The organism is Embleya sp. NPDC008237 (assembly GCF_042956465.1).
GTDB lineage: Bacteria > Actinomycetota > Actinomycetes > Streptomycetales > Streptomycetaceae > Embleya.
The window spans coordinates 762,081-819,751 of record NZ_JBIBGL010000001.1 but is presented as its reverse complement, the minus strand read 5'-3'; the positions used below and the strand labels follow the sequence as shown (position 1 = coordinate 819,751).

The window sequence follows — 57,671 nt, the reverse complement described above, 5'->3', positions numbered from 1 at the left end:
GTCCGGCCCCGTCACCGATCCAGACCGCGTCCTCGTACTCCAGGGGTTCGCCTTCGTACCGGTGCAGCGCCAGGACCGTGACGTTCGCGCGCACCGTGCCGTCTCCTCTGTGGTGGTACGAGAACCGCTCAGCCGCGCACGTCCGCAATCGGGTTGGGGATGTCGACGTAGACGGACTGGGTCTCCAACGGGACTTCGAGTTCGTCGAGACCCGCGACGCGGGTGAGCAGATTGGCCTTGCACCGCAGTGTGGCACCGTCGAGGAGGCGGTCCATGAGCGGGCGCCCGGCGGGGTGGTCCGCGCGCGTGCGGACGAGCCGGTCGCGGAAGATCGCAATCAACGCCTTCTCGTCGGCCAGCCCTTGCGCGCCCATCGCTCCGACAAGGCCCAAGACGTTGTTGATCGCGAGGTAGTAGCCGAGCCGTTCGTCGATCACGTGGTCCGGGCACCACGTGCCCAGGTCCCGACCCGCGCCGGGGAGCCAACGGGCAAGCCGCGCACCGCGTTCGGCCGAGAAGTAGTAGCCCTGATTGCCGCGGTAGCGCCCGCCGATCGGACGGCCGTCCGTGTCCAGCACGACCAGGGTGTTCTGTTGATGCGCCTCGAGCCCCAGGCCATATTCGCCGTGCAGCCACAGAATCGGTGCGACCAGCACGTCGAGGTAGCGACGGAACCACGATTCGGCGGTCTCCCGCAGCGGCGTCGCGGTGCGCGCGGCGAGCGTGTACAACACCTCGGCGAGCATCGACCTCCCCCGCGGCAGGTCCGGGCGCGGCGCGGCCAGCCCGGCGATGCAGTGCACGCGGTCTCGCGGGCCGAACGGGTTGTCCCGCACGACGAGTTCGAGCCCCGATTCGCCACGACCACCGGGGATGTCGACGGCGATCCAACCGAGATCGCGCAGCACGTCGAAGCCGGGGTGGGCGGAGTGCATGACGCGTTTGAGGCCGGCGTCGAGCATGCGGTGCACGGCCAGACCCCGGCGCAGTTCGCTGCGGTGGTTCTCCCGACGGGAGTTGGTGATCTCCACGCCGAGCGAGGTCTTGAGCATGACGGGTGCCCCGGTGCGGTACACGGTGCGCAGCGAGGAGGTCGCTGACCACGCGGGCCCACCCGGGCCGAGGTCGCGAAGCAGACCCCGCTCCAGGAGGGCGGCGACACCCGGCCTGCCCAACACGTCGCGGGCCTGCCACGGGTGCGCCGGTAGCGCGACCATGCCCGGTGGCAGGCTCACGTCACCTTCGGCAAGCCCGGCGAGCACGACCGGTACGGGACGACCCAGGTCGCCGTCGTGAACCGCGACGGAGGGGTCGACGGCGAACCAGTGCAGTGGGAACGAACCGCGCAGTTCCGGCGAGTAGCGCGGCGACGAGGGTCCGTACATGCCTTGGCGGGACGCCGGCGAGGGGTGCATCGGGTGGCCGAGCACGATCGACTGTTCGGTGCACAGGAACGGCGTCGTTTCAGGAGTGTCCTCGGGCGATTTGCGGCGCTCGGCGACATGGTGTGCGATCCGCCGGGTCGAGTCGATCACCCGGTCGGTCATGTCGGCGATCGCGGTGATCGAGCCGACCCGCCCGTGCGCCGCCTCGATCGCAAGCAGCACGGCCAGCGTGGTTGCGTCGAGTGCGACGCCGCTGCTCAGTCGGACCGGCCCGAAGCGGTGCATGCCCGTCTCCGAGCGGTACAGGATCGGCGCGACGACGGTGCTGGCGGTCGCCGGCAGCGGAAGCCGTAAAGGACCGCCCGCCGGTACCGTTGTGCCGCTTTCGCGGATGCGGCAACGCAGCAGATTCTCGATGGCCGCGTGGTCGGCGGCACGGGCGGGCACGGGGTCGAGCAATGGATCGCTCGGTGCCGGCTCGCCGGGGCCGATGTGTCGCGCGGCGCCGAGTACCGCGCCGTGGCGCGGGTGTTCGGGTTCGAGATGGGTCGGATGGGCTCGCGGGGGCGAGGGTTCGTCCCCGGCCGGGCCCGGAGTGGGCTTTCGAGGGCTGCCCGGTCGCGCCGGCTCCGGAAGCGCCTCCGCGGATGTCGACATGTGCGGTACGTACCTCCCCTGGTCTGCACGGCCGTGGGTCGGGCTACGGTTCGAATCGTGGACGCGGCCCATTCACCGCCGCTCCGAGGGACGTTCACCGTACGGCAATCCGCCGGTTATCAGAATCATGTCCCGCATCGGGCTCCCGTGTGCGGGCTTTGCGTGATGGCAACCCCTTCTCATGATCCGAGATGGTGGCGGCCACCAACGTGTCTGCAAAATCGCCCCGTTGCCGCGATGTCGCTGCCGAGCCGCCGCGGGCGCCCGTCACCACGGTACGAACGCCTCCATAAGAGCGATGTCAGGAACCGGACACGGCGGTTCCGGTGTGGTTTCGCGTTCCCCGGATGAGGACGCGCGGTCGTGACGAGCAGACCGTGACGGGTCCGTCGGCCGGCGGTGATCGTCGATGCGGCGATCGAGATTGGGCAGGGTGTACATCCCGCGCCCACAAGGAGTTTGCGCCATTTTTGATGGATCGGGGTACTGGTGCCGAATATGGGCGCAGCAATCCCCCCGTTCCGCTGATCGTCGGCACGGTCCGTCCGGCTGCGGTTACGATACGGACGCCCTGAGGTCGTAGGTATCGAGGGTTGAACCGTGCGAGGTCTCGCCTCCGGTGACGCGCTCGACCACGGGTTGTTCGGCCGGCGAAGCGAGGTTCTTGCGCTGCCTGAACGTCGATCCACAGGATCCCTCGCACGTGCGTTCCACTCTCGTACGGGCCGCGGTTGTCGATGCCGCACGCGGGCGTGCGCGACGGCGTACCCCGGGCTCTCGGAACGTGCCAGGGCGGCTCATCGGTGAACCGAGGTCGATGACGAACCGACAGCGCGCCCCGAGATTCGCCAGGGCTTCAATCGAGAAGGCGACGGAGCGCGAAGCGGGTATATATCGGGAAGCCGTGAGCGGGGCGGAGTTCAGGCGACGGGCCACGGCAGGATCACCCACAGGGTCTTGCCGTCGGGGTGCGCCTCGATGTGGATCTGGCCGCCGAGTTCGGTGACGACGTTGCGCACGATCAGCAGGCCTCGGCCGGAGGTGTCGTCGACCGTTTCCAACAGGGCGACCGGACGGTAGGGGTGGCGGTCGCGCACTCCCAACCACAGCCAGCCGTCGTGCACCGTACAGGTCACCGAGACCTCCGGCGAGAGTACGGCCGCGTGTTCGACGGAGTTGGTGATCAATTCGGAGGCGACCAACTTGAGGGCGTAGCCCAGGTCGTGCCCGTAGGGCAGTCCCCAGTAGGTCAGATGGTCCGCGAGAGCCCGTCGGGCCTGGGCGACCGAGGCCGGTTGGGCGGGCAGGGTGAACCAGCAGGATCGCTCGTATCCCGTTCCCATGTCACCCCTTTCGGCACCGCGCCTCAGCGTACTGACCGGCGCGCTTGCGGGCGCACGGTTGACGATTCGTCATATCGCTACGATTCGATGATCGGTCGCGTGTGTGAGCGAAGGTCGACATGGGCAAGACCATCGCAGTCCACGTCCCTCCCGGCGTGTGATTGTGAGCGCCGAACAGCGGCATTCCTCTGTGAATGACCGGATTGTGCACGGTGCGGATTCCAGAAGGGTGACTACCTGTGGTGGAAGATCTCGATGCCGTCGAACAGGCCATGTTGGCCAACCTTCTCGACGGTCGGCGGCCTCGTCGGCGCAGCTCGGAGACGCCGTCCCGGTCCAATCGACAACACCAGCCCCCGCAGCAGCAGCGCCGTCAGGCGCAGTCGGTGCCGCGTGCGGTCATCCCGGCGCCGGCCCCCACGGCGGCACCCAATCGAGACGCTACGCGCGTTCTCGACATCGGTCGGGTAATCAAGCAGATCGACCCCCGGACCACGCCCGAGCAGCGGCACGCGATGGCGACGAGTTGGACCCAGTTGGACATGACGGCAGCGCAGGTGTTGGCCTGGCTGACCGCCGGGATCCTGCCCACCGAGTACAAGCTGGCGGCCATGTGCCTGGAGAGGGGGCTGACCCCGCAGGACATGAAGACCCGCCTCGATGGCGTACGGGTGGTCGAGCGGCTGCGCAGCGAGGGCGTGGACGGCGTGGTGGCGCAGCTGCGCAGCGGTGCCGCGTAGGCGGGCCGCGCCGAGGAGCAGCATCGCAGGCCCGGCCGGTTGATGATCATTGACATGATTCATTACCAAGCCTAGCTTTTAGCGATGTGAAGGATTCGGGGGCGGGTTCCGCCGCCCCACACACTCTGACGCACCGCCAGATCTTGCTGGTCTTCTGCGGGTTGATGCTCGGCGTCATGCTGGCGTCGCTCGACGCGACCATCGTCTCGACGGCGATGCCGACGATCGTTGCCGACCTCGGCGGGCTCGAACACCTGGCGTGGGTAACCACCGCGTACACCCTCGCCACGGCCGTCTCGATCCCGCTGTACGGAAAGCTCGGCGACGTGCACGGCCGCAAGCGGCTGTTCCAGTTCGCCATCGTGGTGTTCCTCGCAGGCTCGATGTTGTGCGGCACCGCGCAGTCGATGGGCGCGCTGATTGCCTTCCGGGCGGTCCAAGGGCTCGGCGCGGGCGGGCTCATGAGCAACGCGCAGGCGATTATCGGCGACCTGGTGCCGCCCGCCGAGCGTGGCCGCTACCAGGGCTTCATCGCGTCCACGGTCGCGTTCTCGACCGTGTGCGGGCCGCTGATCGGCGGCTTCTTCACGGAGGCGCTGTCGTGGCGATGGGTGTTCTACGTGAACATCCCCCTGGGCGCGGTGGCGCTGATGGTCACGTCCGTGGTGCTCAGACTGCCGCGCAAGGCCTACGTCAAGCGTCCGTTCGACGGCTCCGGTCTCGCCCTGCTCACCTGCGGGACCAGTGCCCTGATCCTGTTCACGAGTTGGGGCGGGACGCAGTTCGCCTGGATCTCCGCACCGAGCCTGGTGCTGGCGGTGACGGCGGTCGGCATGCTCGCCGGTTTCGTATGGGTCGAACGGCGTGCAGCCGACCCGTTGATTCCCTTGCGGCTGCTCTCGCGCAACACGATCGTGCGGGTGGCGTGTCCGCTGACGATGGTCACCGGCTGTCTGACTCTCGGGATGAGCACGTTCCTGCCGATCTACCAACAGATCGTGCGCGGTCACGGTCCGACCGAATCGGGGTTGCTGCTTGCGCCGATGATGCTCTCGATGATGGTGTGCTCGACGTTGTCGGGTCGGTTGATCTCGCGGATCGGCAAGTACAAGCGCTTTCCCGTGATCGGCACGCTGCTCGCCGCGGCCGGGCTCGTGGTGTTGTCCCTGCTGGGCACGGACAGCCCGTACTGGCATCTGCTGATCGGGCTGATGGTGCTGGGCTTCGGGCTCGGCACGATCGGACCGGTGACCACACTCGCGGTGCAGAATTCGGTCGAGCAGTCGGACATCGGCGTGGCCACCGGCCTGAATTCGTTCGCCCGCTCGATCGGTTCGGCCCTGGGCGCGGCCGTGCTCGGTGCGGTGTTCGCACACGGGCTGGCCGATGGGGTCGGGAGCGACGATGCCGGCGAGACCGGCATGGGGGTCACCCGGAAGGCGATCGACGCATTGCCGCCGGCGCAACGGGAGGCCACGTTGGTCGGATTCGCCGACGCGCTCGACGCGGTGTTCCTGGCGGCCGTCCCGATCGCGATTCTCGGCTTCGCGCTCGCGTTGATGTTGCGGGAGATCCCGTTGCGTCGGGGGCCGAAGCACCTCACGGCCGGATCAGCGGGCACCGAACGCAAGCTGTCCGAGGCCGGCTGACAGGTCGCGCAGGTCTTCCGCCGCATCCCAGGCCCAGTGGTTGGGGTTGCCGGCGAGCCCTTCGTCGGTTTCCAGTCGGCGCAACGCGAGCCCTGCCAGGTCGAGGACCAGGTCGTGCTCGCCCTGGCCGTTGAGTCGGTTCAGGACGACCACGACGTCGCAAACGCGCCGGGTGAGGCTGCGTTCGGGAATGCCTTCGATCAACCGGGCGAGGCCGTAGCCGGCCATCAGGCCCAGGATCATGCCGCGTATGGCCGACAGATCGCGCCGTTCCCTGGCCGGTTCGAAGCGGCGCCACCAGCGCACCCACGCCTCGGGCTCGGTGGTCGCGCGAGCCTCGATCGCGGTCCGGCGCGGCGGCGCGAACGCCGACCGCACGGATCCGGCGAGCATCAGCCGTTCCAGGGCCGCGTCCACCGCGACCTCCAACTCGGGGCGCGCCGTCGATCGCGCGGAGATTCGGGTTTGCTCGGCGGCGGTCGATGTCATCGTCGTCATGCGATGTATTGGAGCGGAGTGTTACGTTGCCCCGCCCGGCGATCACTCGAACGAGGGACACTGACTCGCATGAACGAGTGGGAACTGTGGCGCCAGGACGACAACGGCGCTCGTTTCCGGATCCGAGGCTATGCCGATCGTATGGCTGCGATCGCCGGCTGCTTGGTGGTCGAGGCCGGAATGCCGCACAAGCAGCTGTACTGGGTGGCGGGGCCGCCTACCCCGACCTGTCCGACACCGGGCGTCGCGGCAGAACGGATCCAGGCCCTGTCGGCGGACCGCGAGCCGACGGCCGCCGCGTTCCTCGCGGCCTTCCGATACATGGGGGCATCGCTGCGCGACGACCGCCGCCTCGAACCCGACACGGTCGCGGCTTTGTTCCAGGTCGCGTGGGAGCACGGCGAGACCGGACCGGCGCGCGGAAGCGAATCCGATCCCGCGTGCGCACCCGAGGGCGAAGGCGAGCCGGTGCAGGCACCGGCGCTCGACCGCGCACGGGACCATCTCGTCCACGCGGCAGCGTTTTTGCGGGCTTGGGGCCCGAACGCCGATCTGCGCCGGCAGGATCTGCTCGACCTCGTGACGCGCGTACCGCACTGACGGCGGTCCGGCGCCCGGGGGCGTGGGCACTCATCGACTCAGGGGGAATCGATGCGCGAGCTTCAGTCAGGGGACCCGACTCGAATCGGGCCGTACTCGATCCATGGTCGGCTCGGCGCCGGCGGCATGGGGCGCGTCTATCTCGGCCGTTCGCCCGGCGGGCGACCGGTCGCGGTCAAGGTCATTCATGCCGAACTGGCCCAGGACCCCGACTTCCGGGCCAGGTTCCGGCGCGAGATCGACGTCGCCAGGCGGGTGCAGGGCTTCTTCACCGCGCCGGTCCTGGACGCCGATGCGGACGCGGACGAGCCGTGGCTGTCCACCGCCTACATACCCGGGCCGTCGCTGCACGCCGCGGTCGCCGAGCAGGGTCCGCTGCCCGCCGAGGCCGTGCGCGTGCTGGCCGGGGGCCTTGCCGAGGCTCTGGCCGCGCTCCACACCGCCGGGGTCGTGCACCGCGATCTGAAGCCCTCCAACGTGCTGCTGGCCCAGGACGGTCCGCGCGTGATCGACTTCGGCATCTCGCGGATGGGTGAGCAAACCGCGCTGACCCGCACCGGCAGCACCATCGGCTCTCCCGGCTACCTCGCCCCCGAGCAGGCCCTCGACGGGGAAGTGGGACCGGCCGGCGACGTGTTCGCGCTCGGCGGCGTGCTGGTCCACGCGTCGACGGGTCGCCCACCGTTCGGCGGCGGCCGGGTGGAGGCGGTCGTATATCGCGTGGTCCACGGCGAGCCGGATCTGGAGGGCGTCCCGCGCGAGTTGCGCGGTCTGATCCAGTCCTGTCTGGCCAAGGATCCTGCGGACCGCCCGCCCGCCGCGCAGGTGTTGACCTACCTCCAGGAACTCGGCGTCGACGCGCACGCGGCCCCGAATGCCTGGCTCCCGGAAGCCGTCACCACGATGCTCCCGGCGCATCAGGCCCCCATCGATGGCGCAACCGAGGGGACGCCCGCGTCGGCCCGCCCGCCCGCCTCGCCATCGTCGCCGGGGCCGCTCGCCGATCCCCCGCCGCTGTCGTCCACGCGTCCGCAATCCGTGCACACGTTCCACGCGACGCCTTCGCCGTCGTTACCACCCCCGGCCCATCCTTCGGCGCACCACCTCCCTCCCGCCCTACCGCCCCCGTCCGAGCCCCGCAGTCGCGGTCGTGCCGGGCCGATCGCCGCGGCAGTGGCGGCCTGCCTGCTGGCCGTCGGTACTGCGGTGGCGGTGCCGAATCTGGTCCACGATGACGCACCGGCCACTGCCCGCAGGACGGATGTGCCGACCGCCAAGACCGCCGAGGGCGGCACCACCGTCTCGAATGCCGCCTCACCCGCAGGCGCCGCACCTCCTGCCTCGGCCTCGCCCACGACCCCCGGGGCGCGCCCTCCGGCGGTGCCTCCGAGTGCGGCCGGTGAGACCCGGCGCAGCCTCCAGGGCATCACGTTCGTCGTGCCCGCGGGCTGGACGGTCGAGCAGGGCGCGGATGGCCCCCACGTGATGTGTGTGCTGCCGCCCGCCACGCTCCTGGGCCGCGCCGGCGACGGCTGCGCGGTGGACGGCGTGGAGATCCGCCTGCCCGATCCGCCCGGTGACGAGTGGGGACGGGCGCTGGATCTCGAATCCGGATCCGGCTGGGTCTGGCAGGGCGACGCCTGGTGCCGCGGGGCAATACCCCGCGGCACCGCGATGACCACGTCCTCGACGATCGTCGAGCGCGGGTTCCGCCCGGTCGGGCCCAAGACCGCCGACTACCGGCGCTGGTCGGCCGGTTGCGACAACGGCTCGACGTACCACCCTCGGGTGTGGTGGCTGCCGGTCACGAAGGTCTCCATCGAGACCTTCGCGATGCCGCCGAGTCTGGACGCGACGGTCGACCGGATCGTCGCCTCCTTCGATTTCTCGGGCTACTCGGGAGCCCAGAGATGACGATCGTCTGCCCTCACCACCGTCACGGCTTCTCCCAGATCTGGAAGGCCCGCACCGTGAAGGGGACGTCGGGCACGAAAACTCCCTCGCCCGGATAGGTGCTGAAGTCCCCTTCCGTGGCGCACTCCCTGCTCTGATACATCGTCACGTAGCGATCCATGCGGTTCGCGAAGGACAGCGCGTCGACCCCGTTGGGCAGTGACACGCACTGCTCGACGTTGGCGCCGCTCAGTTCGAAGGTCGCCGCCGGCGCACCCGCAAAGCCCGGCTCGGTCCAGAAGCACACCTGCCCGGGGGCGCACGAGGCTGCCACAGCCGATCCGGCGGAGGCGCTCGGTGCCCCCACGGCAGTCAACAGGCTCGTGGTCAGGGCCAGCGCGCAGACAAGGCGACGTCGCATGCGATTCATGAGAACTTCCCCGTTCGTCGAATCCATGCCCCGGTTCCGACGTGTGTCCAGGGTTGCTCACGAAGGGGCGAAGTGCGGGCGAACGGGCGTGGATTTACCTCGAAAGAGTGCATTGAAGATCGACATGGCCCATCTCGGAACCAGAGTGCGAAACGTTTCGTCGCTGTATATATCGGCTCATTCGGAGGCTGTCATGGCTGTTGTATCCGTCCCCCGTCGCCATCTCGTCCGCTCCGCGCTCGGCGTCGCCGCCGTCGTCGGCATCGCCGCCACCACCGTGTTGTCGGGCACCGCCCAGGCCGCCGGCACCACGTACCTGACCAACATCCGCACCGGGCAACACGCGACTTTCGACCGTGTGGTCCTCGACTTCTCCGCCGGCGTGCCCGCCTACGGCGTCACCGGCACCAGTAGCCTGGAACAGTGCGCCAGCGGGAAGCCGGTCAGCTTCCCGAACAGCGCCGAGTACGTCGAGTTGGACATCGCGAGCGCGGCTCACGACGACAACGGCAACGCGACCTACACCGGCCCGCGCACCGTGGTGACCAACATGCCCTCGCTCACCGGGTACGCGGTCACGTGCGACTTCGAAGGCAAGCTCAAGGTCGGCATCGGCTACAAGAGCAACGTCCAGCAGGTGGTCACGTCGGTTCTGACCAACCCGAGCCGGATCGTGATCGACGTCAAGCGCTGACCGACGGCCGGGCCGGGGTACGCCGCGGCCCGGCCCGTACCGGATCGTCGGTCTACGCCATCCGTTGTTCGACCGCCGCCAGTTCGGCGGCGGTCAGCACGTTCGGCGTACCCACGGCGAGTGAGCGCACGTAGACCTCGCACAGCCATTCCAGGATCCTGGTGCGGTCGTACGCCTCGATCAGGTCCCGCCCCAGGGTCACGCTCCCGTGGTTGGCCAGCAGCGCCCCGCTTCGCCCACCCGCGAGCGCCGCTCGCACCGAGTCCGCCAGCTCTGGGGTGCCATAGGTCGCGTACGGGGCGACCCGCACATCGTGGCCGCCGAGCAGCAGCACGTTGTAGTGGATCGCCGGCAACACCGGCAGGGTCGTCGCCACCACCGCGCCGAACACCGCGTGCGTGTGCACTACGGCCCCGGCGTGCGGGTCGCTCTCGTACAGCGCCAGGTGCATCGGCGTCTCGGAGGACGGCGCCCGCGTGCCCTCCACCACCGTCCCCGACAGGTCCACGACCGCGCACTCCACCGGCGTGATGCGCTCCAGCGGGGCGCCGGAGGGGGTGATCGCGATCAGCCGGCCGCGGCGCACGCTCAGGTTGCCCGAGGCACCGACCACCAGGCCGGACTCGACGATCCGGCGTCCGAACTCGCACAGTTCGCGACGCTCGTCCTCCAACAGCACCGAGGCCTCCCGACCGGGATGCGCCCGGATTCGCCGACACCAGCACGACCGATCGGGCCGACATCGCCCGAACGGATCCAATCAGATCGGCGCGCTCAGATCCCACCGTGGTGTCGGTGGAAGGCCTCCGTCTCGACTTCCTCGCCCTCGTCCCCCACCGCCGTACGCACCGCCTCCGACAATCCGCGCGCCCGCATGCGCCTCGGTCCCGCCGCGACCATCGGGTCGCTGTTCAGGTCCTTCAGCAGGGCCACGCACAGTGCGAGCATCACCAGCACGAACGGCAACGCCACCAGGATGGTCGCCTGTTGCAGCGATTCGAGGCCACCGGCGACCAGGAGTACCGCCGCGACCGCGCCGATCAGAGCGCCCCACCCGACCACCAGCCAACGCGCCGGCTTGAGTGATCCCCGACTGGTCAGCGAACCGAGCACGAGCGAGGCGGAGTCGGCTCCGGTGACGAAGTACAGCGCGACCAGCACCATCGCCACCGTCGCGGTAACGGCGTACAGGGGCAGCGCGTCGAGCATCGCGAACAGGCCGGACTCCGGTCCCTCGGCGACCTTGGCGACCAGGTCGGCCGCGCCGGTCTGTTGCAGGCGCAGCGCGGTTCCGCCCATCACCGCGAACCAGACCGTGCTCGCCGCGCTCGGCACGAGCAGTACGCCGATCACGAATTGACGAACCGTGCGCCCCCGCGAGATGCGTGCGATGAACGTGCCCACGAACGGGGCCCAGGACAGCCACCAGGCCCAGTAGAAGATCGTCCACGTGCCCATCCACGCGTCGCCGCCGAAGGTGCCGGTACGAGTCGCGAGGGTCAGCAGGTCGTTGAGGTAGCTGCCGACCGATGCGGGCAGCACACCGAGCACGTACACCGTCGGCCCGACCACGAACACGAACAGCATGAGCACCAGCGCGAGCAGCACGTTCGCGGTACTGAGCCACTTGACGCCGCGATGGATCCCGCTGAAGGCGGACACCACGAAGGCGGCCGTGAGCGCGATGATGATCACCACGTGCAGCGTCGAGGTGTCCTTGACGTCGGTGGTCAGGTCCAGGCCCTTGCCAACCTGGAGAGCGCCGAGCCCCAGGCTCGTGGCCGAGCCGAACACGGTCGCGAAGATGGCGAGCAGGTCGATCGCCCGCCCGGGCGCGCCGTCCGCGTGCCGGCCCAGAAGCGGTACGAACGCGGCGCTGACCCGGTTTCCGCGACCGCGCCGAAACGTCGCGTAGGCGAGGGCGAGGCCGGCGATCGCGTAGATCGCCCACGGGTGCAGCGTCCAGTGGAACAGTGTCCATTCGAGCGCGGCGCCGGCCGCACGCGGGGTCTGTGGGACGGCGCCCGAGGCCGGCGGCGGAGTGGCGAAGTGCTGGATGGGTTCGGCGACCGCGTAGAACATCAAGCCGATGCCCATGCCGGCGCTGAACATCATCGCGACCCAGGCGCCGGTGCCGAACTCCGGTTCGTCGTCGTCCTTGCCCAACCTGATCCGGCCGTACTTCGACGCGGCGATGAACACTGCGAGCACGACGAAGGCGTCGGCGGCGACGACGAACAGCCAGCCGAAGTTGCGGATGGTCCAGTCGAGTCCGGTCGACGCCGCGGTCTCGAGCGAATCCTTGGCGAAGACGCCCCACAGGACGACGGCGAGTACGGCGGCGAAGCCGATGCCGGCGACGACCGGGTCCACCCGAGGCGCGGCAGCGGCGTCCCGGCTCGATCCGCTCACTGAATCGTCCTTTTCGTCCGGTCACATGCCACACGACATGGTGCGGCCTCGCGGATCGGGAAGTGCGGGGCGCGCCGGGCTGCGCCCCCGCATCACTCCTTTGTCGCAGCCACCCCGGTGGCGCGTGCCGCAGACCGGTACAGCGCCACGATCTGCCGGATCTGCCGGTCGGGGTCCCGGATCCAGTCCCCACTCCACAGGCGGTACACGACCCACCCCCGCTCCTCCAGACGGGCCGGCCGCAACCATTCGCGTTCGCGCACCGACGGCTCCGCACGGTAGGCCGCGCTGCGATCGGTCTCGATCGCAACCACCATCCGCCTCGGCGGACCCGCACCTGCGGGTGCGTTTGCGGGCGCGTCTGCGCCGTCGCCGTGGCAGGCGCCTGCGCCTGCGTGCGTACCCGGGTGGCCCGCGATCGCGACCGCGGTCTCGTCCGAATCCGCGCCTGCGGCGTCGGCCGGGTATCGGCATGCGGTGGCTCGGGCCCGCAAGCCGTCGACGGTGCGTGCGCCTGCGCGTTCGCCCGCACCCGCGGCCGTACCAGGATCCGCCGGAAGCCCCGGCAGCGCGATCACCACGCCCGCCCGCCCCCCGAACTCATGGATCGGTTCGAGACCGGCCGCCCGCAAGCGATCGAGCACATCGGCGTGGAACGCGTCCGGGGCTCCGGTCGCTCCCGCGCCCGCACCGACCCTGCTGCCGCGCGCGCCTGCGCCCGCAGCCGCGATCTCACCCACCACCGCTCCGCGCCCGCCGGTTGCCGCGTGTCGCAGCACCGTTCGCAACAGCCGAGCCCCCGGCGCCCGCAGCCGTGCCGAATCGAGTTCGGCCTCCTCGAACGTGGTCATCACGACCAGTCGCCGGCGTGCCCGTGAGACCGCCGAGGCCACGAGTGCGTCCCCGCCGGGCATGGTGGCCGCACCGAATCGATGGATCAGGCGTCCTTCGGCATCCCGTTTCGCCCCGACGCTGAGGAGCACGGTGTCCCATTCGCCCCCGTGCAGGACCGCCGCCCGCTCCACCGCGAACTCCTCGTCGGCGCGCCCCGTCGACAGTGCGGACCGAATGCGTCGCGCCTGCGACCCACCCAGGGTGACGATCGCAAGGGTTTCCTCGGGATACCGCGCCCGGTACGACCGGGCCGTGGCAACCACTCCCGCCAGGTCGTGGGCGCCGGTCACGATGTGCCGTACCGCCGCCTCCTCGCCCCGCACGCCCGGAAGCCGTGCCGCCGGCAGCACGCCCGGTATTGCAAGGCGTTCATCGAGAGGGCGGTGTATGTATGCGATCCGCACCGGCTCGACGAACCGGCTCACCGACGCGAGTGCAGAGCGCAGGTCGCCTTCGGAGCCGGCATCACCGGGCTCGCCCGGCCCGTCGGGATCACCGAGTCCCGGCCCCGTCGGGTCCCCGAACAACACGACGCGCCCCGCCCGCAACAAAGCCGGGATCACGTCGCGTTCGCTCACGAGCCCGGCATCGTCGATCACCACCAGGTCGAAGTACGCCGTGTCCGGCAATCGCCGAACATCGCGAGGCGACATCACCCTCACGTTTGCGTCCGCCGACACATCCGACGGGCGCCGCCGCGTCCCCGCACCCGGGCCCGGCCCGGCGGCAGCGGCCGCAGTCGCAGCCGCCCGCGTCCGATACCGATGCGCGTGCGCCTGCAGGCCCACCACTGCGCCGGGCTCGCCGCCGGTGCAGGCGTGGGCCAGCGACGTGTACAGGAATCGCTCGTACTCGTCCGCGACCCGCCCCGGCGACACGCCGCGCGCCGTCAGATCCGCCACCAGGGGCCCGAGGCCGGCGGTCGCGAGATCGCGGTACGACCGACAGCGATCCGCGAGGCGCTCCCAGGACGCTCCGTCCGCCGAGATTGATTCGGCCAGCCGATCGAGGCGCGCGCCGATCTCGGGCAGCGAGGTGTCCACCGGCAGGTTCAGGATCGGGAACAACGATGTGGCGTAGCCCGCCAGTGCCTGCCGTTCGCGTTCCGAATCGGCCCACGCCAGGACCATCCCCCGCAGGGACGCCGCTTCCGGCACCCCTCCGGACTGCGCTCGGAAGAGCCCGTGCAGGGTCCGCGCCTCGACCAGGGTGAGCCGCATGGCGGCCCGGTCGGCCGGGAAACGGGTGCGGTCGCGCAGATAGCGGCGCGCCGCGGGTCGGCCGTACCAGCGGGTGGCCGCGAGCAGTTGTCGCATCGAGTACGGCCCCGCGAGGATTTCCGGGTCGACGGCGATCGAGAACTGGCGCAGCCGCTTGACGAGCACCAGGCACGCGGTCCACTCGGCGAGGTCGCGCGGTTCGGGCCGATCGGCGTGCAGCCGCGCCCCGGCCGCGCCGGCTCGGATCTCCCGAAAGCGGGAGCGCAGTTCGGCGATCTCGCCGACGGTGGTCCGGGCCTGCTCGGGTGTGTCGATCCGAACACCGTGCCAGGCCGCATCGCGCAGCCCACCCGCGTGTGCGAACCGTTCGAGTTCGCGACCGAGCCGACCGGCCTCGTCCGGGTCGAGCACGGACGCAGCCTGCCGATCGAGCACCGGCCCGGTCCAGGGCGGCCGTCCGATGAGGTGATCCTGAATCCCGCCCAGGGTCGATCCCCAGGCCCCATACGGCTCGACCATCGAACGCAGATGCCGGTCCAACAACGGCCCGTCCGCATCACCATCCGACCCGGCGCCGAGCCCGTCCCCCGCCCCCACACCCGCACGGGTCGCATCGTCACCGCCCGCACCCGCACCCATACCTGCAAGGCCACTCGTCACCCCGGACCGCGCGAGTTCCGCCCACAACCGCCGCGCCCCGTACCGCTGCCGTGTCACGACCAACACGCGCCCGCCTGCGTCCTGCTCGCGCCGGATCACCATCGCGGCGGTCCTGGTCTTGCCGGTGCCGGCCGCCCCCACCACGACCAGGGCGGGAGGACGGGCAGACGCAGCGGCGAGTACCCGTATCTGGTCCGGGTCGGCGTCGCCCACCCACCCGGCCACCGCCGCATCGGGTTCCGCCGCCCGCAGCGTCGTCGCGGCCCCGGCCAAGGCCGCGACGGCGCCCTCGCGAGCGAGGTACCAGCGATGTCCCGGATCGGCCGGCAATGGAAAACGTCCGGCCGCCCACCGCGACAACGCGGCACCGACGACCTCATCCCGACTGCGCGTCATGTCCCGTCCCCCTCGGGAAGACTCTCTCCCGAGACGCCGCCCTCCCGCAGGGGGCAATCCCTCAAACCGGGTGCCCACCGCGACGCCGGACGCGCGGGTCGTCCACGGCTCGGCGCGGGAGCCCGATCGGATCACGACCGAAGCCCGCAATCCACAACCCGCCGACTACGACCGGCCACCGGCCAACCACCAACGGCTCGATCCCCGGGCCGCCGGCCGGCCCGGGCCACGGCGGCATCAACGATGCCGTCCCCTCATCCCCGGTACAGCCGCGCGACCACCTCCTCGATCGTGGGCTCCCGCACGGACACGTCCCGCAGTCCCCCATCGCGCGCGATCCTGGCGATCAGTTCCCCCGCCGGCACGCCGTCCAAGGCGAAGGTGATCCGTCTGCCGTCCGCCTCGGTCGCCTCGATCGTGATCCCGGGCGTGTGCACGTCCAGCGCACGCGCCTCGTCCAGGTCGACGACCACTCGCCGGCGCGAGCCGTAGCGTGCGTGCAGGGCCTCCAGCGTCCCGTCGTGCACGACCTGCCCGCGGTCGATCACGATCAGCCGCCGGCACAGGTGCTCGATGTCGGCGAGGTCGTGTGTCGTCAGCACGGTCGTCACGTCCCCGCGCGTGCCGATCTCGGCCAGGAAGGCGCGCAGCGACTGCTTGCTCACCACGTCGAGTCCGATCGTCGGCTCGTCCAGGAACAACACGTCCGGGCCGTGCAGGAGCGCGGCCGTGATCTCGCCGCGCATGCGCTGCCCGAGCGAGAGTTGGCGCACGGGCGTGTCCATGAACTCGTCCAGTTCGAGCATCGCCCGACACCGCCGGAGCCGGGCCTGATGCTCGGCGCGCGGCACGGCATAGACGAATCCCAGCAACCGGAACGACTCCCGCAGGGGCAGATCCCACCACAGCTGCGAGCGCTGGCCGAAGACCACCCCGATCCGACGGGCCAGCCGGCGTCGACAGGGCACCGGTTCCAGGCCGCAGACCCGCACGTGTCCGGAGGTAGGCGTCAGGATGCCGGTCATCATTTTGAGCGTGGTCGATTTGCCTGCCCCGTTGGGTCCGATGTAGCCGACCGTCTCGCCTCGCGCGATGCTCAACGCGACGCCGTCCACAGCGGCCACCGTGCGGGATTCCCGGCGGATTCGGCCGACCTTGCGCCGGACGGTGAACTCCTTGCGCAGGTCGCGCACTTCGATCATCGTCTCGGTCTCGGTGCCGATCGTGGTCATGGTCTCGGTCGCGGTCACGATCCCGTACTCCTGTAGTGCCGAATCCCCGTCCGCCATATCAGCAGCGCGATCAGCCACGCGCATGCCGCGACGGCCGGGGAAAGCCAGGCGAGCCAGTCCGGCCCGCCGAGTGGATCCGCGTGCCCCGTCAGGAACAGCGCGGGGTGATATCCGACCAGCGCGAGGCCGACCCCGTAGCCGAACACCCGGCGCAGCAGCCCCGGGTAGATCGTCGCCGGGTAGCGGGCGAACTCCCTGCCGCCGTACGTGAACGCGTTGGCGATCTCGCCGGATTCGACGAACCAGAACGCGACGCAGGCGCCCAATACGAACACCGCGGCGAACAGCGCACAGCCCGCGACCGGGGTCAGTACGAGCATCAGGACGCGGGCCGGCGTCCAATGCAGATCGGCGTACACGAGGACGACCACGAGCAGCACCCACGACTGCGCGACCCGGCCGATTCGGCGCAACGCGAAGTCGGTGGAGAGCAGTTGCGGCAGCACGCGCAAGGGGCGGACCAGGACCGCGTCGAGCATGCCCTTGCGCACGTACAGCGACAGTCGTTCGACGTTGCCGACGATCAGGTCCGCGAGGTCGAAGGCGAACACCGCGAGCGCGGACATCACGAGCACCTCGCGCAGTCCGAACCCGCCCACCGTCGGCGAGACCCGGAACACCACCAGGACCACCGCGGCCTCGACGAGTGTGCTCAGCGCGGAGGACGCGACGTCGACGCAGAATGATGTGCGGTACTGGGTCTGGCTGCGGATCTGGGCCTGCACCAGGCGCACGTACGCCTGGAGCACACTCGGCTCAGCCACCCTGGATCACCAGCTTGTCGGTCGCGGCTCGCTGCACGCGCAGGACGAGGGGCACCAGGATCGCGACCCAGACCAGTTGCAGTACGACACTGCCGATCTGCTGGGCGGGTCCCGGGCGTTCGACCACGACGTCGAGCGGGATCTGGAACAGGCCGGGGAAGGGTGTGCCGAACCACAGCACTGCCTGGGCCCAGTCGGGCAGGAAGCGCAGCGGAAAGAAGGATCCGGCCAGCACGCCGGAGGCCAGCATCCACATGGCGCCCAGGCCGCGATCGTCGAGGAGCCAGAACGCGCCGAGGTTGACGAGATAGCGCAGGGCGAAGCTGAGAATCGTGCCCAGGATCAGCGAGAGCACGAACAGCGGCATCGTGTAGGGGCGTTGTGGGATGTACATGGTGAACATCAGCGCGCCGACGAGCACGGGTACCAGCATTCGGGCGAGCACCGCGTAGGCGGCCCGGCCCAGGTCGGCGGCCAGAAATGCCTCGAACGGGTCGATCGGGCGCAGCAGGTCGCAGGTCACATCACCGCTGCGCACGCGGTCGGCGAGTTCGTTCCAGGACCAGGCGTGTACGACGCTGAGAATGCCCTGCCCGACCCAGACGTAGGTGGCGAGTTGGGCGGCGTCGTAGCCGCCGGGCCGGCGTCCGTCCTCGGCGAGGGCGCGCATCAGGGAGTAGATCATCACACCGAAGACGGTGTTGGTGAACAGGCCGGCGAGGGCGGCCTGCCGGTAGGTGGACCAGCGGCGGAAACCCGCGCCGAAGAGCGCGCCGAAGCGGTACAGCCGGGCTCGCCGGTCCGGCGGGTGGTCGACCCGCGGGGGGCGCGCGAAAGCGAACGTCATGGTGAAATCCCTTTCCCCGGGCAGCGTGCGGCGTCGGCGAGGCCGACGGGACACGCGACTCCGGGCATACCGAAGTGACCTCGGTCGGAGGTGTGGGGATGCTCACTCTTGGTTTCGTTGCGCCGAGCCTGATGCGTGTCGAACGCCGGCCCCGGCCCGCAACACCCCGGGCAAGGCGAGCAAGAGTAGCGGACGAGCGGGTACGTTTCACCCCGGTTTTACTGACCCGTACGAGTGGGCACCTGATTTTTTCGCCGCAAAGGATGAACCGATCAGCCCACTCGTGTGACGATCGTGCGCATGGTGCAGCAGTTGGGCAAGGGACAGAACACGCCGGTGGCCGCAGCGAAGGTGCGCGCGGTCTTCGTCTGGCGACCGGGGCCGAGTACGCCCGGCCTGGACGCGTCGGCGCTGTTGTTGGGTGCGTCGGGTCGCGTCTCGGGCGACGCGGACTTCGTGTTCTACAACCAGCCGACCCATCCCTCCGGCGCGGTTCGCCACGTCGGCAAGGACGAGGGGACGTGGTCGCGGGACGCGCTGGAGATCGATCTGGGGTCGATTCCGGCAAGCGTGGATCGGGTGGTGCTCGCGGCCTCGGCGCACAGCGGCACCTTCGCGGGTATCCGTGACCTGCACCTGTTGGTGAGCGATCCCGGGGCCGAGGTGGACCTGGTCCGGTTCGACATCGCGGATGCGACGGTGGAGACCGCGATGCTCGCGGGCGAGTTGTATCGCCGTGGTGGGGCCTGGAAGTTCCGAGCCATCGGGCAGGGCTACTCGACCGGGCTGGAGGGGCTCGCCACCGACTTCGGCATCTCGGTGACGGCCCCGCCCCCGCCGCCCGCGCCTCCTCGGGTGCAGGCGCCCGCGCCGCCCCCGCCTCCGGCGTCGACCCCACCGCCGGCGCCTCGGCTGAATGTCCGCAAGCCCGAGCCGGCGCGTCCGCCGGCCACCCCGCCGCCGGCGAGCGCACCGGGCAGGCCGCCCGTGCGGTTGAGCAAGGTGACGCTGACCAAGGCCTCACCGATGGTGTCGCTCAGCAAGGAGGGCATCACCGGCAGCCGCATGCGGGTGAACCTGAACTGGGTTCAGGCCGCTCCCGGGCGCGGCATGCTCAAGCGGTTGATGGGGCCGACCGACCTCGACCTGTGCTGCCTGTGGGAGCTGAACGACGGAACCAAGGGCATCGTGCAGGCGCTCGGCAACATGTTCGGTTCGCCGGACAAGCCGCCGTACGTGTTCCTGGACGGCGACGACCGCACCGGCGCGAACACCGCCGGGGAGAACCTGTTCATCAACCTCGACCACAAGAGCAGCTTCAAGCGCCTGCTGATCTTCGCGTTCATCTACAAGGGTGTGACGTTCGACGACGCGCAGGCGGTGGTGACGCTGACCCCGGCGACCGGCCCCGAATTGGAGATCCGGCTCGACGAGACCGGCGGCGCGGCTCGCTCGTGCGCGATCGCGCTCGTCCAGAACCAGGGCGGGGATCTGACCATCCAGCGCGAGGTGCGCTACATCAAGGGGAACCAGCAGAAGGTCGACCAGGCGTACGGCTGGGGCCTGCAGTGGCGAGCGGGCACCAAGGACTGACGAACGCGCCCTGCGCAGGGCCATGACGGGGGTACGAGTGCGGTCGCAGGCGCGGTCGCGCTCGCGACCGCGAACGTGCGCCGGAGGTGGTCGCGGGCGCGTGCCCGGCCGCGGTCGCAAGCGCAGGCGCAGCACGGTTGCGGGCGCATGCGCATGCGCCGACGGTCGCCGGCGCGGGCATGGGCGTCCGCCCCGCGGGCCGCGCGTCGCGCGTCGTCGTCACGCGTCGTCCGGGTGTGTCCCCTCGGGGCGTACTCCGATGCCGGGCAGGTCGACGTAGCCGCCGGACGTCCATGCTCGGGTGCGCAGCCGGCGTACGCCGTCGATGCCCCAGAACGCGAACGCCTCCAGGATCGACTCGGCCGCCGCGACGGCGTGTTCGGCGCCGGGGCGCAGCCACACCTGGCGCCCGTTGCCGGGCACGTTGCCCAGTTCGAGGCGGTCCTGCCCGACGCGGATCTCGGCCGTGTGCGCGGGTTCGGCGACGTCGCCCAGCACCAGCAGGACCGGTTCCACCCAGCCGACCAGCGGCATGTCCACCACCAGCGAGGACAGTACGCGCGGCAGCGCATCGCGGAAGTCCGCCCAGTCGCGTGGGTCCGGCCCGAACGGCAGGAACAGTTCGGTCAGGCTCATGTCGGGGCGGCTGACACACCAGATGTAGGGCAGTTCGGCCAGTGAACCGGCCCGTTCGAAGCCGCGCCGTTCGAACGCCTCGCCGGCGCGCGTGGGGAACAACTCCATGACGAGCGCCTCGTTCGCGTCGTCCCGGGAGAGCCGCAGGGTGGTTCGGCGCGATCGCCAGCGCAGCCACGCGGCGGGCCCGCCCCGCCAGGGCGCCGGGCCCAGGGTCGCGGTCAGTGCCGCGCCGAGCCTGGTGTGCGCGGCGTCCAACTCCCGCCCGCGGTCGCGGACGTAGGGCACGGTGCCCCAGGCGCCGCCGCCGTAGGGGTATTGGCCGGGCACGGACGGGCCCTGGAACCCGGGCATCGGCGGCGGCGGGTCCGCCCGGACCGGCAACGGAGCGGTGAAGCGTATGCACGGGGCGCCGTCGGTGCGCTCGCCGGAATCCCCCCGGCACAGCAGTCCGGGTATGCCGGTCTCGATGGCCACATACCCGTCCTCGTCCCGGCGAGTCTCCCAGCCGAGCCGCCCGGCGCTCTCCTGCAGGGCTTCGACGGACCAGTCCCCCCACTCGGCGCCGCGGGCGGCGAGCAGCGTTCGGGCGAGTGTGTCGGCGGCAGGCATCACGGAGACGGCCATGCTCGACATGGTCACAGGACACGGGCCGATCGGACCAGACCCTTTGCCGATCCGCGCTCGAAAAGATCGTCGACGAATGTGCGCCCGCAGGTGCGTCCGCCACGATCCGCATCGCCCCCACACCGGTCGACCGGCGCCCGCGACCGAGGACCGCACCCGAGGACCCGCATCCGCAGACCGCACTCGCGGCCCCGTGTGTCGCCCGGTCGTCCCCTACAACAGGCTGGTCTCCGGATACTTGCCGCTCGGCGTGACGATCGTGCCGGCGTTGCCCCGCAGGATCTCGGCGGCCTGGTCGAGCGCGCCGATCGCGGCCATGTCGCCGGTCATCTCGACGAATCGGCAGATCGCGTCGACCTTGGGGCCCATCGAACCGGCCGGGAAGTCACCGGCGCGCAGTTGCATGGGGGTGGCGTTGGTGATCTCCTGCGCGTCGGGTTGTCCGAATCCGCGCACCACGCGGGGGACGTCCGTGAGCAGCATCAACACGTCCGCGTCCAGGGCCTCGGCCAGCAGCGCCGCGGTCAGGTCCTTGTCCACCACGGCCTCGACGCCGGTGAGTTGGCCGAGTTCGTTGCGGACCACCGGTACACCTCCGCCGCCCGCGCACACCGCGACGGCCCCGGAGGCGAGCAGTTGCCGAATCAGACGGGTCTCCACCACGCGGGCGGGTTTGGGCGAGGGCACCACCCGGCGCCACCACTTGCCGTCCGGCTTGACGATCCAACCGCGCTCCTCGGCCAGCCGCTTGGCCTCGTCCTCCTCGTAGACCGGCCCGACGAACTTGGTCGGGTTCTGGAATGCGGGGTCGGCGGTGGAGACCAGGGTCTGGTTGATCAGTGAGCACACCTGCCGGCCCGGCAGCGCGTTTTGCAGCGACTGGAGCAGCCAGTAGCCGATCATGCCCTGCGTCATCGCGCCCAACACGTCGAACGGGTAGGGCTGGCTGAGCGACTGGTCGGCGGCGGACTGGAGGGCGAGCACGCCGACCTGGGGGCCGTTGCCGTGGGTGACCACGAGTTCGTGTTCGCGGGCCAGCGGGGCCAACGATTTGACCGCTTTTTGGATGTTGTGCAGTTGGATGTCGGCGTCGGGCTTGTCCCCGCGCTGAAGCATCGCATTTCCGCCGAGGGCGACGACGACGCGCATGGTGGATCCCTTCGGTCCGGGCGGCGATCCGAACGACCGGCGGCCGATCACAACGTCGCGGCAGATCAGGATGAATGGGGTGTTCCGTAACCACGAGCGGCCCGGGTACCGGTGGTCCGGTGCCCGGGCCGCGCCGGTCCTCGTACCGTGCTCTAGTCGCCGAGCGTGGCGACCATGACCGCCTTGATCGTGTGCAGGCGGTTCTCGGCCTCGTCGAAGACGATCGAGAAGTGCGATTCGAAGACCTCGTCGGTGACTTCGAGCGCCTCCATGCCGGTCTTCTCGAAGATGTCCTGCCCCACCTTGGTGTTGCGGTCGTGGAAGGCCGGGAGACAGTGCATGAACTTGACCTTGGGGTTGCCGGTCGCCTTCACCACGTCCATGTTGACCTGGTACGCCTTGAGTTGCGCGATCCGGGTGTCCCAGACCTCCTTGGGCTCGCCCATGGACACCCACACGTCGGTGTAGAGGAAGTCCACGCCCTTGACGCCCTGTGCGACATCGACGGTGTGGGTGATCCGGGCGCCGGTCGCGACCGCGATCTCCTTGGCCTTGTCGACGATCTCCGGGTCGTTCCACAGCTCCTCGGGCGCGACCATGCGCACGTCCATGCCCAGCATCGCAGCGGTGATCAGCAGCGAGTTGCCCATGTTGTTGCGGGCGTCGCCCAGGTAGGCGAACGAGACCTGGTGCAGCGGCTTGTCGGAGTGTTCACGCATGGTGAGCATGTCCGCGAGCATCTGGGTGGGGTGCCACTCGTCGGTCAGCCCGTTCCACACCGGCACACCCGCGTACTTGCCGAGTTCCTCGACGTACTCCTGCTTGCTGCCGCGGTACTCGATGCCGTCGTACATCCGTCCGAGCACGCGCGCGGTGTCCTTCATCGACTCCTTGTGCCCGATCTGCGAGCCGCCCGGGTCGAGGTAGGTCACGCCCGCGCCCTGGTCGTACGCGGCGACCTCGAACGCGCACCGGGTGCGGGTGGAGGTCTTTTCGAAGATCAGCGCGATGTTCTTGCCGACGAGGCGCTTTTGCTCGATGCCCGCGTACTTGGCGGCCTTCAGATCCGCGGCGAGGTCGAGCAGGTGATTGAACTCCTTGGGGGTGAAGTCCAATTCCTTGAGGAAGTTGCGGTGACGCAGATTGAAGGCCATGGCTCCAGGCTTCTCTTCGGACGGGATCGAAAAGTCGACGAAACAATCGGGTGAGACGTCGCACGACGAATCACACAACGCATCGGTCGCAGACTCGGACGAGGGGTCACCCGAATCGGCAAACCGCCAGGTTAGACGGCCTCGCGCTCCACCGGACAGCTCATGCAGCGCGGTCCGCCACGGCCCCGGCCGAGTTCGCTGCCGCGGATGGTGACCACCTCGATGCCGTTCTTGCGCAGGTAGGTGTTCGTGGTCACGTTGCGCTCGTAGGCGAACACCACGCCGGGCTCCACCGCCAGCACGTTGCAGCCGTCGTCCCACTGCTCGCGTTCGGCCGAGCGCACGTCCTGGGTCGCGGTCAGGACGCGGATGTCGGACAGATCCAGCGCGCCCGCGATCGCCTTGTGCATGTCGTGGGCCGGGTGGTCGGTGACCTTGAGCTCCTTCTCGTGCTCTCCCGGCTCGATCGTGTACGAGGGCAGCATGCCCATGCCCGCGTACTTGGTGAACGTCTCGCCGTCGAGCATCGTCATCACCGTGTCGAGGTGCATGAAGGCGCGCTTCTTCGGCATGTTCAGCGCGACAACCTTCGTCGCGGAACCGTGCTTGAACAGCGCGCGGGCCAGCGCCTCGACACCCTGCGGGGTGGTCCGCTCGCTCATCCCGACCAGGACGGCGCCGTTGCCGATGACCAGGACGTCGCCCCCCTCCATCGTCGCCGGGAAGCTGCTCTGGCCCGGGTTCCATACGTTGAAGTCGCCCTTGGCGAAGTTCGGGTGGTAGTTGTAGATCGCCTCGAAGTGCACGGTCTCGCGCCGGCGGGCGGGCATCATCATCGCGTTCACCGCGACGCCGTCGTAGACCCAGCACGAGGTGTCCCGGGTGAAGATGTGGTTGGGCAGCGGCTTGAGCACGAAGTCGTCCACGTCCATGGTGTGGAACGCGACGCTGTGCGGCTCCTGCATGTATTCGAGCACTTCGCGCTTGGTGATGCCGCCGACCAGGTAGCGGACCAGCTCATTGGCGTCGAAGCCCTCGAACAGGCCGCGCAGTTCGTCCACCGCCAGCAGGCCGAACTCGCGCTCGTCGAAGACCCGGTCCAGGACCATCTTCTTGGCGGCCGGCTCGCCGGCGAGCGTCTCGCGCAGCAGATCGGTGAACAGGTGCACGCGAATGCCGCGATCACGCAGCGCGTCCGCGAAGCCGTCGTGCTCCTCGCGGGCCCGCTTGACCCACAACACGTCGTCGAACAGGAGCTCGTCCTTGTTCGTCGGGGTCAGCCGCTTCATCTCCAGATCCGGGCGGTGCAGGATCACCTGCTTGAGGCGACCGGTCTCCGACTCGACGTGGAACCCCATGGAATGGTCCTCCTGACCGTTGCGAACTGCGATGTGCTTTTCCGGCCATCGGGACCGGGTCTGGTTTCGGTGGTGGCATTGTCGAATCCGTAGCGGTGGTGCTTCTCGGCTCCCGCCCGGTTCCGCTGCCGCTGCCGTTTCCGTTCTTCTGCTTCCGTCTGCGGATGGTGTTTCCGGTGCCGCGGGGTACGAGGCGCGCCGCGAGCGCACGCCGGGCTACTCACGCGTGTCCACGGCGATGTCCTCCTCGGCCGCGACGTGGCCGGCCTCCTTCCCGCCGGGGCCGTATTCGCCGCGCGAGGCCTTGACCCAGATGTAGACCGGGATGCCGAGCAGCAGCATGATCAGGCTCTTGAGCACCGCGTCCGAGCCCGCGCCGTAGACCATCCACAGGGTGAACAGGAAGCCCACGCCGGCGATGGTGAGGTCCTTGCCGAGTGCCGCGCGGCTGACCGGGCGCTCGCGGGTGACCAGCCAGAACAACTGCGCCGACGCGGAGAACAGGTAGGGGATCACGGTGGTGACGGTGGCCAACAGCAGGATCGTCTCGAAGGCGTCCTCGGAGAACAGGTAGTTCACCGCGACCACGACCGAGGTCAAGGCCGTGGCGACCAGAATGCCGAAGGCGGGCACGCCCGCCCGATTGACCGAGGCGAACGGTCGCGGGAACATGCCGTCCTTGGCCGCCGCGTAGGGCATCTCCGCGCACAACATGGTCCAGCCGTTGAGCGCGCCGATGCCCGAGACGATTGCCATCGCGGCCATGATGCCGCCCCAGAGGCCGCCGCCGAACATGTTGTTCAGCGCGTCGGAGAACGGGGCGGAGGAGTCGACGAGTTCGGCGTGCGGGACATTGCCCATCACCGCGATCGTGCTGAGCATGTACACCGCGGCGCAGGCGAGCGTGCCGTAGATCGAGGCCCTGCCGATGTTGCGTTCGGGGTCCTTGACCTTCTCGGCGGCCACCGATGCGGCCTCGATACCCGAGTAGGCGAACACCACCAGTGCCGCGGACACCTGTAGGGCGCCGAGGAAGCTCTTGCCGCTCGCGTTGAACTCGCCGAAGTTGCCGCTCTTGACGAAGAACAGGCCGACGATGGCCACGAACATCAGCGGAACGAACTTGAGCACGGTGGTCACGACCTGGAACAGGCCCATGTTCTTGACCCCGGACAGGTTGATCAGGGCCGGGATCCACAGGCCGACCAGGGCGATCGCGATCTTCCCCGGCTCGGAGTCCCAGTGCAGGAAGTAGTTCACGTAGCCGACCCAGGCCACCGCGATGCCGGCGTTGCCGGCCCAGGCGGTGATCCAGAACGACCACGCGTTCAGGAAGCCGGGGAATTCGCCGAAGGCCTGGCGGGCGTAGGCGTAGGGGCCACCGGCTGCCGGGATGCGTGCGCCCAACCTGCCGAAGATCGCCGCGATCGCCAGGGCGCCGACGGTGACCAGGCCGAAGGCGAGGATGCTGATCGTGCCGTACTTGGCGAGGGTGGCCGGCAAGAGGAAGATCCCGGTGCCCACGACGCCGCCGACCACGAGCGCGGTCGCCTGCGGGAGGCCGAGGGTGCCTCGCGAGACGTCGCCCGTCGCGGGTTCCGCCGCGAGCGACGCCGCCGGCGGGGCCTGGGGATCCACCGCGTGGCTCATCGCTGCTCCTCCGTGTGTCGAGGGGGCCCGGCACCGCGGATCGGCTCCGTTTTCCACCACATGGGGATCCTGCACCCGGGACCGGGCGCGAACCTCCGACACAGGTCACGACCTGCGACGACGCTCGGACCGATCGGCGCAGGACCTTCGACCCGCTTCGATCGGCACACGGCACTGAAACGACATACCCGAAAGTTTCCGGCAATCACCCGCGCAAGGGCGGTATCCGCGCCGGCACGGATACCGCCCTTGCTGCGAACAGGTGACGCGGTCTCAGAGCCTGGGGTCCACCGGCTCCGATTCCAGTGCCAGGACGGCGAAAACCGCCTCGTGCACGCGCCACAGCGCCTCGCCGGCCGCCAACCTGTCCAGCGCCTCGGCGCCCAGCGCATGCTCACGCAGCGCCATCGAGCGCTTGTGGCCCAGACCACGATTGCGCAACCGCTCCAGGTTCACCGGTTCGGTGTAGTCGGCGCCGTAGATGATCCGCAGGTATTCCGGGCCCCGGCACTTGACCCCCGGTTGCACCCGACGGTTCGTCGCCCGTGCGGCTTCGCCCGCGAGCGGCTTGACCACCATGCCCTCGCCGCCGGCGGCGGTCAGCTCGGTCCACCACTCGACGCCGGCCGTGACCTGCTCGTCGTCGGTGACGTCCACGATCAGCCGGCCGGTCGGCGCGAGCAGCCCCGACGGGTCGGCCGCCACCAGTCGGTCGGCGAGCGCGAGATGCCATGCGTGGTCCCGGCCCAGGTAGGACCCGCCGCGCCCGGCGAGCACCTGGAACGGTGCGAAGCGCAGTCCCTCCAGGCCGTCCGTCTCCCAGCAGTACCGGCCGTACGCGTCGACGAAGGCGTGTGCGTTGACCTCGCGGCCCCTGATCCGGTCGGCCAACTCGCCGACGTCGATCCCGCGTTCGAGTGCACGCGCCAGCGCGGCGCCGGCGACCGGCAGCGCGGAGGTCGCAGCCGCACCCACCGAGGCGTACTGCTGCCGCAGCAGCTCCTGCGCCTTGGCCGACCACGGCATCAACTCGGCGTCGAACAGCAACCAGTCGGTGTCCAGCTCCGCCCACAGTCCCGCGGCCTCGATCGCTCCGCGCAGCCGGTCCAGGAAGCCGTCGGTGGTGGCCCGATCGGGGAAGAAGCCGCGCCCGGTGCGCGTCCACACCGCGCCTGCGCCCATCCCCTCGTCCACCCCGAACGCCTCGCGCGCGGCGGCCTCGTCCCGGCACACCAGGGCGACCGCCCGCGAGCCCATGTGCTTCTCCTCGCAGATCACCTTGGCGACCCCGTCCGCCCGGAACTGCGCAAACGCCTGCGCCGGATGTTCGAGCAGCCCCGGCAGCGTGCTGGTCGCGCACGGCGCCATCGTCGGCGGCAGGTAGACCAGCCAGCGCGGGTCGATGGCGAACCGGCTCATCACCTCCAGCGCTGCCGCCGCGTTCTCCTGGCGTACCGTCACCATGCCCGCGCCGGCCGTCTCGACATGCCGGCGACCGACCCCGCCGGGGCTCAGGTCGAGCACGTCGCCCAGGTCGAGGGTGCGCCCGTCGCGACCACCCGGGGCCTGCGAGGCCATCGGTCGCATCGGCTCGTACCAGACCTGTTCGGCCCGCACCGCGACCAGTTCGCGCTCGGGCCAGCGCAGCGCCGTCAGGTCGCCGCCGAACACCGCGCCGGTGTCCAGGCAGATCGTGTTGTTCACCCACACGGCGCGCGGCGTGGGCGTGTGGCCGTAGACCACGGTCGCCTTGCCCCGGTACTCGTCGGCCCACGGGTAGCGCACCGGCAGGCCGTACTCGTCGGTCTCGCCGGTGGTGTCGCCGTACAGCGCAAAACTGCGCACTCGCCCGGACATCCGACCGTGGTACTTCTCCGGCAGCCCCGCGTGGCACACCACGAGCCTGCCCTCGTCGAGCAGGTAGTGGCTGACCAGGGACTCGCAGAAGTCGACCACCTCCCTGCGGAACTCCTCGCTTTCCGCCGCCAGTTGTTCGAGCGACTCGGCGAGTCCGTGGGTGGCCTTGACCTGTCGGCCCTTGAGCGCGCGCACCAGCTTGTTCTCGTGGTTGCCCGGTACGCACAGCGCGTGCCCCGCGCCGACCATGCCCATCACCAGGCGCAGCACGCCCGGGGTGTCCGGTCCGCGGTCGACCAGGTCGCCGACGAACACGGCGGTCCGGCCCTCGGGGTGTGCGGCGTCGACCGGCCGCCCCGCCTCGTCGCGGGTGATTCCGTAGCCGAGTTCGACCAGCAGTGATTCCAACTCGGCGCGGCAGCCGTGGATGTCGCCGATCACGTCGAACGGGCCGGTCAGGTGCCGCAGGTCGTTGTATCGGCGCTCGTGCACGATCTCGGCGCGTGCCACCTCGTCCACGCCGGAGAGTACGTGCACCTTGCGAAAGCCCTCGCGTTGCAGACCGCGCAACGATCGGCGCAGATCCCGGTGCTGACGCTGGATCACGTGCGGGGGCAGGTGCATCCGGTCCGGGCGTGCGGAGTTGCGCGCCTGGCACTCGGCCTCGGGGATGTCCAGCACGATCGCGACCGGAAACACGTCGTGGTCGCGGGCGACCTTGACCAGTTGCGCGCGGGCCTCGCGCTGCACGTTGGTCGCGTCCACCACGGTCAGCCGGCCGGATGCCAGGCGCATCCGGGCGACATGGTGGAGCAGTTCGAACGCGTCGCCGGAGGCGGACTGGTCATTCTCGTCGTCGGCGACCAGTCCGCGGAAGTAGTCGGAGGACAGCACCTGGGTGGGCTTGAAGTGGGTTTGGGCGAAGGTCGACTTGCCCGCCCCGGTGGTACCGATCAGGACCACCAGGCACAGGTCGGGCATGGTCAATGCACGGCGGGTGCTCGCGTCGTGGGTCATGCCGTTGCTCCGGTGCCTTCGTCGTCGGCGGTGGGGATGGTTGCGGAAGCGAATGTGTCGCGGGCGGGCGGGATGCCGGCGTCGTGGGTCTCGGTACGGGTGAACACGACCATCTGGGTCGAGGGGCCGACCTCGGGGTCGACCTCGCCGACCGGTTCGAATCGGGTCGCGTAGCCGTACTTGGCCGCCGCCTGTTCGGCCCACGCGCGGAACGTGGCGCGGTCCCACTCGAAGCGGTGGTCACCGTGCCGCATGGCGCCGGCCGCGAGGCCTTCGCCGCCCACTTCCTCGGAGGCGTAGCGGACGTTGTACTCGACGTTGGGTGTGGTGACCACGACGGTCGCCGGTCGGGCCGAGCCGAGGACGGCGTATTCGAGGGCGGGCAGGCGTGGTTCGTCCAGGTGCTCGATCACTTCGCACAGCACGGCCGCGTCGTAGCCGACGAGCCGCTGGTCGGTGTAGGTCAGTGCCCCCTGGATCAGCCGCACCCGATCGCGCTGCCGCTCCGACATCCGCGCGAGCTTGAGCTTGCGCTCGGCGATGGTGAGCGCGCGGGTGGACACGTCGACGCCGACGATCTCGCGAAAACGCGGCTCCCGAAGCAGCGCCCCGATCAACTTGCCGTCGCCACAGCCCAGGTCGAGCACGCGCTCGGCCCCGGCCGCCCGCAGGGCCGCCAGGATCGCGTCCCGCCGCTGCCTGGCGAGGGTCGGCGGCCGCTCGTCCGCACCCGCACCCGCACCCGCGATCGCCCCGTCGCCGGTCGCCGGCGCGGTCGCAAGGACCGCGGTCACAGGCACAGCGCCGTCGACCGCGCTCGCAGCCGCAGGCGCGGGCGCAGGTCCCCCAGTCGCCGGCGCACCCGCAGTCCCGCCGGTCGCAGGCGCAGGCGCGGACGACAGACCTTCGGTCGCCACCGCTCCCACCGCATGCGTCGGCGCCACACCCGCAGGCGCAGCCGCACGCGCAGGCGCGCCCGCAGCCGCAGGCGTCACATCCGCACCTGCGTCCGCACCCACCGGCGTCACGCCTGCGCCTGCGCCCGCACGTGCGCCCGCGACCGCACTCGCGTCTTCGTCCGTCTCCGCGTCCTCGCCGCCGTCGTCCGGTATCGCGTTGTCGAGGTGCTCCGGGGCGGTCTCGTCGATCTCGGCGAGGCGCTCCATCGCGCTGCGGGTGAGGGTGGGGCGACGCGAGAGGTAGCGGCTCGCGATCAGGTCGCGATCCGGGTGCGCGGACAGCCAGCCCTCGCCGGCGCGGAGCAGCTTGTCCACCTCGTCGGGCGCGACCCAGTAGTGCTTCGCGTTGTCCAGGACCGGGAGCAGCACGTACAGCTGCCGCAGCGCGTCCGCGAGCGGCATCGTGCCGGTCAACGCGAGCCGTACGTAGCGCGATTCACCCCACGCCGGGAAGCGCGGGTCCAGCGGAATCGGCTCGATCGTCACCTGCCATCCCAGCGGCTCGAACAGCCGCCGGACCATCTCCTCGCCACCGCGCGCGGGCAGCGCGGGCACCTCGATCTCCAACGGCATCGGCAGCGCGGGAAGTTCGGGGCGCGCATCGCAGCGGCCCTGCATCGCAGTGCGAAAGACCGTGCCGAGCGCGACCGCGAGCAGCGACGACGCGGCGTAGGGCCGGTCGTTGACGTACTGCGCGAGCGCCAGGTCGGGCGAGCCCTTGGCACCCTTGCCCCGCTTGACCCCGCGCGTGAGCGCGATCGGGTCGACGTCGAGCAGGAGTGCCGCGGTGCAGCGCGCGTCGTCCGCCTCGGGGTAGAAGACGTGTGCCTCGCCGTAGGTCGTGGAGAACCGCTGCGCCTTCCCGGGATGCTTGTGCAGCAGGAAGCCGAGGTCGGTGGCGGGCTGATGAGTGGTTGCGATGGTCAGGAACACCAGGCCGATTATGTGCCAGGCACACGGTCGCCGACGATCGCTTTTCACCGACGTGCGCCCGCCGGCACGCCCTCCGACGCCTCCTCCGGCAAGCCCCCCGATACTCCCTTGGCACGCCCTCCGACGCCTCCTCCGGTACGCCCGCCGATCCCTCCGGCAAGCCCCCCCCGATACTCCCTTGGCGCACCCGCCGGCACGCCCTCCGACGGCGCGCTCGCCGGTGCGCCCACCCGCAAGCCCTCCGGCACGCCGGCCGGTGCACCCTTCGACGGTGCCCTCACTCGTCGACGTCGACGGACAGTTCCACCACCGTGCGGGTCCCCGTCCCGCTCCCCGGGACCCGCTTCCCGCTCCCGGGGCTGCCCGCGACCTCTCGTGGGCAGTGCTGCCGCAGGGTGCCCAGGTCGATCGACAAGTCCCGCTCGGCAGCGGCCCGCACGAGCGCGGCGAACGCCGGATGCACGGCCGTGCCGTCGTCGGGGTCGTCGTCGGTGACCACGTGCTCGGTGGTCAGTTCCCGGCCGGCCGGGCGCGTGCCGGCGATCGTCCGTCGGCCGGGAACCGACCAGCCCTCGGGTACCGGCGCGGCGAGCGGCACGCACAGCCCGACCTCGGCGCCGGCGTCGTCCGCGGGTCGCCCCAGGTCCAGCCAGAACGCTCCGGTGGGCGCGATGCCATCCGCGTGCAGGCTCGCGTACACGTCGAGGAGGGCGGCCTCGATCGCGACGTCCGCGTCCACGGGGGTACCGTCCGGGTCCGCGATCACCGGGTCCGCGTCCGCAGGCAACACGACGTACTCGATCACGCCGACCCAGGCCCGAGACGGGCTCGTGCGCAGGTGCACGTCGTAGTCGAGACCTGCGCCCGCGAGCACTCTCTCCGCCGTCGCGAGGGCTCGGTCCTCGCGCGCCCGTTCGGTCACGACCGCCTCCCGCCGCGCGCGCAGCGCCTCGTGCGGGGAGCCGCCTTCACGCATCGCGGTGCGGATGGCCGCGAGCGGTACGCCCGCGGTGCGCAGCGCGCGGACCAGGCCCGCCTGTTCGAGTTGGCCGACCGTGTAGCGGCGGTAGCGCGTGTGCGGATCCACGTCCGCGGGCACCAGCACGCCCTGTTCGTCGTACCAGCGCAGCGCCTTGACGGTGAGGCCCGTGGCGCGCGCGAAGTCTCCGATGCCGAGGAACATCCTCATCACCTCCGACCGACCACGGTGCCCCCTCCCGTGACGGGAGAGTCCACTGCGGGGGCGCGCCGCCACGATCGTCGCGATCGCGGCGGGCGCGCGGCCCGGGTCACCAGTCGTCGGGCTCGGTGACGGTCAGCAGGCGGACGAATCTCTCGTAGGACACCTGGCAGCTCTCCAGGCGCTCGTAGGTGCGGGCCGACAACGCGACGGGTGCGCTGGGTTCGAGAGCCACGCTCCAGAACCAGCCCGGCGCGCCCGTGGCCCGTCCGATGACGGGCACGAGGTCGACCACCCGGCGACGCAGCCGGTCCAGCTCGATACGGCAGGCCCCCGCCGTGACATGGCCCCGAGCGGACCGCGCGAGCACGCGGCCGTTCGGGGCGATGAGCCGCCACCGCACGTGCTGTTCGGCGTCCAGGTGGACGTCGTAGCGCGCGTGCCGTTCCGGCGTGCCGTCCGGGGCCCGCGACTCATCCGAAGCGACCGGCGACATAGTCGGCCGTCCGAGGGTCGCGGGGTGCGCCGAAGATCGCGGTGGTGGGTCCGGCCTCGACGATGTGGCCGGGGGTGTTCTCCGCCGCGAGGAAGAACGCACAGTGGTCGGATACGCGTTGGGCCTGCTGCATGTTGTGGGTGACGATGACGATGGTGATGTCGTCGCGCAGTTCGCCGATGGTGTCCTCGATCCGCCGCGTGGAGGTGGGGTCGAGCGCCGAGCACGGCTCGTCCATGAGCAGCACGTCCGGGTCGACCGCCAGTGAGCGGGCGATACACAGACGTTGCTGCTGGCCTCCGGAGAGCGCGCCGCCGGGTTGCCTGAGCCTGTTTCGCACCTCCATCCACAGGCCGGCCCGCACCAGTGAGGACTCCACGACGGCGTCCTTGTCGGCGTTGCGCACGCCGGTCAGCTTCAGGCCGGCGACCACGTTGTCGTAGATGGACATCGCCGGGAACGGGTTGGGCTTTTGGAAGACCATCCCCACCCGGCGCCGGGTCTCGATCGGGCGGCGGGTGGAGTCGTAGATGTCCTCGCCGTCGAGCAGGACCCGGCCGGCGAGTTGCGCGCTGGGCACGAGCTCGTGCATCCGGTTGAGGATGCGCAGGAAGGTGGACTTGCCGCAGCCGGACGGTCCGATCAGGGCCGTGACGGAGTTGGCCGCCATCACGAGGTCGACGCGTTCGAGCACTTTGTGGGTGCCGAACCAGGCGCTGACGGCCTCCGCGGTGAGCGTCGAGCCACGCCCGCCGACGGATTGGGCCGGTAAGGGCTGGGTTTGGGCTGCGGGGGCGAGAGTCGTCGCACCGCTGTCCGGGCTGGTCACGTGCGGAGCCTCCGGGGTGTGGAGTGGGACGGGAGGAGAACCGGCGTCAGAGCGTCGCCGGGAGTACGCGAGCGGCGGATTCGTACAGTGCCCACACGACGGCGAGCACGACCGGGGTGCCGAGCAGGAGCGTGACTCGGCGATCGGGATGGCGGCGCAGCGCCCAGACCAGGACGACGAGCACGAGCGTGAACGCCTGTGCCCACAGCAGCAGCCGCACGCCGGCGTCCGCGTAGCCGCCGGTGCCCTTCTCGTCCGCGCGTAGACCTTGCGGACGGCGACCCTCCTGGGCCTTGGGGGCGCCCTGCAGTTCGGCGACGACGACGGTGCGCCCGCCGGGGCGGATCCACGAGTCGGCGGTGATCAGTACGAGCCGGTTCTCCCGGCCGGGCGCGAGCACGTCGTCCTTGCCGTTGGCGACGTGCCGGCGCTCGATCACCTTGTAGGTGAACTCGCCCTGCTGGGTGGTGGCTTCGATGCGTTGGCCGACGCGCAGCTCGGTGAGGTCCCGGAACGGGCCGCCGAAGGTGTGCGAGCGGCCCATGATCACGCTGTGCCCGCCCTGGCCGGGCAGGCCGCTGGTGCGCAAGTGTCCGGGTCCCTTGGCGAGCGAGTCCGCGGTGGTGCCCTCGACCACGACCTGGCGCACGCCGATCGCGGGGATGCGCAACATCGCGACCGGCTTGCCCTTGGCGATGTTGCCGCCGAGCGGGCCGATGTCGCGGTAGAGCTCGTCGGAGAGCCGGTCGGCCAGGATGCTCTGGTCGCGGGCCTGTTGGATGTCGGAGACGACGTACAGGTAGCCGACGAAGCCCGCGATGAGCAGGGCGAGCAGGGCGACCGAGGCGCCGGCGATCGTGTACGGGTCCGCGCGCCCCGTGCGGGTCTTGCCCGCGGTCGCCGGCGGTTGCCCGCCGGCGCCTGCGGGCGCGCTCGCGGGTGCCTGTTCGGTCGCGGGTGCGGGCGCCGGCGCGGTCGCGGGCACCTTGGCGACGGTGTCGGCGGTCATGCGGCGGCCCCCTGGCGACCGATCAGGCGCAGGACGGCGGCCACCGGTGGTGGCCATCCGCCGGTGCGGCGCTTGTGTCCGAGCGAGAGCAGTACCGGGCAGGCGATCAGCGCGGCGCCGCTGACGCACATCAGGACCAGCAGTACGACCGCGGACGGGTCGCCGTCGAGTGCGTCCTTGATCAGGTTGGCCACCGGGGGGAACGGGCCCTTGTCGGCGGGCGGGGCGGCTGCGCCGACGGGGGCGGTGGAGGGCGAGGCCGAGGGCGCCGTGGTCGGGGCGCCGGTGGGGTCGGCCGGGCTCGGGGTGTTCGGGCCGCCGTTGTTCCCGGTGCTCGTCCCCGCCGAACCGGCGGCGTTGTTGCCGCCTTGGTCGACCGGTGCGGTGGTGGGTGGTGGTGTCTCGCCGGTCCACTTGGGCGCGTCGGCGATCTTCTTGCGGGCGTCGGTGATCTGCTGCTTCTGCGCGTCACCGAGCGGGACGTAGCCGGGCGGGAGCGCACCGGGCTGGAAGCTGCCGGTCTGCACCTGACCGGCGGTCGCCGCGTAGGCGAGGAAGGCGTCGATCTTGCCGGCTTTGGCGGCGGTGAGCTTGTCGGTGGAGACCATCGCCACATTGGTGATGGTGAGCGGATAGGCGTTGGCCACGGTGCTGCGGTAGTCGTTGGTGAGCGTGACCCCGTCCGGCCCGGGTTTGGCGGCGGCGACGCCGGCGCGGACGGTCGCGGGGTCGGTCGGGTCGACGAAGTTGCCCGCCGCGTTGCGAAGTTTGGCCACCGGAGTGCCCATGCGGGCGGCCGCCTCGACCGAGGTGATGGCCATGACGTTGTGGTAGCCGTACTTGTCCTGGCCGATGTCCTTGGGCCCGGTCTCGGTCATGGTGCGGTTGGTCGGGATCGAGTTGCCGAGCCGGTTGACGATGTCCTCGTACACGGTCTGCGGCACGTTCGTGTTGGTGAGCATCTCCAGCCGGTTGGTGTACACCGCCAGCGGGTAGTTCGCCTTGCCGATCCGCCAGTCCGGCGGGCACACGACGCCGTTGGCGTCGGGTGTGCCGGAGAGCCAGGTGACGGTCTCCGGATCGGACGCGAGCCACGACGTCAGCGCCCAGATCGTGTCGTCCTGGACGCCGCGCAGGATCGGCGTGCGCAGGTCCAGGGGCCAGTTGCGGGCCTCGTTGATGGCCTTGAATTCGGGGTCGTTGGCCAGATACACGATGGCGTTCGGCCCGTGCGGCGCGGCCTGGTAGGCGCCGGTGATCAGCTTCGCGATCAGTCGAGGGGTGAGGTTCATCGACGTGATCGGTAGCCGCGTTCGGGTGTCGTCGATATTGAACGAGAAGGCCAACGCGCCGTTGGTCAAGGGCGCGTAGACGGTCTTGGCCTTGTCCCGGACGCCCGCCAGCGCCACCGGTCTGGCCTGATCCAGCGCGCCGCCGATGGGCTGCTGGGTGACGCCGATGTCGACTCCGTCGCTGAGGAAGACCTCACGACCGCTGGGTCCGGAGCCGGCGCTCACCGTCATGTTCACGGTGTTCGTTCGGGCGGTGCACAGCCCGAACACCCAGGAGGCGCCCGCCTGGGTGAACTCGCCGGCACCGTTGACCGAGAGGTCCGGGTGCTCCATGCCGGGGCAGACATTGGGCGCGGGTACGAACGACAGTGGCGTCACCGCGGCCTGTCCGGCGGCGAACGCCAGATCCATGTCGGTGTCCAAAGGCCCGAAGCCTTCGCCCAGAAGAATGTTCGCCTTCGGCCGGAACGCGGAGACGGTGCTTCCGTCGGCGGGCATCACGAACGCCACGACCGAGCACAGTTGCCGGTCGGTGCAGCCCAGTTCGGTCAACCGCAGGGCCGGCCGCACCTGGAGCCACACCTGCCCGGATCCGTCCGCGGCGGTGGGCAGTCCGGTCTGTTTGGTGGCCGCTCCCGGCGAGGAGCCGTCGGGCTGACCGACCTCCTCACCGTTTTGCGTCCAGCGCGGAGCCCAGCAGTCCCGGGCCTTGGGCGCGGTGCCCTTGCACTGCATCACGACCACGGCGTTGGTGTCGGCGGCCAGGGTGAATCCGGTCCACTTGACCAGGATTCGCTGGTTCACCAGGTTCGTACTCTGCGACACGGTCACGGTCGGGCGCGGTTCGGCCGCGGCGGCCGAACCGGCGGCGACCACGCTCAGCCATCCCGAGAGCAGCGCGACGCACAACGCGAGGACGCCGGCGACGGTCAGCGCCCGGCCTTGCGAAGTGGTGGATTCTTCGATGCCGCTCACGGCAACTCCACTTCTCTCACTCGCGTTCGGGTTCGTCTCCCGGCGCGGACGACCCGCGCCGATCCTCGCGCGGCGCGGCGGTGCCGGGGGAGCCGAAACCGGCACGGTGTTCGAAAGTTCGTCTGCGGCGCACGGACCGGACATCTCCCGGCCACCCGACTCAACCGACATCGGGCCCACCACGCCCTCGGCCGAGGCGGCTGTACAGGAACGGCGCACCGAACACCGCCGCGGCCAGGCAGACCAGTGTGAGTGCGTAGAACCACACCGGTGGCAGCGGTGGCGAGTCGCCGGCCTCCACCGACCCTGCGCTGACCGGCCCGGCGGGGCCGGACTTGTCGCCGCCGGCCAAGACTTCGCCGGTGCCCTGGTCGGGGGTGGCGCCGCCCGCGCCGTCCTGACCTTGACCACCGGGGGTGGCCGCACCGGGCGTGTCACCGGGCTTGGGGGTGTTCGCGTCCCCGTTTGCGTTGCCGTTCCCGTTGTTCTGGTTGTTCCCCCCGCCGGCGGGGTTCTGCTGTTGCTGTTGCTGCTGCTGGTTCTTCTGGTCCGGCGGCACCCAGGCCGGGTCGAAGGTCGGGTTCGGGCAGGCGTCGTATTCCGCCTTGGTCGGCTTGTTCAGGTTCGCCGGCAGTGCGCCCGGGTCCGGTGCGCCGGGGATCGATTTGATGGCGTCGTAGCCGAAGCTCACCAGTTTGGGCGGCAGCGGTGAGTAGCCCAGTCGTGGTGCCTGCCCCTGCCCGGCGCACAGGAAGTACTTGATGAACCTGCCGAGTGTTTCGCCCTTGGACTCGTCGAAGGAGAACTGCTTGGCGGCCGGCACGATCATGTAGCTGTAGCTGGAGATCGGGTAGGCGCGCCGATCCGGGTTGGTGTAGACGTCGTCCAGGATCTGCGTACTGTCCGGGTTCAACCGGGCCTTGGTGAGCGCGATCGACACCGCGTCCGAGGTGGGTTGGGTGTAGACGCCGGCGGCGTTCTTGATCGAGGCCACCGGGAATTGACGCTGGATGGCGTAGGCGGTCTCGACGTAGGTGATCGCGCCTTCGCCGTACCCCGCCGCCACGTAGTTGGCCACGCCTTCGGAACCGGCCTGTGCCTTGGTCGCGCCCTTGACCGGGAACTCCGAGGTCATTCCGCCGGGGAAGAACGGTCGCCAGACGTCGTTGACCTGGTTGGTCAAGAACGCGGTGAACTGGGCGCTGGTGCCGGAGCCGTCGGATCGCACGACCGGGGTGATCGGGGTCGCCGGCAGTGACAGCGCCGGGTTGTCGGCCTTGATCGCCTGGTCGTTCCACACCCTGATGCGGTTGGTGAAGATTCCGGCGATGGTGCGCGGGGACAGCTGGAGATTGCGGACCTGCTGACCGCGGATCTTCAGGTTGTACATGAACGAGGTGCCGCCGGCGACGATCGGCAGGTACTTGAACTTGGTGTTCGAGTTGGCCAGGGCCGCGAGTTCGTTGGTTGCCGCGCCGGTGCGGTCGACGTAGTTCCCCTGGAACGGGATCTCGGAGACCGCGAAGTCCACCAGGTGGTTCATGAAGTCGGTGCGGCCGGCCGTGGACCCGTTGGGTGTGTAGTCGACCGCGAGGCCGCGGGCGGCGACGTCGGCCGCCCACTGCATGGTCGCGGGCGAGCTCCAGGTGGAGCCGCTGCCGTGGATACCGGTGGCGGCGGCCGAGGCGGTGCCGGTCGGCAGGGCGAGCAGGGGGACGGCAAGCGCGGACACGATCGCCAGCCGTAGCAGGCGCCCGGGCAGGCGCGTGATCCTGGTCATGAAGTGGGCTCCGGGGTGAGGGACTTGGCGACGGCGGTGGAGCGCCGCCGCTTGCGACGACCGGACTCGCCGGGGGCGCGACCGCCGATCAGGCGCGCGAGCGAGAACAACACGAGGACGATGAGCAGCAAGGTCACGCCGGCTCCCCAGGCGAGGGAGTTGAGCTCGTCGCTGGGCGACTTGTAGTTCACCCAGATGAAGTACGGCAGCGAGGTCTGCACACCGCTGAAGGGGTTCCAGTTCATCCCCGCGCCGCCGCCCGCGACCAGCAGTACGGGCGCGGTCTCGCCGACCACGCGGGCGCAGCCGAGGATGACGGCGGTGACCAGGCCGCTGCGGGCGGTGGGCAGTACGACGTTCCACAGTGTGCGGAACTCCCCCGCGCCCAAGGCCAACGACGCCTCGCGCAGCCCGTTGGGCACCAGGCGCAACACCACCTCGGTGGCGCGCGTGACCACCGGCATCATTTCCACCGACAGTGCCAGGCCGGCGGCGAGGCCGCAGAAGCCCTGGCCGAGCGAGATGACGAAGAAGGCGTAGACGAACAGGCCCGCGACCACCGAGGGGATCGCGGTCATCGCCTCCACGACCACCCGCACCACCACGGCGAACCGGCCGCCAACCTCGTTCATGTAGATGGCGGCGATCACCCCGAGCGGAACGCTCAGCACGATCGCGATGCCCATTTGTTCGAACGTGCCGACGATGGCGTGCGCGGCGCCGACCGCGACCCCGTCGGCACTGAGCGCACTGAAGTGCCGCTGGGTGGCGGTGAAGAAGTCGGCGTGCAGGATGCGGCCGAAGCCCTTGACGAAGACGTAGCCGATGACGGTGACCACCGTGCCGACCATCAGGGCCGCGCCGGTGGAGATCACCGCACCGGCCACCCGGTCACTGGCGGCCACTTTGTCCAGGCGCATGCGGGTGGCGATCGCGTACAGCAGCAGGAAGCTCGCGTAGGCGGTGATCAGGTAGCCCTGCCAGCCGGCGACCGGCAGGATCCGCCCGTACAGCACCCACGCGAGGCTCGCGCCGGCGACCGCGGCGCCGAGTGCGACGCCGATGTCGTCGGGGGCCACGCGGCGCAGTGCCACGCGGGTTTCCTCCGGTGGTCGCGGCGCGGGCGCGGGCGGCGGCGCGTCGGGTCCGGGCCGAACGATCGGCTCGGTGACGGTCATCGTCGTGGATCCCCTCGGTGGTGGGTCTGGTGGAGCCGGGGCCGCTGTGCGTCGTTGTTCAGATCTCGGTGGACTTGCCGCTGCGCGAGCGGGCGACAAGGACGCCGGCGACCGTGTTGACGGCGAGGGTGAGGACGAAGAGCGCGAGGCCGGCGGCCATCAGCGCGGAGATCGACTCGGTGTCGGCCTCGCCGTATTTCAGGACGATCAACGAGGAGATCGTCGAACCCTGGCCGTCGAGGATGCGGAAGGAGAAGTCGGTGTTGAACGAGATGATCATCGCGACGGCGATGGTCTCGCCCAGGGCTCGGCCCAGGCCGAGCATGACGCCGCCGATCATGCCGCCGCGTCCGAACGGCAGGACCACCGCGCGGATCACCCCCCAGCGGGTGGCGCCGAGCGCGAGCGCGCCCTCCTTCTCACCGGGCGGCGCCTGGCCGAAGACCTCGCGGCTGACCGAACAGCAGATCGGGATGACCATGGTGGACACCACGACGCCGGAGATGAACAGCGAGGAGCTGAACTGGCTGTCCACGAAGCGGGCCTTCACGTCGATCGTGCGGATCTCGAAGATCGGCAGGAAGTCCAGGTTGGTGGCCAACCACCGGCTGACCGGGATCAGTTGGGGTTGCAGCACGAAGAAGCCGAAGATGCCGTAGATGATGCTCGGCACCGCGGCCATCAGGTCGACGATCGAGGTGAGCACCCCGCGTAGACGCCGGGGGGCGAACTCGGTGATGTACAGGGCGGCGGTGAGTGCGATCGGCACCGCGACGACGAGCGCGACGATGGCCACGAGGACCGTGCCGGTGAGCAGGCCGCGCACGCCGAAGGTGCCGCTCTTGGGTTCCCACACGTCCTCGGTGAGGAATCCCCAGCCGGCCCGGTCGAGCGCGCTGCTGCCCTGGTAGAGCAGGTAGCCACCGATCGCGGCGAGCAACCCCAGGACCAGGATCGCCACGCCGCGCGTGGTCCAGCGGAACGCGTGATCGGCCCTGGTCCGACGTACCGCGATCCGCCGGGGCGAATCGATGAGTTCCGGCGACTCGGGTGCGAACACGGGCGGGTGTGCCATGGCTTTCGGCTCCTGGAAGCGGGTGGCGAACCGACCTGACCGTTCGTCATGTCGCCCGGCGATCAAGCCGGATGCCCCTCGCCTGGAGACAACCAGAGCGCAGCGCCTCGGCAACTGTCCGCTACGGAAACAACCGGTGCCGAGGGTGTACGGCAGGCGTCGTATCCGTGCCGCAGAGGTTCCGGTGTGTCCGGTTTCCGTTACAGGCGCGGTCCGTTCGCGTCGACGCCTCGCGCAGCCCGGTCCCGTTTCCCTGCCGGACATCCCACGACGATCAAGCCGCCGGCAGCGTTGTCGGCGTCGGCCACTGCGGTCGATGGCCAGCAAATGCCAAGAGAGAGTTGAGACTTCGAATGTCCAGCGTCTTCAGCATGCGCAAGACCGCCACCGTACTGGGCACCGCGACCGCCGCCATGGCGCTCGTCGTCGGCGCCAACGCCTCGGCGAACGCGGCCACCTACGTCAACGCCGGTTCGGACACGCTGCAGAACGTCACCGCGGCGCTCACCTCGGACTATGCCGCCAACGTCGACCCGGGTGGCAACAACTGGATAACCGTCAACGCCGGCGTCCCCGCCGGTGGCCAGGCGACCGGCAAGGCCGCCTGTGACACCCAGTACGGTACCGGCAAGAACCCGTGGCCGAACGGCTCGGGCGCCGGCATCAACGCGCTGCTGGCCGAGCGCGCCGGCACCAGTGCCAACTGCCTGAGCTTCGTCCGCTCCTCGCGTGGCCCGAAGGCCGGCACCCCCGAGACCACGCTGACCTTCACCCGGGTCGCCGGCGACGCCGTCACCTGGGCGACCAAGAAGGTCGGCGCGCCCGCCGGTCTGACCTCGGCGCAGCTGCACGGCATCTACGACTGCTCGATCACCAACTGGAGCCAGATCAACCCGAGCCTGTCGGGTGCGATCCAAAAGCACATTCCGCAGGCCGGTTCCGGCACCCGCCAGGAGTTCATCGACAAGGTGCTCGGTGGCTTCGACCCGACCTCGGCGGCCAACGGTGCCTGCGCCGCGACCGTGATCCAGACCGCGCAGGAGAACCGCGGTGACGCGCCGCAGATCACCTCGACCGACGCGATCATCCCCTTCTCGCAGGCCGCGTACGGCGAGCAGACCAACCCCGCGTCGGGCGTGACCAACCACACCAACGGCTTCACCCCGCGCAGCATCGACGGCAAGGCGCCGAACGCGAGCGGCTTCGTCGGCAACCGCAACGTGTACTTCGTGTACGACCCGGCCGACACCGAGAGCGACACGGACACCATCGCGTTCATCAACTGGGCCAAGGCCCCGGCGCAGCAGGCGATCTGGACCACCTTCGGTTTCGTCGTCTGACCGCCGCCCGACCTGCCCGGAATCACGTGATCGGTGGCGGGCCGTCTCGGGTCGGGGGACCCGGGACGGCCCGCCCCCGCACGATTCCGGCGTGAGCGCCGGTGGTTTCGACCCCGGCAAGTCGGCGCGTCGTGGCGCACACGGCCCGGGGGCGCTGCGTGGCCTCGCGGCATGGGCGGTGTCGATCCGACCGCGCCGATCAACGGCTCGTGTGACCACGCCGTGTATCACGTTCACGACTGCGGCGACGGCGACCATCACGCCACTGTTGCCGACTTCATCGTCTGGGCGGCGGCTGCGCAACAGCGAGCGATCGAAAGCACTTTCGGCTTCGCTCCCCGATCGATGCTTCACGAGCCGGATCCGCGACCGTACGACGCGGAGCCGAGGTCGTGATCGGTCTCTCGACTTCACTTCCGACTTCACTTCCGAAGTCCCCGCGCCTCGTGTTCACCCTCCGGTGGCGGATCGCTCATCCGTCCGCCATCGCGAGCCCCCGACGTTTCCCCGGCGGATGCCCAGCAGGCCGCCGCGTGCTGTTTTGCTCGAACCCACTGACCCCGGAAGGGCATTTCATGAAGCTCCGTCGTCTGCTCGCGCTCACGGTCGCGGTTCCGGCCGCGCTCGCGATCGCCTCCGTGCCGGCCATCGCCACGGATGCCGCTCCCTCCTCGTCCGCGACCGCCGAGCAGGGCACCGTCAAGGTGAGCCCGTTGTACGGCCCGGCCGACGCGACCGGCAAGGCGACCGTTCGCGCGAGCGTTCCGTGTGGTCCCGACGCGACCGCGTTCCGGTTCGTCGTGCGTTCGCCCAACGCCAACGAGCGCGTCTTCGGTGGCTCGTTCCTGGGCACCCCGCTGCCGGCCGACAAGGTCGCGGACACCGCGGTCGTCGGCCTGCGGGCGCTGTTCCCGCTCGGCTCCGCCACGCAGGAAGGCGTCGCGCACAAGCTCGTCGCCCAGTGCTACACGACGGGCGCCGACGGTGTGCTGACCATCACCGAGCCCGCGTCGGTCGACCTGAGGATCAACGGCGGTGTGTGGAGCTCGCTTTCGCCCGAGGCCCGCGCGCTGCCGAGCAAGCTCGGCGCGCTGCGCTTCGGTCTGGTCCTGTTCCGCGGCTTCGCGCCCGGTGAGCGCGTGGACGGCGCCGTGCGCGCCGGCGACGGCGTCTCCGTCCCGGTCTCGCTGCAGCCGCAGATCGCGCCCGACGGCACCTGGGGCGGCGCGCTGCTGACGCTTCCGGCGACCGTGGCCGACGGTTCCTACACGCTCGTGCTCTCCGGCACGGACTCGAAGGCGACCACCTCGGTCGCGATCACCCTCGACTCGTCCCGCCTGTGGTGGTGACGCGGCGTCGGTGACAACGCCTTGGGCCGCCGGGATTCGTCCCGGTGGCCCATGTGCGATCCGTCCCCGTTTTCCTTTCTTCTCAACGGAGTTGACCAGATGAGCCTAAGACTCGCGCGAGTGCTGGCGTCGTGCGGAGCCGGGCTGCTCGTAATGTCGGCGATGCCGACGCTCGCGGCGGCGGCCGACCCGGGCTCCCCGACACCGACGATCATCGTCGCTCCGGGCACCGGAAAGATCGACACCAAGGTCACGATGAAGGCGAATGTGCCGTGTGCGGCACCGGCCACCAACTTCCGGTGGACGGTCTCCGGAGGCACTCTGGCCACACCGCGTCTGATCGGTGGGGAGACCGGTGACCCGCTGCCCGCCGACCGGATCCCCGACCGCCCCTTGCCGATCCGGTTGTTCCTGGCGGGAACCGACCTCACCGGCACCTTCACGTTGACCGCACAGTGCGTCGACGACATCGGCACATTGCTGAGCGAACCGGCCTCGGTCGACATCACCACCGCCGACGGAGCGGATGGCAAGACGTGGAGCGTGGCCGCGCCGCCCACCACCACGCCTCCGACCACCACTCCACCGACCACGACCCCGCCGACCGACAGCGACGTCCTCACGATCAGTCCCGGCACGGGCGACCTTTCGCAGAAGGTGACCATCACCTCGGCGAAGGCATGCCCCGTCGGGGCGACCAAGGCCCTCTTCTGGCGGACCCTGCCCGGTGGGGGCAACGTCCGACTGGGCTCGTTCAGCCCCATCACGCTGCCCGAGAACCGCAAGCCGGTGCTCTCCCCGCCGGCCCAGCTCATCGTCAACGCACTCCCGGGCGACCACCGCGTCCGCGTGCAGTGCCTCGACGACAACTCGGCCGTTTTGGTCGACGACCTCGCGCACGCGGACGTGCGGATGACGGGCAACGCGTGGAGCGTCGTCGCCACGGTTTCCCCGAGTGTGGTCTTCGACGCGGGGATTCGCATCCCGGATGCGACCGGCGTCGTAGTGAACTACAGCCTGTCGCTGACGAACTTCCCCCCGAACACGCCGTTCAAGGCCGTGATCACCAGGAAGAACGACACGTCCTTCGGCCCGGTCGAGTTGAGGTCGGACACGACGGATGCCCATGGGTTGTTCTCGGCCACCCTCGCCATCTTCCCTCGGGACGCGGCCCCCTGGACCGACGGCGACTACGTCCTGACGGTCACCACGTCCGAGACCGGGCCCAAGGTCGAACTCCCCTTCAAAATCGAGCTCGCGCACGCCGGGGCCACCAACGGCTCGACGGCCGGCACCACCACGGGCACCACGACCGGTACGACGACGGGCACCACCACCGGAACGACGTCCGGAACCACCGCCGGCACCACGGCCGGAACCACCGCCGGTGACACTGCCGGTGACACCGCCGGAAGCACGACCGGCACCACCGCCGGCGACACCGCCGGAACCACCACCGGTACGACCACGGGCACCACGGCCGGCACCGGTTCCGGGACTTCCGCCGGAAGCGGTAACGGCGGTGGCGGCGGTGCTCTCGCGCACACCGGGGCCCTGCTGGACCCGCGGCTGCTGGGCACCGCCGGTGGCGCGCTCCTGATGGTCGGCGGCGTCATGTGGTACCGCGCACGTGGCACCCGCAGCGCGCTGCTTGCCGGCAGCGGCACCTTCGGCAAGGACGACGGGGACACGCCCGCGACCGTCTGACGACGAGGGAACACACCAGGCGACCGCCCGCAGTGGCCACCCGGGCGGTGGGGTGAGAGAGGGGCTCTGTCGCAGCGCACGGGCTGCGACAGGGCCCTTTCCCCCTGCCCGGACGGCTCCGGGCCGGTCGGCCCGTGGGCTCAGCCGAGTTGGGGCATCACCTCCGAGGCGATCAGCTCCAGGTGGTCCAGGTCGTGCAGGTCGAGGATCTGGAAGTAGATCCGGGTCGAACCGATCTCGGCGAACCGGCCGATCTTGTCGACCACTTCGGCGGGCGAGCCGGCCAGGCCGTTCTCCTTGAGTTCGGCGGTTTCGCGGCCGATCACCGCGGCGCGCCGGGCCACCTCGGTGTCGTCCTTGCCCACGCAGGCCACGAGCGCGTTCGAGAAGACCATGTCCTCGGCCTTGCGGCCGTGCTCGGCGAGCGCGTCGCGCACCCGGCCGAACTGCTGCGCGCTCGTCTGCGCCGATCCGAACGGGACGTTGAACTCGTTCGCGAAGCGCGCGGCCAGCGCCGGCGTGCGCTTGGCGCCGAAGCCGCCGATCAGGATCGGCGGGTGCGGGTGCTGGGCGGGCTTGGGCAGTGCGGGCGAGTCGGCCAGCGAGTAGTAGCGGCCGGCGTAGTCGAAGGTGTCGCCGACCGGGGTGTCCCAAAGCCCGGTCAGGATCTGCAACTGCTCCTCCAGTCGGCCGAACTTCGCGCGCGGGAACGGGATCCCGTATGCGGTGTGCTCCTGCTCGAACCAGCCGGCGCCGAGACCCAGTTCGACCCGACCGCCGGACATCGCGTCGACCTGCGCGACCTGGATCGCGAGCACCCCGGGCAGGCGGAACGTCGCCGCCGTCATCAGCGTGCCCAGCCGGATGCGCTTGGTCTCCCGGGCCAATCCGGCCAGGGTGATCCACGCGTCGGTGGGACCGGGTAGGCCCTCGCCGCTCATGTGCAGATAGTGGTCCGAGCGGAAGAAGGCCCCGAAGCCGAGGTCTTCGGTGGCCCTGGCCACGCTCAGGAGCCTGTCGTAGGTCGCGCCCTGCTGGGGTTCGGTGAAAATACGAAGATCCATGTGCCCATCCTCTCTTGAGGACTCGCACCACGCCGGACCCGATCGCCTGCGCCACGCGGGAGTCGGTCATGCGAGCCGCGCCGGAAACGGCAGCACGTGTGCCGTGCCGCGTCGCCGGCGCGGCGGGATCGCGGGGGCGTGCCGATGCGGTCGACCCGACCAGGTCGCGGTCTCCTCGGCCGCACGCAGCCGAACCAGGTTGCGGAAGACGATCGCCCACGCGGCCGCACAGGCCCGGCGTTGGGCGGGCGCCAACCGGGCCCAGTCCCCGCAGGGGTTGTCCGCCACCCCCTGCCGGGCCAGCAGGGTGAGCACCTTGGCCACTCTCCCGAGCACCCGGGCGGCGCCCGCGATCGGCACACCCGCCGGATCCCCGCCCGGCAGCGGAACGACCGTGTCGGCGTCGGGGCCCACGATCCGGCCGATGATCTCCCGGGCGTCCCCGAGTTCGTCGGCGACCCGACACAGGCAGCCGCCCCGATCCGGCTCGCCGCTCCACGCGTGCACCACCTCCTGCACGGTGTGCAGCGCGAGTGCGACGGCGGCCAGCGCGCGTGGCGTGGAATCGACGGTGGCCAGCTCGTCGTCCAGTTCGGCGAAGGTCTCGATGGTGTGCATGCTCGCTCCCTCGTGTGGTGCTTGTCCGGCTCGCCCGGAGTGCCGTCCGGTGTGTTCACGACGTGTCCAGGTTGCGCCCGAGCGGCGGACGAATCGCCCGCCATCGAACAATCTGTGGACAACCAAGCGGATTTTTGCGGGGTTTCACTCTTCGGGGTGATGTGGCTCCGGGTTGTCCACAGGGAGCCGGCACACAGGGTGACCGTGTGCCAACCTGATCGTTTCCCGGGAGGGCGTCTCGATCGACTCCCGAACGAGGCGTCGATTTCCCGCCGGCCCGGCACCCGAGGGCCACCGGCACCCAGGCGCACAGGCAACACCGGAACACACGCACGAGCAGGCAGCAGTCAGCACGAGCACACGGCTCAAGCACACATCAGGGGGTGGTGGCATGTCCCGCACCGACGGCGAAGGCACGACGGGCTACGCGGTCGATACCGGCGAACTGCACGGACTCGTCCGGCGCTTGCACAACATCGGCACCGACTACCTGGCGCGCGGCTGCTTCGCCGAGCCCGCCCGGGTCGCGGCCGACACCGCGCTGGGCACCGACGCCCTGGGCGCGCTCCCGGGCGCCGCCGAGTTGACCGACCGGCACCACCGCGCGTCGGCCCGAATGGTCGAGCTCCTGGCGCAGATCCGCACCGAGTTGGCCACCACCCGCACCGAACTCGGCCGCACCGCCGACCGGTTCACCGCCACCGAAACCGAGGTGGGCACCCTGCTGCGTACGGCGGCCACGCGATGAGCGCCCCCGACGCCGTGGACGCGTACGCGGCGATCCACGCGGCCCGGCCCGGCGAGGTCGGCGCGGCGGCCGACGGCTGGCGGCTGGCCGCCGCCCGGCTGGGCGAGTTGCGCGACGCGCTCGCCGAGACCGGCCGGCGCGGCGCGCAGATCTGGACCGGTGGCGGCGCCGAGCGCTTCACCGCACGCTGTCAGGCGCTGGCCGACGCCGCCGATCGGCTCGCCGCCCAGGGCGCCGCGCTGCACGAGCACCTCGACGAGGCAGCCCGCGCCCTGCGCCAGGCCCAGGAGCGTGCCACCGACCCCACGGCCGCCCAGGCCGCCGCCGCGCGCCTGGAGGGCGTATATCGCGACCTCGGCGAGCGGCTGTCCGGCCGGCCCCTGCCACCGCGCGGCGACGCCGCGTCGGGAGCGACGCAACCGGCCACGACCGGCGGCATCCCGAACCCGACCCACCCGTGCACCGCGGCCACCGCCTCGACGACCGAGCCCGCCGCTCCGGTCGGCCCCGTCGATCCCGCCTCCCCCGAAGTCGTCCCCACGGCGACGGACACGCCGAACCGACCCTCGCCGGAGTCCTGCGAACCACCCGAAACCCCGGCGCTCCCGGCACCTCCGGCACCCGCGGCACCTGCCGTGTCCCCGGCATGCGACGTGCTCGCCGTACCCGAAGTGCCCGCGCCACCGCCCCCGTCCGCTCCGGTGGCCACCTGCATGGCCGCCACCCCGCCGGCCCCGCTCCCACCCGATCCCCCGGCCGCCCCGGCGGCAACGGCTCTCCTCCCGCCGCCTGCGGTCGCCTGCGCGCCCTCGCCCGCGCCGCCGGCACCCGCAGTCGTGGGCACCCCGCTGTCCCGCGAACCGCGCCGGGTGCAGCCGGCCGGGATCGGCCCTCGCGTACGCCGCCCGGCTCCACCGCCCTCGGCCCCGATCGCCCCGGTGACCGGCATTCGGGTCGCCCCCGGCCTACGCGGCGACGGCGGTATCGGCGATCACCCGGCGGCCACCCACGACGCCGCGCACGCCACGCACGCCGCCGGGCCCGTCCCCGACCTCCTCGGCGGCGCCGCCCGGGACGGCGCCTCCCTCACCCCCATGTCACCCACGTGGGTGACCACGCCCACCACGCCCACCACCCCCACCGCACCCACCACCGGCGGCGCCCCCACCACCCCATCCACATCGACCCGCCCCCGCCCCCGCCCCGGCAGCCGCTACGCCACCCACTCGGCCGAAGCCTGGTGGACCGACCCACAAACACCCCCGCACCCGACGTGACCGGTACCGCGCCCGAGCACCTCGACACCCACACCCCGAGCGCGTGCCCCTGGGCCGCCACCATGGAGCCACAGGGGCACCCGGGCGCCCGGTCCGAACAGCCGGACCAGCGCCGACACATCTTCCGACATCGCGCCCCGGCTCCAAGTCCCTTCCGGCCCACAGGAGTTGCACACCCGGTGCGCGCAGGGTCCGCCGGCGGGCCGGTGCTACCGGCGTATCCGTTCAAAATGCCAATCCCCGCTCGTACCCGCCCCCGGGCGGCCGGGTCGAGTCCGCCGGCATCCTCGCGCCGGCCACCGACCGCCGCCCGGTTCAGCCTGTCCCCGACCGGCTACCCATCGGCCCGCACCCGGGACGGCGCAGTATGGGCGACGGCGGGTCCGATCGCGACCGCATGCCTGGTACCGATCCCGGCCCACACCGGATCGGTCGGCGAACCGCCGTGCCGACCGGCCGGCGGCTGCGGGTGGCGATCGCACACGCGCTCGGACACGGCCGCCGTCGCCACCACTCGCAACACGCAACGGCCGCCCCGACCTTGATCGGGGCGGCCGCTTCAAGCGCCGACCACGCGCCACACGCACCAGGGCGCCCACGCACCGCGCGAACCCTCAGCGCAACGCACGCAGCGCGACACACACGACGCTCTCCGGGTACCCGACGGGGGGCTCGACGCGCTCGACATACCGACGCACCACCAGCCCCCTCGACACCGCTACCGCCGAGGTCGCGCCGCCCGAGGCGCCGGCTCCAGGATCGCCACCGACTCCACGTGATGCGTGTTCGGGAAGAGGTCGAACGACCGCACCGACCGCAGCTTGAACCCGAAGCCCGCGAAATAGGCCACGTCCCGCGCCAGTGCCGCCGGGTCGCACGCCACGTACGCGACCCGACGCGGGGTCAGTCGCGCGATCCGCTCGACGACCGCCTTGCCCGCACCCGCGCGCGGCGGGTCGAGCACCACGATGTCGGCGCGGCGCAGGAACCCGGCCCTGCTCAACACCTTCTCCACCGTGCCGGTCTCGAAGCGCGCGCCCGGCACGTCCCGAAGGTTGTGGATCGCGTCCTCGACGGCATGCTTGGAGCTCTCGATCCCGATGATCGTGTCGCTGTCCGCCAGCCGCTCGGAGATCGCGCCCGCGAACAGGCCGACCCCGCAGTACAGGTCGAGCGCCAGGTCGCCCGGTCGCGGCTCCAGCCCTTCCACGACGGCCTGCACGAGCACGTCGGCCGCGGCCGGGTGCACCTGCCAGAAGCCGCCCGCCGAGACCTTCCAGGTGCGTCCCGCGGCCACCTCGCGCACCGCCGGTCGGCCGTGCACCTTGCGGACCCGGCCCTTGTCGTCGGCCCGGAACACCGACACCGCGCGGTTCAGCTCGACGATCGGCATCCGACCGTCCGCGCCCTCGGCGGGCACCACGGTGACCGCGCGGTCCAGCGAGCCGGTCGCGGAGACCGCCTCGACCGAGGCCACGCCGGGCCACTCGTGCGCCTCGATGCCCAGTTCCTCGACGCCGGGCGCCGCGATCGGGCAGGAGTCGATCGGCTGCACGTCGTGCGAGCGGTGCTTGCGCAGCCCCGCGCGGCCGGTGGCCGGGTCCACGGTGAACTGCACGCGGGTGCGCCAGCCGAGGCCCTCGGCCATCCCGGGCGGGCTGTCCACGGCCTCGACCTCGACGTGCACGTCGACCTTGCCGAGCCGCAACAACTGCTCGGCCACCACGTCCGCCTTGAGCCGGCGCTGCGCCGCGGGCGTGGCGTGCTGCCAGTCGCAGCCACCGCACATGCCGGGGCCGGCCACCGGGCACGCGGGGGTGATCCGGTCCGGGGAAGCGGCCAGCACCTCGACCACGTCGCCGCGCAGGAAGCGCGAGGTGGGCCCACCGTCGGTGATCTCCACGACGGCCCGCTCGCCCGGGAGCCCGTGCCGGACGAAGATGACGCGGCCCTCGTGGCGGGCCACGCAGTGCCCGCCGTGAGCGACCGGGCCGATCTCGACCTCGTACCGCTCACCCCGCAGGGACTGGTCCGATTCGGGGGTGGTCGATCCGACAGGCACGGCACTCCTCGTACAGCTCGTACAACATCGACAGGTTTCGGTGGTCCCTCGGCCGGCGGCGCCCGACGGCGACGCCCGGGGACGACACGGCGACACAAAGAAAGCGCCTCACGGAGGTGGGCGCGCATCCAGGGTAGTCCCTACCCGAAGAAGCCGCGCCCACCGTCGTGACACGCCGTCCACACACCCACCGCCGCGCACCGCCGCGCACCGCCGATCAACCGATACCGCCCGCCCACCGGATGGCACCAGCCGCTCAACGCACCCGCACGCTCACGACTGCCCACCCGATCGATTCTCCGGCCGACTTTCCGGCCGCTCCCCCGCCCCTCGCTTGCCGTCCCCGCCCCGCGGCGTCCGCGCCGGCCCGCGGCGCACCGACCCGGGCGCGATCCACGCCTTGGGCTCCTTGAGCCGCTCGGACGACTCCAGCTGCCACGGCACCGAGGTGACCATGACACCCGGCGTGAACAACAGCCGACCCTTGAGCCGCAGCGCACTCTGGTTGTGCAGGATCTGCTCGTACCAGCGCCCGACCACGTACTCGGGGATGTACACGTTCACCACGTCGCGCGGGCTGGATCGGCGCACCGACTTCACGTACTCGATCACCGGTCGGGTGATCTCGCGGTACGGCGAGTCGAGCACCTTGAGCGGCACCTCTATGCCGCGCTCGTCCCACTCCCGGCGCAGCGCCTCGGTCTCGGCCGGGTCGACGTTGACGGTGACCGCCTCGACCACGTTGGGCCGCGAGTACCGCGCGTACGCCAGTGCCCGCAGGGACGGCTTGTGCAGCTTGGACACCAGCACGATCGCGTGCACGCGCGAGGGCAGTTTGGTGTCGTCGATCTCGACCGCGGCCAGTTCGGCGGCGACCCGGTCGTAGTGCCGGCGGATCTGCTTCATCAGCAGGAACAGCACGGCCATCGCCGCTATCGCGATCCAGGCGCCCTGGGCGAACTTGGTCACCAGCACGATCACGAGCACCGTGCCGGTCATGAACAGGCCGAACGCGTTGATCACCCGGCTGCGCATCATCCGGCCGCGGGCGGCCGGGTCGGTCTCGGTCTTCAGGTGCCGGGTCCAGTGCCGGATCATGCCCGCCTGGCTCATCGTGAAGGACACGAAGACGCCGACGACGTAGAGCTGGATCAGCTTGGTGGGTTCGGCGTCGAACGCGATGATCAGCACGATCGCGAACGCGGCCAGCATGATGATGCCGTTGCTGAACGCGAGCCGGTCGCCGCGTGTGTGCAGTTGCCGGGGCAGGTAGCGGTCCTGGGCCAGGATCGAGCCGAGCACCGGGAAGCCGTTGAACGCGGTGTTGGCGGCCAGGATCAGGATCAGGCCGGTGACCGCGAGCACGAGGTAGAACAGTGGCGACGCGAACGTGCCGCCGAAGACCGCGTCGGCGACCTGCGCCACCACCGTCTTTTGTTCGTAGTCGGCGGGCGCGCCCTGGATCTGACTGGCCGGGTTCTCCGCGAACCGCACCTTCGTCATGTTGGCCAGCGCCAGCATGCCCATCAGCATGGTCACCGAGATGGTGCCCATCAGCAGCAGCGTGGAGGCGGCGTTCTTGCTCTTGGGCTTGCGAAACGCCGGGACGCCGTTGCTGATCGCCTCGACACCGGTGAGCGCCGCACAACCGGAGGAGAAGGTGCGCAGCAGCAGGAACACGAGCGCGAAACCGCTGAAGCTGTCCTCGGCCTCGATGTGGAATCCGGCGCTCTCGGCCTCCATGTTGGCGCCGGCGGCGCCGCGGATCAGACCGAACAGCGTCATCCCCAGGATGGCCGCCATGAACGCGTAGGTGGGAACCGCGAAGAGCTTGCCCGACTCGCGGACACCGCGCAGGTTCATCGCCATCAACAACAGCACCAGGCCGACGGCCAACAGCACCTTGTGCGATTGCAGCGCGGGCACCGCGGAGGCCATGTTGGCCACCCCCGAGGAGACCGACACCGCCACGGTCAGCACGTAGTCGACCAGCAGCGCGCTACCGACCGTCAAACCGGCATTGGGCCCAAGGTTGACGCTCGCGACCTCGTAGTCACCGCCGCCGCTGGGGTAGGCGTGCACGTTCTGGCGGTAGGAGGCTACGACGGTCAGCATGACCACGACGACGGCCAGACCGACCTTCCACGAGAAGTGGTAGGTCGCCATTCCCGCCATGGAAAGGGTGAGCAGGATCTCGTCCGGCGCGTACGCGACGGAGGACAGTGCGTCGGAGGCGAAAATGGGCAGCGCGATGCGCTTCGGCAGGAGCGTCTCGGACAGCTTGTCGCTGCGCAGGGCTCGGCCGACAAGGATGCGTTTGGACAGATCGGTCAGTCTTGACACGCAGGTGATCGTAAGCCCAACGACTTTCCCCGGGTCGGGGGCATGCCGTATGGCGCCCACGTGTAACGTCTCGGCGAGGTCTGCCACCCTGGTAACACCACAAACGAGCATCAGACCGGGCACAACGGACCAAATCCGGAAGGACGGCCGTGCACATCGTCATCATGGGCTGCGGGCGCGTGGGTTCCACGCTGGCCCAGACGCTCGAGGAACTGGGGCATTCGGTGGCGGTCATCGACCGCGATCCGTCCGCGTTCCGCCGGTTGGGGTCGCACTTCTCCGGCCGCCGGATCAAGGGCATCGGCTTCGACCAGGACACCCTGCGCGAGGCCGGTATAGAAGAGGCCGGCGCATTCGCGGCGGTCAGCAGCGGCGACAACTCCAACATCATCGCGGCGCGGGTGGCCCGTGAGACCTTCGGCGTGGAGAACGTCGCCGCGCGGATCTACGACCCGCGGCGAGCCGAGGTCTACGAACGCCTGGGCATCCCGACGGTGGCCACCGTGCGCTGGACCGCGGACCAGATGTTGCGCCGGTTGCTGCCCAGCGGCGCGGAGCCGCTGTGGCGCGACCCGTCCGGGAGCGTGCAGCTGGCCGAGGTGCACGTGAACTCGGCGTGGGTGGGCCACCGGGTCACCCGGCTCGAACAGGCATCCGGCGCCCGCGTCGCCTTCGTCACCCGTTTGGGCGAAGGCATCCTGCCCACCTCCGAGACCGTGATCCAGGAGGGCGACCTCGTGCATGTGGTCATGCACCAGGCGGATGTGGCCGCCGTCGAGGCGGCCTTCGAAAAAGCGCCGGAGGAGAGCTGATGCGGGTCGCAATCGCGGGCGCGGGTGCGGTGGGTCGCTCCATCGCGGCCGAGTTGTTGGAGAACGGCCACGAGGTCCTGCTCGTCGACAAGGCACCGGACGCCATCAAGGTGGACAGCGTGCCGCAGGCCGAGTGGCTGCTCGCCGACGCGTGTGAGATCTCCTCGCTCGACGAGGCCGCGCTGCAGCGCTGCAACGTGGTGATCGCGGCCACCGGTGACGACAAGGTCAACCTGGTCGTCTCGCTGCTGGCCAAGACCGAGTACGGGGTGCCGCGTGTGGTCGCCCGGGTGAACAACCCGAAGAACGAGTGGCTGTTCAACGAGGCGTGGGGCGTGGACGTCGCGGTGTCCACGCCGCGACTGATGTCGGCACTGGTGGAGGAGGCGGTCAGCGTCGGCGACCTGGTCCGCCTGATGCGGTTCAGCCAGGGCGACGCCAACCTGGTCGAGCTGACCCTCCCGGGCGACGCCGCCCTCGTCGGCACGCGCGTCGGTGACGTGGCGTGGCCCGAGGACACGGCGCTCGTGACGATCATCCGCGAGGGCCGGGTGCTGGTTCCCGGCAAGGACGACTCGCTCGAGGCCGGCGACGAACTGCTGTTCGTCGCGGCGCCGCATCGCGAAGAGGAACTGGAAGAGCTGCTGTCGGCCTGACCGACGACGAGGCCGAAGGCCCGATCGACGACGGGACCGGAAGAAACGACGGGACCGCACGAGACGACGACGCAACCGCGAGAGCCGGCGTCGGGTCGACCGGCGGCTCCGGTGGAGCGAACGCTCAGGCGGCGGCCAGGTCACCCATGACCTGGTCCGCCTCCTCGTTGAACGCGCGCGCGATCGGCTCCTTGTCGTAGAGGCGCAGCCGCCTGCGGAAGTCCGCGAGGAAGTCGTCGCACTGGGCGGACGAGAGGTTGCCCGCGATCCGCAGCGCCTCGGTGGCCTTGCCGCAGGCCGCGTCCAGGTCGCCCTGGGCCAGGTGGGCCGCGGCCATGAAGGTGGTGTCCTGCGCACACCGGCGGGACGCGCCGGCCCGGCGCAATTTGATCGACTCGCCCGCGAAGTCGTGGATCTTGTCCGGCAGGCCGAGGTCGCGATGGCTGTGCGCGAACTCGTGTTGCAGCTCGGATTCGTCGAAGTAGTTGCACCAGGACGGCTCGTCCTCGATCGTTCCGGCTGCGTCCAGGTGCCGTTCGGCGATTCCCATCGCCCGTTCGCACGCGCGTCGATCGCCCAGCGCCGCGTGCCCGCGCGCCTCCATCGCGGCCACGATCGCCCGCGCCCGCGGGCCCAGCTTGGCGCCGGCGCCCTGTTCGGCGGCCCGGGCCAGTTGCACCGCCTCCCAACCGTGCCCCAGGTACACCGACTGGCAGGCCATGTTGGCCATCACGTACGCCCCGTACGCCGGGTCGTCGGCCGCCTGCGCCAGCCGCAGCGCCTGGATGTGGTAACGCTGGGCGAGCGCGTGCCGGCCGGAATCGAAGGACAACCAGCCTGCCAGTTCGGTGAGTTCGGCGACCGCGCGGAACAGCCGGCGACCCACCTCCTCCCCGTAGGAGCCGGCCAGCTTGGTGCGGGCGACGCCGTTGAGGTGGTTGACGACGGTGTCCCGCAGATCCCCGCCGCCCTGTGCCCGGTCGAGTCGGCGAAAGGCCAGGACGGTCTGGTGGATGCGAAGGACGTCCGCGTCGCGCACGGTGGTGGGGCCGCGCGAGGCGAGCTTCTCGGGCTCACCCTCGGCCCGGGACGCGGTCGACCAGAACAGCGCGGGAGCGGCGAACGCCCCCACGCCGAAGGCCGTGTTGGCGAGGAAGGTACGGCGGTTCATGTCTCTCTCCGACAATTCGGCCACGGCGTGTCTGACTTCGGCCGCGGTCCGGGCGACTTTCAGCCCGTCGAAGGGGTCGGGGTTCGGTGGCCGCCGGTCGTGCAGCCCCAGGTCCGCGACCGTGAGTTCGCTTCCCAGGCGCCGGCCGAGAGCCTCGGCCAACAGCTCCGGAATCGGCCAGCGCGGCTGTGCGCCTTCCAGCCAACGGGCCACCGAGGTGTGACTGCACCCGAGGTGCAGCCCGCGTCGCTCGGCGACCGCGTTGACCCAACGGGCCAGTTCACGCCGGGAGAGACCGGCTTCCGCTACCAATGCGATGAGGTCACCGTTTCCGGCCACCGTCCCCGCCTCCTTCGTCCACTGGAGGTCTAACGGGGACGCTAATCGCACGGTTACGGGATCATGCGGGAATGGCCGATTGGACCGCACATGGCCCAAATTCTCCGGAACCGACCGTGGCGAGTCACCCGGATGATCACTTGGGGGTCACTCGGCTGATCGTCTCGAAACCCCGCAACAGCCGGGGACGGTACGGCAAAAATCGTCTGCCACGCCCGACGACGCGAACCCCGCGGCCGGCGGATCACCCCAAGGCGAGCCGGGGCACCCACCGCCCGGCCCGCCCGGCCCGCCCGCACCGATCGCCACCACGGCCGACCCGACCCGGCCGGAGCCGTCCCGGCCCCGCGTCGACCCGAGCCGGTCCGCCACTCAATCCGCGACGCGGCCTTCCCGTCGCTCGTCCCGCTGCTCGACGAGCGGCGCACCCTCGCCCACCGCCGAGCCGGTCGTGGCGTCCTCGTCGTCCGGCTTCACCGGCGGCGGCGCCTTGGACATGATCAGCCAGGTGATGTAGCAGACCACCAGGAACGGCGGCACGCCCAGGGCGACCTTCGCGATGCCCAGGGCGGTGACGTTGCCGGTCCAGTAGATCGGGATCTGGATCACGATGCGCAGCACGAACATGACGAACCAGACCCAGGTGGCCTTGCGGTACGCCGCGTACCGGCCGGGGTTCTGTCGCCATGTGAAGTTCTCGCCCAGCGCCGGGCCGAGCACGACACCGATGATCGGCCAGCGCACCAGGATCGAGATCAGGTAGGCGAGCGCGTACCCGCCGGAGAGGAACATCCCGAACGCGTAGAAGTTCTCGGCCTTGCCGGACTTGACCGCGATCCAGCCGGCCAGCGCGACGCCCAGGAAGCCGCCGAGCGCGTGTTGCAGGGTCTCCCGGCGCGCGATCCGCACGATGGCGAACGCCAGCGCGACGCCGCCGGCGGTCATCGCCGAGGTCCAGGTGGAGTGGCTGATCGTGAAGGCGATCACGAAGACCAGCCCCGGCACGGTCATGTCGATCATGCCGCGCACACCGCCGAAGGCGGCGATCATCGAGGCCGCGCTGT

46 protein-coding genes (2 of these 46 cut by a window edge) are annotated in these 57,671 nt (G+C 70.5%); 14 read left to right on the top strand and 32 right to left on the bottom strand.

Annotated elements, in window-relative coordinates; all coding sequences use genetic code 11:
- The 3 genes from ACFZBU_RS03340 to ACFZBU_RS03330 form a co-directional block, all read right to left on the bottom strand.
- Positions 1-94, bottom strand: the 5' portion of a protein-coding gene (locus tag ACFZBU_RS03340) for a hypothetical protein (protein WP_391581745.1). It extends 836 nt beyond the left edge of the window; the window shows 94 of its 930 coding nt (coding positions 1-94); it begins with the start codon at positions 92-94; the stop codon falls past the left edge of the window.
- 34 nt (positions 95-128) lie between these two features.
- Positions 129-2,042, bottom strand: a complete 1,914-nt coding sequence (locus tag ACFZBU_RS03335; RefSeq protein WP_391581744.1) for an IucA/IucC family protein — start codon at positions 2,040-2,042, stop codon at positions 129-131.
- Between the two features lie 920 nt (positions 2,043-2,962).
- Positions 2,963-3,385, bottom strand: a complete 423-nt coding sequence (locus ACFZBU_RS03330) for an ATP-binding protein (protein WP_391581743.1) — start codon at positions 3,383-3,385, stop codon at positions 2,963-2,965.
- A gap of 242 nt (positions 3,386-3,627) precedes the next feature.
- On the opposite strand from ACFZBU_RS03330, the gene ACFZBU_RS03325 reads away from it, so the two are divergent.
- On the top strand, positions 3,628-4,125 hold the full coding sequence (locus ACFZBU_RS03325; protein ID WP_391581742.1) for a hypothetical protein: 498 nt from the start codon (positions 3,628-3,630) through the stop codon (positions 4,123-4,125).
- Positions 4,126-4,211: 86 nt separating this feature from the next.
- A complete protein-coding gene (locus tag ACFZBU_RS03320; protein ID WP_391581741.1) occupies positions 4,212-5,774 on the top strand; it encodes an MDR family MFS transporter in 1,563 nt (520 codons plus the stop codon).
- On the opposite strand, the gene ACFZBU_RS03315 is transcribed toward ACFZBU_RS03320, so the two are convergent.
- Entirely contained in the window at positions 5,736-6,272 is a 537-nt protein-coding gene (locus ACFZBU_RS03315) for a hypothetical protein (RefSeq protein ID WP_391581740.1), read from the bottom strand. The two genes, ACFZBU_RS03320 and ACFZBU_RS03315, sit on opposite strands and share 39 nt — an antisense overlap.
- A 69-nt stretch (positions 6,273-6,341) precedes the next feature.
- Between ACFZBU_RS03315 and ACFZBU_RS03310 the strand changes: the two genes are divergently transcribed.
- Positions 6,342-6,872 (top strand): hypothetical protein, encoded by a 531-nt coding sequence (locus ACFZBU_RS03310; RefSeq protein WP_391581739.1) that lies wholly within the window; start codon positions 6,342-6,344, stop codon positions 6,870-6,872.
- A 51-nt stretch (positions 6,873-6,923) separates the two neighbouring features.
- On the top strand, positions 6,924-8,786 hold the full coding sequence (locus ACFZBU_RS03305; RefSeq protein ID WP_391581738.1) for a serine/threonine protein kinase: 1,863 nt from the start codon (positions 6,924-6,926) through the stop codon (positions 8,784-8,786).
- A 22-nt stretch (positions 8,787-8,808) separates the two neighbouring features.
- Here ACFZBU_RS03305 and ACFZBU_RS03300 read toward each other — a convergent pair whose 3' ends face one another.
- Complete coding sequence (locus ACFZBU_RS03300) at positions 8,809-9,186, bottom strand: peptidase inhibitor family I36 protein (RefSeq protein WP_391581737.1); 378 nt, start codon at positions 9,184-9,186, stop codon at positions 8,809-8,811.
- 202 nt (positions 9,187-9,388) lie between these two features.
- Here ACFZBU_RS03300 and ACFZBU_RS03295 point away from each other — a divergent pair, with 202 nt between their 5' ends.
- A complete protein-coding gene (locus tag ACFZBU_RS03295; protein WP_391581736.1) occupies positions 9,389-9,889 on the top strand; it encodes a hypothetical protein in 501 nt (166 codons plus the stop codon).
- Between the two features lie 52 nt (positions 9,890-9,941).
- Here the strand turns inward: ACFZBU_RS03295 and ACFZBU_RS03290 are convergent, their stop codons facing one another.
- The 6 genes from ACFZBU_RS03290 to ACFZBU_RS03265 all read right to left on the bottom strand — a co-directional run bounded on the left by ACFZBU_RS03290 (position 9,942) and on the right by ACFZBU_RS03265 (position 18,374).
- Positions 9,942-10,568: a class II aldolase/adducin family protein gene (locus ACFZBU_RS03290; RefSeq protein WP_391581735.1), complete on the bottom strand. Its 627-nt coding sequence runs from the start codon at positions 10,566-10,568 to the stop codon at positions 9,942-9,944.
- A gap of 95 nt (positions 10,569-10,663) precedes the next feature.
- Positions 10,664-12,301: a BCCT family transporter gene (locus ACFZBU_RS03285; protein ID WP_391581734.1), complete on the bottom strand. Its 1,638-nt coding sequence runs from the start codon at positions 12,299-12,301 to the stop codon at positions 10,664-10,666.
- A 92-nt stretch (positions 12,302-12,393) separates the two neighbouring features.
- On the bottom strand, positions 12,394-15,471 hold the full coding sequence (locus ACFZBU_RS03280; protein ID WP_391581733.1) for a hypothetical protein: 3,078 nt from the start codon (positions 15,469-15,471) through the stop codon (positions 12,394-12,396).
- Between the two features lie 254 nt (positions 15,472-15,725).
- Positions 15,726-16,721 (bottom strand): ATP-binding cassette domain-containing protein, encoded by a 996-nt coding sequence (locus tag ACFZBU_RS03275; protein ID WP_391581732.1) that lies wholly within the window; start codon positions 16,719-16,721, stop codon positions 15,726-15,728.
- Positions 16,718-17,527 (bottom strand): ABC transporter permease, encoded by an 810-nt coding sequence (locus ACFZBU_RS03270; protein WP_391581731.1) that lies wholly within the window; start codon positions 17,525-17,527, stop codon positions 16,718-16,720. The genes ACFZBU_RS03275 and ACFZBU_RS03270 overlap by 4 nt, the downstream gene beginning before the upstream one ends.
- Positions 17,520-18,374, bottom strand: a complete 855-nt coding sequence (locus tag ACFZBU_RS03265) for an ABC transporter permease (protein WP_391581730.1) — start codon at positions 18,372-18,374, stop codon at positions 17,520-17,522. Before ACFZBU_RS03265 ends, ACFZBU_RS03270 begins: the two co-directional genes overlap by 8 nt.
- 300 nt (positions 18,375-18,674) lie before the next feature.
- Between ACFZBU_RS03265 and ACFZBU_RS03260 the strand changes: the two genes are divergently transcribed.
- Positions 18,675-19,967, top strand: coding sequence for a TerD family protein (locus tag ACFZBU_RS03260; protein ID WP_391581728.1), 1,293 nt, complete (start codon positions 18,675-18,677; stop codon positions 19,965-19,967).
- A gap of 219 nt (positions 19,968-20,186) precedes the next feature.
- Here the strand turns inward: ACFZBU_RS03260 and ACFZBU_RS03255 are convergent, their stop codons facing one another.
- The 15 genes from ACFZBU_RS03255 to pstC form a co-directional block, all read right to left on the bottom strand.
- Positions 20,187-21,230, bottom strand: coding sequence for a hypothetical protein (locus ACFZBU_RS03255; protein WP_391581727.1), 1,044 nt, complete (start codon positions 21,228-21,230; stop codon positions 20,187-20,189).
- A gap of 213 nt (positions 21,231-21,443) precedes the next feature.
- Positions 21,444-22,379 (bottom strand): carbamate kinase, encoded by a 936-nt coding sequence (gene arcC, locus ACFZBU_RS03250; RefSeq protein WP_391581726.1) that lies wholly within the window; start codon positions 22,377-22,379, stop codon positions 21,444-21,446.
- Positions 22,380-22,531: 152 nt separating this feature from the next.
- Entirely contained in the window at positions 22,532-23,533 is a 1,002-nt protein-coding gene (gene argF / locus ACFZBU_RS03245) for an ornithine carbamoyltransferase (RefSeq protein ID WP_391581725.1), read from the bottom strand.
- A gap of 131 nt (positions 23,534-23,664) precedes the next feature.
- Positions 23,665-24,891 (bottom strand): arginine deiminase, encoded by a 1,227-nt coding sequence (locus ACFZBU_RS03240; RefSeq protein WP_391581724.1) that lies wholly within the window; start codon positions 24,889-24,891, stop codon positions 23,665-23,667.
- A gap of 216 nt (positions 24,892-25,107) precedes the next feature.
- Positions 25,108-26,541, bottom strand: a complete 1,434-nt coding sequence (locus ACFZBU_RS03235; RefSeq protein ID WP_391581723.1) for an amino acid permease — start codon at positions 26,539-26,541, stop codon at positions 25,108-25,110.
- A 273-nt stretch (positions 26,542-26,814) separates the two neighbouring features.
- A complete protein-coding gene (locus ACFZBU_RS03230) occupies positions 26,815-29,415 on the bottom strand; it encodes a polynucleotide kinase-phosphatase (RefSeq protein ID WP_391581722.1) in 2,601 nt (866 codons plus the stop codon).
- Positions 29,412-31,307 (bottom strand): 3' terminal RNA ribose 2'-O-methyltransferase Hen1, encoded by a 1,896-nt coding sequence (locus ACFZBU_RS03225; protein WP_391581721.1) that lies wholly within the window; start codon positions 31,305-31,307, stop codon positions 29,412-29,414. The genes ACFZBU_RS03230 and ACFZBU_RS03225 overlap by 4 nt, the downstream gene beginning before the upstream one ends.
- Before the next feature lie 277 nt (positions 31,308-31,584).
- Positions 31,585-32,490: a MerR family transcriptional regulator gene (locus ACFZBU_RS03220; RefSeq protein WP_391581720.1), complete on the bottom strand. Its 906-nt coding sequence runs from the start codon at positions 32,488-32,490 to the stop codon at positions 31,585-31,587.
- 106 nt (positions 32,491-32,596) lie between these two features.
- Positions 32,597-32,983, bottom strand: a complete 387-nt coding sequence (locus ACFZBU_RS03215) for a hypothetical protein (RefSeq protein WP_355529452.1) — start codon at positions 32,981-32,983, stop codon at positions 32,597-32,599.
- Positions 32,961-33,677, bottom strand: a complete 717-nt coding sequence (locus ACFZBU_RS03210; protein WP_355529637.1) for a phosphate ABC transporter ATP-binding protein — start codon at positions 33,675-33,677, stop codon at positions 32,961-32,963. The genes ACFZBU_RS03215 and ACFZBU_RS03210 overlap by 23 nt, the downstream gene beginning before the upstream one ends.
- 181 nt (positions 33,678-33,858) lie before the next feature.
- Positions 33,859-34,821 carry a sortase gene (locus ACFZBU_RS03205; protein WP_391581719.1) on the bottom strand — a complete coding sequence of 321 codons (963 nt, stop codon included), beginning with the start codon at positions 34,819-34,821 and terminating at the stop codon, positions 33,859-33,861.
- On the bottom strand, positions 34,818-37,088 hold the full coding sequence (locus ACFZBU_RS03200) for a hypothetical protein (protein ID WP_391581718.1): 2,271 nt from the start codon (positions 37,086-37,088) through the stop codon (positions 34,818-34,820). The genes ACFZBU_RS03205 and ACFZBU_RS03200 overlap by 4 nt, the downstream gene beginning before the upstream one ends.
- Positions 37,089-37,248: 160 nt before the next feature.
- Positions 37,249-38,868 (bottom strand): phosphate ABC transporter substrate-binding protein PstS, encoded by a 1,620-nt coding sequence (gene pstS / locus ACFZBU_RS03195; RefSeq protein WP_391581717.1) that lies wholly within the window; start codon positions 38,866-38,868, stop codon positions 37,249-37,251.
- Entirely contained in the window at positions 38,865-40,046 is a 1,182-nt protein-coding gene (gene pstA / locus ACFZBU_RS03190; RefSeq protein ID WP_391581716.1) for a phosphate ABC transporter permease PstA, read from the bottom strand. Before pstA ends, pstS begins: the two co-directional genes overlap by 4 nt.
- 58 nt (positions 40,047-40,104) lie before the next feature.
- Positions 40,105-41,121: a phosphate ABC transporter permease subunit PstC gene (pstC, locus tag ACFZBU_RS03185; protein WP_391581715.1), complete on the bottom strand. Its 1,017-nt coding sequence runs from the start codon at positions 41,119-41,121 to the stop codon at positions 40,105-40,107.
- Between the two features lie 371 nt (positions 41,122-41,492).
- Here pstC and ACFZBU_RS03180 point away from each other — a divergent pair, with 371 nt between their 5' ends.
- The 4 genes from ACFZBU_RS03180 to ACFZBU_RS03165 all read left to right on the top strand — a co-directional run bounded on the left by ACFZBU_RS03180 (position 41,493) and on the right by ACFZBU_RS03165 (position 45,517).
- Positions 41,493-42,461 carry a PstS family phosphate ABC transporter substrate-binding protein gene (locus ACFZBU_RS03180; RefSeq protein WP_391581714.1) on the top strand — a complete coding sequence of 323 codons (969 nt, stop codon included), beginning with the start codon at positions 41,493-41,495 and terminating at the stop codon, positions 42,459-42,461.
- Positions 42,462-42,632: 171 nt separating this feature from the next.
- The gene (locus ACFZBU_RS03175; protein ID WP_391581713.1) at positions 42,633-42,857 is read left to right on the top strand and encodes a hypothetical protein; all 225 of its coding nucleotides are present in this window, start codon (positions 42,633-42,635) and stop codon (positions 42,855-42,857) included.
- A gap of 179 nt (positions 42,858-43,036) precedes the next feature.
- Positions 43,037-43,810 carry a hypothetical protein gene (locus ACFZBU_RS03170; RefSeq protein ID WP_391581712.1) on the top strand — a complete coding sequence of 258 codons (774 nt, stop codon included), beginning with the start codon at positions 43,037-43,039 and terminating at the stop codon, positions 43,808-43,810.
- Between the two features lie 99 nt (positions 43,811-43,909).
- Positions 43,910-45,517, top strand: a complete 1,608-nt coding sequence (locus ACFZBU_RS03165) for a hypothetical protein (protein ID WP_391581711.1) — start codon at positions 43,910-43,912, stop codon at positions 45,515-45,517.
- A gap of 140 nt (positions 45,518-45,657) precedes the next feature.
- Here ACFZBU_RS03165 and ACFZBU_RS03160 read toward each other — a convergent pair whose 3' ends face one another.
- Both ACFZBU_RS03160 and ACFZBU_RS03155 read right to left on the bottom strand, forming a co-directional pair.
- Positions 45,658-46,581, bottom strand: coding sequence for an LLM class F420-dependent oxidoreductase (locus tag ACFZBU_RS03160; protein WP_391581710.1), 924 nt, complete (start codon positions 46,579-46,581; stop codon positions 45,658-45,660).
- A 66-nt stretch (positions 46,582-46,647) separates the two neighbouring features.
- On the bottom strand, positions 46,648-47,199 hold the full coding sequence (locus ACFZBU_RS03155; protein ID WP_391581709.1) for a hypothetical protein: 552 nt from the start codon (positions 47,197-47,199) through the stop codon (positions 46,648-46,650).
- A gap of 391 nt (positions 47,200-47,590) precedes the next feature.
- Here ACFZBU_RS03155 and ACFZBU_RS03150 point away from each other — a divergent pair, with 391 nt between their 5' ends.
- A complete protein-coding gene (locus ACFZBU_RS03150; RefSeq protein ID WP_391581708.1) occupies positions 47,591-47,947 on the top strand; it encodes a hypothetical protein in 357 nt (118 codons plus the stop codon).
- The gene (locus ACFZBU_RS03145; protein WP_391581707.1) at positions 47,944-49,224 is read left to right on the top strand and encodes a hypothetical protein; all 1,281 of its coding nucleotides are present in this window, start codon (positions 47,944-47,946) and stop codon (positions 49,222-49,224) included. The genes ACFZBU_RS03150 and ACFZBU_RS03145 overlap by 4 nt, the downstream gene beginning before the upstream one ends.
- 718 nt (positions 49,225-49,942) lie before the next feature.
- Here ACFZBU_RS03145 and ACFZBU_RS03140 read toward each other — a convergent pair.
- Together ACFZBU_RS03140 and ACFZBU_RS03135 are read right to left on the bottom strand one after the other, a co-directional pair.
- On the bottom strand, positions 49,943-51,286 hold the full coding sequence (locus tag ACFZBU_RS03140; protein WP_391581706.1) for a class I SAM-dependent RNA methyltransferase: 1,344 nt from the start codon (positions 51,284-51,286) through the stop codon (positions 49,943-49,945).
- A gap of 273 nt (positions 51,287-51,559) precedes the next feature.
- Entirely contained in the window at positions 51,560-53,629 is a 2,070-nt protein-coding gene (locus tag ACFZBU_RS03135; RefSeq protein WP_391581705.1) for an APC family permease, read from the bottom strand.
- 149 nt (positions 53,630-53,778) lie between these two features.
- On the opposite strand from ACFZBU_RS03135, the gene ACFZBU_RS03130 reads away from it, so the two are divergent.
- Both ACFZBU_RS03130 and ACFZBU_RS03125 read left to right on the top strand, forming a co-directional pair.
- Positions 53,779-54,441, top strand: a complete 663-nt coding sequence (locus ACFZBU_RS03130) for a TrkA family potassium uptake protein (RefSeq protein ID WP_020554140.1) — start codon at positions 53,779-53,781, stop codon at positions 54,439-54,441.
- On the top strand, positions 54,441-55,097 hold the full coding sequence (locus ACFZBU_RS03125; RefSeq protein WP_078974936.1) for a TrkA family potassium uptake protein: 657 nt from the start codon (positions 54,441-54,443) through the stop codon (positions 55,095-55,097). Before ACFZBU_RS03130 ends, ACFZBU_RS03125 begins: the two co-directional genes overlap by 1 nt.
- A gap of 124 nt (positions 55,098-55,221) precedes the next feature.
- Here the strand turns inward: ACFZBU_RS03125 and ACFZBU_RS03120 are convergent, their stop codons facing one another.
- Positions 55,222-56,607, bottom strand: coding sequence for a hypothetical protein (locus ACFZBU_RS03120; protein ID WP_391581704.1), 1,386 nt, complete (start codon positions 56,605-56,607; stop codon positions 55,222-55,224).
- 372 nt (positions 56,608-56,979) lie between these two features.
- Positions 56,980-57,671 carry the 3' portion of a DUF3159 domain-containing protein gene (locus tag ACFZBU_RS03115; RefSeq protein ID WP_391581703.1) on the bottom strand. 61 nt of this gene lie beyond the right edge of the window, so the window shows 692 of its 753 coding nt (coding positions 62-753); the start codon falls outside the window, past its right edge — the gene reads right to left on this strand; the stop codon is at positions 56,980-56,982.

Excerpts from the sequence above, each read along its gene's own strand:
- argF (WP_391581725.1), bottom strand. The coding sequence starts at position 23,533 with ATGGCCTTCAATCTGCGTCACCGCAACTTCCTCAAGGAATTGGACTTC.
- ACFZBU_RS03180 (WP_391581714.1), top strand. The coding sequence starts at position 41,493 with ATGCGCAAGACCGCCACCGTACTGGGCACCGCGACCGCCGCCATGGCG.
- ACFZBU_RS03160 (WP_391581710.1), bottom strand. The coding sequence starts at position 46,581 with ATGGATCTTCGTATTTTCACCGAACCCCAGCAGGGCGCGACCTACGAC.
- ACFZBU_RS03240 (WP_391581724.1), bottom strand. The coding sequence starts at position 24,891 with ATGGGGTTCCACGTCGAGTCGGAGACCGGTCGCCTCAAGCAGGTGATC.
- ACFZBU_RS03230 (WP_391581722.1), bottom strand. The coding sequence starts at position 29,415 with ATGACCCACGACGCGAGCACCCGCCGTGCATTGACCATGCCCGACCTG.
- ACFZBU_RS03265 (WP_391581730.1), bottom strand. The coding sequence starts at position 18,374 with ATGACGTTCGCTTTCGCGCGCCCCCCGCGGGTCGACCACCCGCCGGAC.
- pstS (WP_391581717.1), bottom strand. The coding sequence starts at position 38,868 with ATGACCAGGATCACGCGCCTGCCCGGGCGCCTGCTACGGCTGGCGATC.
- ACFZBU_RS03165 (WP_391581711.1), top strand. The coding sequence starts at position 43,910 with ATGAGCCTAAGACTCGCGCGAGTGCTGGCGTCGTGCGGAGCCGGGCTG.
- ACFZBU_RS03220 (WP_391581720.1), bottom strand. The coding sequence starts at position 32,490 with ATGTTCCTCGGCATCGGAGACTTCGCGCGCGCCACGGGCCTCACCGTC.
- ACFZBU_RS03305 (WP_391581738.1), top strand. The coding sequence starts at position 6,924 with ATGCGCGAGCTTCAGTCAGGGGACCCGACTCGAATCGGGCCGTACTCG.
- ACFZBU_RS03155 (WP_391581709.1), bottom strand. The coding sequence starts at position 47,199 with ATGCACACCATCGAGACCTTCGCCGAACTGGACGACGAGCTGGCCACC.
- ACFZBU_RS03235 (WP_391581723.1), bottom strand. The coding sequence starts at position 26,541 with ATGAGCCACGCGGTGGATCCCCAGGCCCCGCCGGCGGCGTCGCTCGCG.
- ACFZBU_RS03150 (WP_391581708.1), top strand. The coding sequence starts at position 47,591 with ATGTCCCGCACCGACGGCGAAGGCACGACGGGCTACGCGGTCGATACC.
- ACFZBU_RS03295 (WP_391581736.1), top strand. The coding sequence starts at position 9,389 with ATGGCTGTTGTATCCGTCCCCCGTCGCCATCTCGTCCGCTCCGCGCTC.
- ACFZBU_RS03310 (WP_391581739.1), top strand. The coding sequence starts at position 6,342 with ATGAACGAGTGGGAACTGTGGCGCCAGGACGACAACGGCGCTCGTTTC.
- ACFZBU_RS03215 (WP_355529452.1), bottom strand. The coding sequence starts at position 32,983 with ATGTCGCCGGTCGCTTCGGATGAGTCGCGGGCCCCGGACGGCACGCCG.
- ACFZBU_RS03170 (WP_391581712.1), top strand. The coding sequence starts at position 43,037 with ATGAAGCTCCGTCGTCTGCTCGCGCTCACGGTCGCGGTTCCGGCCGCG.
- ACFZBU_RS03315 (WP_391581740.1), bottom strand. The coding sequence starts at position 6,272 with ATGACGACGATGACATCGACCGCCGCCGAGCAAACCCGAATCTCCGCG.
- pstC (WP_391581715.1), bottom strand. The coding sequence starts at position 41,121 with ATGGCACACCCGCCCGTGTTCGCACCCGAGTCGCCGGAACTCATCGAT.
- ACFZBU_RS03255 (WP_391581727.1), bottom strand. The coding sequence starts at position 21,230 with ATGGCCGTCTCCGTGATGCCTGCCGCCGACACACTCGCCCGAACGCTG.
- pstA (WP_391581716.1), bottom strand. The coding sequence starts at position 40,046 with ATGACCGTCACCGAGCCGATCGTTCGGCCCGGACCCGACGCGCCGCCG.
- ACFZBU_RS03205 (WP_391581719.1), bottom strand. The coding sequence starts at position 34,821 with ATGACCGCCGACACCGTCGCCAAGGTGCCCGCGACCGCGCCGGCGCCC.
- ACFZBU_RS03300 (WP_391581737.1), bottom strand. The coding sequence starts at position 9,186 with ATGCGACGTCGCCTTGTCTGCGCGCTGGCCCTGACCACGAGCCTGTTG.
- ACFZBU_RS03260 (WP_391581728.1), top strand. The coding sequence starts at position 18,675 with ATGGTGCAGCAGTTGGGCAAGGGACAGAACACGCCGGTGGCCGCAGCG.
- ACFZBU_RS03175 (WP_391581713.1), top strand. The coding sequence starts at position 42,633 with ATGGGCGGTGTCGATCCGACCGCGCCGATCAACGGCTCGTGTGACCAC.
- ACFZBU_RS03335 (WP_391581744.1), bottom strand. The coding sequence starts at position 2,042 with ATGTCGACATCCGCGGAGGCGCTTCCGGAGCCGGCGCGACCGGGCAGC.
- ACFZBU_RS03125 (WP_078974936.1), top strand. The coding sequence starts at position 54,441 with ATGCGGGTCGCAATCGCGGGCGCGGGTGCGGTGGGTCGCTCCATCGCG.
- arcC (WP_391581726.1), bottom strand. The coding sequence starts at position 22,379 with ATGCGCGTCGTCGTCGCCCTCGGCGGAAATGCGATGCTTCAGCGCGGG.
- ACFZBU_RS03145 (WP_391581707.1), top strand. The coding sequence starts at position 47,944 with ATGAGCGCCCCCGACGCCGTGGACGCGTACGCGGCGATCCACGCGGCC.
- ACFZBU_RS03330 (WP_391581743.1), bottom strand. The coding sequence starts at position 3,385 with ATGGGAACGGGATACGAGCGATCCTGCTGGTTCACCCTGCCCGCCCAA.
- ACFZBU_RS03280 (WP_391581733.1), bottom strand. The coding sequence starts at position 15,471 with ATGACGCGCAGTCGGGATGAGGTCGTCGGTGCCGCGTTGTCGCGGTGG.